47 protein-coding genes (1 of these 47 running past the window's edge) are annotated in these 57,671 nt (G+C 64.3%); 40 read left to right on the top strand and 7 right to left on the bottom strand.

Annotated features, from left to right (window positions below):
- Positions 1 to 218: 218 nt before the first annotated feature.
- The 6 genes from U0042_RS19300 (at position 219) to U0042_RS19275 (ending at position 6,919) form a co-directional block, all read left to right on the top strand.
- Positions 219 to 1,424, top strand: a complete 1,206-nt coding sequence (locus U0042_RS19300) for a cation:proton antiporter (RefSeq protein ID WP_114813928.1) — start codon at positions 219 to 221, stop codon at positions 1,422 to 1,424.
- Positions 1,425 to 1,552: 128 nt separating this feature from the next.
- Positions 1,553 to 2,668 carry a YbdK family carboxylate-amine ligase gene (locus U0042_RS19295; protein ID WP_114813926.1) on the top strand — a complete coding sequence of 372 codons (1,116 nt, stop codon included), beginning with the start codon at positions 1,553 to 1,555 and terminating at the stop codon, positions 2,666 to 2,668.
- A 662-nt stretch (positions 2,669 to 3,330) separates the two neighbouring features.
- Positions 3,331 to 3,975, top strand: coding sequence for a MarR family winged helix-turn-helix transcriptional regulator (locus tag U0042_RS19290; protein ID WP_114813924.1), 645 nt, complete (start codon positions 3,331 to 3,333; stop codon positions 3,973 to 3,975).
- 173 nt (positions 3,976 to 4,148) lie between these two features.
- Positions 4,149 to 4,880 carry a glutamine amidotransferase gene (locus tag U0042_RS19285; RefSeq protein WP_114813922.1) on the top strand — a complete coding sequence of 244 codons (732 nt, stop codon included), beginning with the start codon at positions 4,149 to 4,151 and terminating at the stop codon, positions 4,878 to 4,880.
- Between the two features lie 164 nt (positions 4,881 to 5,044).
- Positions 5,045 to 6,157 (top strand): NADH:flavin oxidoreductase/NADH oxidase, encoded by a 1,113-nt coding sequence (locus U0042_RS19280; RefSeq protein WP_114813920.1) that lies wholly within the window; start codon positions 5,045 to 5,047, stop codon positions 6,155 to 6,157.
- Between the two features lie 258 nt (positions 6,158 to 6,415).
- Positions 6,416 to 6,919 (top strand): SET domain-containing protein, encoded by a 504-nt coding sequence (locus tag U0042_RS19275; protein ID WP_017772272.1) that lies wholly within the window; start codon positions 6,416 to 6,418, stop codon positions 6,917 to 6,919.
- Between the two features lie 17 nt (positions 6,920 to 6,936).
- On the opposite strand, the gene U0042_RS19270 is transcribed toward U0042_RS19275, so the two are convergent.
- Both U0042_RS19270 and U0042_RS19265 read right to left on the bottom strand, forming a co-directional pair.
- Positions 6,937 to 8,448: a sensor histidine kinase gene (locus tag U0042_RS19270; protein ID WP_114813971.1), complete on the bottom strand. Its 1,512-nt coding sequence runs from the start codon at positions 8,446 to 8,448 to the stop codon at positions 6,937 to 6,939.
- Positions 8,449 to 8,521: 73 nt separating this feature from the next.
- On the bottom strand, positions 8,522 to 9,208 hold the full coding sequence (locus U0042_RS19265; RefSeq protein WP_017772270.1) for a response regulator transcription factor: 687 nt from the start codon (positions 9,206 to 9,208) through the stop codon (positions 8,522 to 8,524).
- Positions 9,209 to 9,318: 110 nt separating this feature from the next.
- On the opposite strand from U0042_RS19265, the gene U0042_RS19260 reads away from it, so the two are divergent.
- Entirely contained in the window at positions 9,319 to 9,549 is a 231-nt protein-coding gene (locus U0042_RS19260; protein WP_114813970.1) for a DUF3717 domain-containing protein, read from the top strand.
- Between the two features lie 83 nt (positions 9,550 to 9,632).
- On the opposite strand, the gene U0042_RS19255 is transcribed toward U0042_RS19260, so the two are convergent.
- On the bottom strand, positions 9,633 to 9,938 hold the full coding sequence (locus U0042_RS19255; RefSeq protein WP_114813918.1) for a 4a-hydroxytetrahydrobiopterin dehydratase: 306 nt from the start codon (positions 9,936 to 9,938) through the stop codon (positions 9,633 to 9,635).
- Positions 9,939 to 10,118: 180 nt separating this feature from the next.
- On the opposite strand from U0042_RS19255, the gene U0042_RS19250 reads away from it, so the two are divergent.
- Entirely contained in the window at positions 10,119 to 10,610 is a 492-nt protein-coding gene (locus U0042_RS19250) for an Lrp/AsnC family transcriptional regulator (RefSeq protein WP_114813916.1), read from the top strand.
- A gap of 99 nt (positions 10,611 to 10,709) precedes the next feature.
- Here U0042_RS19250 and U0042_RS19245 read toward each other — a convergent pair whose 3' ends face one another.
- Together U0042_RS19245 and U0042_RS19240 are read right to left on the bottom strand one after the other, a co-directional pair.
- Positions 10,710 to 11,264: a class IV adenylate cyclase gene (locus U0042_RS19245; protein ID WP_114813914.1), complete on the bottom strand. Its 555-nt coding sequence runs from the start codon at positions 11,262 to 11,264 to the stop codon at positions 10,710 to 10,712.
- Between the two features lie 231 nt (positions 11,265 to 11,495).
- Complete coding sequence (locus U0042_RS19240) at positions 11,496 to 12,395, bottom strand: LysR family transcriptional regulator (RefSeq protein ID WP_114813912.1); 900 nt, start codon at positions 12,393 to 12,395, stop codon at positions 11,496 to 11,498.
- A 208-nt stretch (positions 12,396 to 12,603) separates the two neighbouring features.
- Between U0042_RS19240 and U0042_RS19235 the strand changes: the two genes are divergently transcribed.
- The 26 genes from U0042_RS19235 to U0042_RS19110 all read left to right on the top strand — a co-directional run bounded on the left by U0042_RS19235 (position 12,604) and on the right by U0042_RS19110 (position 42,627).
- Complete coding sequence (locus U0042_RS19235) at positions 12,604 to 14,322, top strand: GMC family oxidoreductase (RefSeq protein WP_114813910.1); 1,719 nt, start codon at positions 12,604 to 12,606, stop codon at positions 14,320 to 14,322.
- 253 nt (positions 14,323 to 14,575) lie between these two features.
- On the top strand, positions 14,576 to 15,355 hold the full coding sequence (locus U0042_RS19230) for an ABC transporter ATP-binding protein (RefSeq protein WP_114813908.1): 780 nt from the start codon (positions 14,576 to 14,578) through the stop codon (positions 15,353 to 15,355).
- Positions 15,352 to 16,110, top strand: coding sequence for an ABC transporter ATP-binding protein (locus U0042_RS19225; RefSeq protein ID WP_114813906.1), 759 nt, complete (start codon positions 15,352 to 15,354; stop codon positions 16,108 to 16,110). Before U0042_RS19230 ends, U0042_RS19225 begins: the two co-directional genes overlap by 4 nt.
- Positions 16,111 to 16,255: 145 nt before the next feature.
- Positions 16,256 to 17,419, top strand: a complete 1,164-nt coding sequence (locus U0042_RS19220) for an ABC transporter substrate-binding protein (RefSeq protein WP_419150532.1) — start codon at positions 16,256 to 16,258, stop codon at positions 17,417 to 17,419.
- 83 nt (positions 17,420 to 17,502) lie between these two features.
- Complete coding sequence (locus tag U0042_RS19215) at positions 17,503 to 18,387, top strand: branched-chain amino acid ABC transporter permease (protein ID WP_114813901.1); 885 nt, start codon at positions 17,503 to 17,505, stop codon at positions 18,385 to 18,387.
- The gene (locus U0042_RS19210) at positions 18,387 to 19,358 is read left to right on the top strand and encodes a branched-chain amino acid ABC transporter permease (RefSeq protein WP_198665386.1); all 972 of its coding nucleotides are present in this window, start codon (positions 18,387 to 18,389) and stop codon (positions 19,356 to 19,358) included. Before U0042_RS19215 ends, U0042_RS19210 begins: the two co-directional genes overlap by 1 nt.
- Before the next feature lie 652 nt (positions 19,359 to 20,010).
- Positions 20,011 to 21,177 (top strand): ABC transporter substrate-binding protein, encoded by a 1,167-nt coding sequence (locus U0042_RS19205; RefSeq protein WP_114813897.1) that lies wholly within the window; start codon positions 20,011 to 20,013, stop codon positions 21,175 to 21,177.
- A 226-nt stretch (positions 21,178 to 21,403) separates the two neighbouring features.
- Positions 21,404 to 22,564 carry an ABC transporter substrate-binding protein gene (locus U0042_RS19200; protein WP_114813895.1) on the top strand — a complete coding sequence of 387 codons (1,161 nt, stop codon included), beginning with the start codon at positions 21,404 to 21,406 and terminating at the stop codon, positions 22,562 to 22,564.
- Between the two features lie 317 nt (positions 22,565 to 22,881).
- Positions 22,882 to 23,937 (top strand): branched-chain amino acid ABC transporter permease, encoded by a 1,056-nt coding sequence (locus U0042_RS19195; RefSeq protein ID WP_114813893.1) that lies wholly within the window; start codon positions 22,882 to 22,884, stop codon positions 23,935 to 23,937.
- Between the two features lie 4 nt (positions 23,938 to 23,941).
- The gene (locus U0042_RS19190; protein ID WP_114813891.1) at positions 23,942 to 25,726 is read left to right on the top strand and encodes an ABC transporter permease subunit; all 1,785 of its coding nucleotides are present in this window, start codon (positions 23,942 to 23,944) and stop codon (positions 25,724 to 25,726) included.
- Positions 25,726 to 26,493, top strand: a complete 768-nt coding sequence (locus U0042_RS19185; protein ID WP_114813889.1) for an ABC transporter ATP-binding protein — start codon at positions 25,726 to 25,728, stop codon at positions 26,491 to 26,493. The genes U0042_RS19190 and U0042_RS19185 overlap by 1 nt, the downstream gene beginning before the upstream one ends.
- Positions 26,494 to 26,702: 209 nt before the next feature.
- Entirely contained in the window at positions 26,703 to 28,667 is a 1,965-nt protein-coding gene (gene mnmG / locus U0042_RS19180) for a tRNA uridine-5-carboxymethylaminomethyl(34) synthesis enzyme MnmG (RefSeq protein WP_114813969.1), read from the top strand.
- Positions 28,664 to 29,398, top strand: coding sequence for a 16S rRNA (guanine(527)-N(7))-methyltransferase RsmG (gene rsmG, locus U0042_RS19175; protein WP_114813887.1), 735 nt, complete (start codon positions 28,664 to 28,666; stop codon positions 29,396 to 29,398). Before mnmG ends, rsmG begins: the two co-directional genes overlap by 4 nt.
- Before the next feature lie 143 nt (positions 29,399 to 29,541).
- Positions 29,542 to 30,312 carry a ParA family protein gene (locus U0042_RS19170; protein WP_114813885.1) on the top strand — a complete coding sequence of 257 codons (771 nt, stop codon included), beginning with the start codon at positions 29,542 to 29,544 and terminating at the stop codon, positions 30,310 to 30,312.
- A 38-nt stretch (positions 30,313 to 30,350) separates the two neighbouring features.
- On the top strand, positions 30,351 to 31,241 hold the full coding sequence (locus U0042_RS19165; RefSeq protein ID WP_114813883.1) for a ParB/RepB/Spo0J family partition protein: 891 nt from the start codon (positions 30,351 to 30,353) through the stop codon (positions 31,239 to 31,241).
- Positions 31,242 to 31,336: 95 nt separating this feature from the next.
- A complete protein-coding gene (locus tag U0042_RS19160; protein ID WP_114813881.1) occupies positions 31,337 to 32,443 on the top strand; it encodes a sodium:proton antiporter in 1,107 nt (368 codons plus the stop codon).
- 387 nt (positions 32,444 to 32,830) lie between these two features.
- Positions 32,831 to 33,400, top strand: coding sequence for an ATP synthase subunit I (locus tag U0042_RS19155; protein WP_419150531.1), 570 nt, complete (start codon positions 32,831 to 32,833; stop codon positions 33,398 to 33,400).
- A gap of 212 nt (positions 33,401 to 33,612) precedes the next feature.
- Positions 33,613 to 34,464 carry a F0F1 ATP synthase subunit A gene (gene atpB / locus U0042_RS19150; protein ID WP_114813878.1) on the top strand — a complete coding sequence of 284 codons (852 nt, stop codon included), beginning with the start codon at positions 33,613 to 33,615 and terminating at the stop codon, positions 34,462 to 34,464.
- 77 nt (positions 34,465 to 34,541) lie between these two features.
- Positions 34,542 to 34,811: a F0F1 ATP synthase subunit C gene (gene atpE, locus U0042_RS19145; RefSeq protein WP_007180033.1), complete on the top strand. Its 270-nt coding sequence runs from the start codon at positions 34,542 to 34,544 to the stop codon at positions 34,809 to 34,811.
- Between the two features lie 140 nt (positions 34,812 to 34,951).
- Positions 34,952 to 35,422, top strand: coding sequence for a F0F1 ATP synthase subunit B (locus U0042_RS19140; RefSeq protein ID WP_114813876.1), 471 nt, complete (start codon positions 34,952 to 34,954; stop codon positions 35,420 to 35,422).
- Between the two features lie 2 nt (positions 35,423 to 35,424).
- Positions 35,425 to 35,964: a F0F1 ATP synthase subunit delta gene (locus tag U0042_RS19135; protein ID WP_114813874.1), complete on the top strand. Its 540-nt coding sequence runs from the start codon at positions 35,425 to 35,427 to the stop codon at positions 35,962 to 35,964.
- 48 nt (positions 35,965 to 36,012) lie between these two features.
- Complete coding sequence (gene atpA / locus U0042_RS19130) at positions 36,013 to 37,554, top strand: F0F1 ATP synthase subunit alpha (RefSeq protein ID WP_114813872.1); 1,542 nt, start codon at positions 36,013 to 36,015, stop codon at positions 37,552 to 37,554.
- A 94-nt stretch (positions 37,555 to 37,648) separates the two neighbouring features.
- Positions 37,649 to 38,533 (top strand): F0F1 ATP synthase subunit gamma, encoded by an 885-nt coding sequence (gene atpG / locus U0042_RS19125; RefSeq protein WP_026120934.1) that lies wholly within the window; start codon positions 37,649 to 37,651, stop codon positions 38,531 to 38,533.
- Positions 38,534 to 38,639: 106 nt separating this feature from the next.
- A complete protein-coding gene (gene atpD, locus U0042_RS19120) occupies positions 38,640 to 40,034 on the top strand; it encodes a F0F1 ATP synthase subunit beta (RefSeq protein WP_114813870.1) in 1,395 nt (464 codons plus the stop codon).
- Positions 40,035 to 40,206: 172 nt separating this feature from the next.
- Positions 40,207 to 40,632 (top strand): F0F1 ATP synthase subunit epsilon, encoded by a 426-nt coding sequence (locus tag U0042_RS19115; RefSeq protein ID WP_017772241.1) that lies wholly within the window; start codon positions 40,207 to 40,209, stop codon positions 40,630 to 40,632.
- A gap of 249 nt (positions 40,633 to 40,881) precedes the next feature.
- The gene (locus U0042_RS19110; RefSeq protein ID WP_114813868.1) at positions 40,882 to 42,627 is read left to right on the top strand and encodes an AMP-binding protein; all 1,746 of its coding nucleotides are present in this window, start codon (positions 40,882 to 40,884) and stop codon (positions 42,625 to 42,627) included.
- Between the two features lie 523 nt (positions 42,628 to 43,150).
- On the opposite strand, the gene U0042_RS19105 is transcribed toward U0042_RS19110, so the two are convergent.
- Positions 43,151 to 43,966: a transporter substrate-binding domain-containing protein gene (locus U0042_RS19105; protein ID WP_114813866.1), complete on the bottom strand. Its 816-nt coding sequence runs from the start codon at positions 43,964 to 43,966 to the stop codon at positions 43,151 to 43,153.
- A 134-nt stretch (positions 43,967 to 44,100) separates the two neighbouring features.
- On the opposite strand from U0042_RS19105, the gene hemE reads away from it, so the two are divergent.
- The 6 genes from hemE (at position 44,101) to U0042_RS19075 (ending at position 55,774) form a co-directional block, all read left to right on the top strand.
- A complete protein-coding gene (hemE, locus tag U0042_RS19100; protein ID WP_114813968.1) occupies positions 44,101 to 45,225 on the top strand; it encodes a uroporphyrinogen decarboxylase in 1,125 nt (374 codons plus the stop codon).
- Between the two features lie 423 nt (positions 45,226 to 45,648).
- Positions 45,649 to 47,904: a primosomal protein N' gene (locus tag U0042_RS19095; protein ID WP_114813864.1), complete on the top strand. Its 2,256-nt coding sequence runs from the start codon at positions 45,649 to 45,651 to the stop codon at positions 47,902 to 47,904.
- 213 nt (positions 47,905 to 48,117) lie between these two features.
- Positions 48,118 to 49,572, top strand: coding sequence for a YeiH family protein (locus U0042_RS19090; protein ID WP_114813862.1), 1,455 nt, complete (start codon positions 48,118 to 48,120; stop codon positions 49,570 to 49,572).
- Positions 49,569 to 49,814 (top strand): hypothetical protein, encoded by a 246-nt coding sequence (locus tag U0042_RS19085; protein WP_114813860.1) that lies wholly within the window; start codon positions 49,569 to 49,571, stop codon positions 49,812 to 49,814. The genes U0042_RS19090 and U0042_RS19085 overlap by 4 nt, the downstream gene beginning before the upstream one ends.
- 748 nt (positions 49,815 to 50,562) lie before the next feature.
- Positions 50,563 to 54,537 carry a trifunctional transcriptional regulator/proline dehydrogenase/L-glutamate gamma-semialdehyde dehydrogenase gene (putA, locus tag U0042_RS19080; protein ID WP_114813858.1) on the top strand — a complete coding sequence of 1,325 codons (3,975 nt, stop codon included), beginning with the start codon at positions 50,563 to 50,565 and terminating at the stop codon, positions 54,535 to 54,537.
- 88 nt (positions 54,538 to 54,625) lie between these two features.
- Complete coding sequence (locus tag U0042_RS19075; RefSeq protein ID WP_114813856.1) at positions 54,626 to 55,774, top strand: branched-chain amino acid ABC transporter substrate-binding protein; 1,149 nt, start codon at positions 54,626 to 54,628, stop codon at positions 55,772 to 55,774.
- Positions 55,775 to 55,966: 192 nt separating this feature from the next.
- Here U0042_RS19075 and U0042_RS19070 read toward each other — a convergent pair whose 3' ends face one another.
- On the bottom strand, positions 55,967 to 57,671 hold the 3' portion of the coding sequence (locus tag U0042_RS19070; RefSeq protein ID WP_114813854.1) for a thiamine pyrophosphate-binding protein. Its footprint extends 8 nt past the window's final position; only the last 1,705 of its 1,713 coding nucleotides appear in the window; its start codon lies beyond the right edge, outside the window; it ends in the stop codon at positions 55,967 to 55,969.

Below are 57,671 nucleotides of genomic sequence, written 5' to 3'. Positions count from 1 at the left end.
CGACGTCTCTCCGCCGGGCTGGGTGTTTCCTGTTTTCCGTCTCGATCCGCTAGAGGACGACTGACGCCGCGTCGCGTATACGTCGACAGTACGGCGGCCGGCGATCGACGGCCAGCAAACCGGCAAGCGTCTTACCCTGGCATCGAAAGTGCGGTTTGCCCGGGCCGTGTTCTCGCGTGCGCGCACGCCGTCCCGCTAAAAAAGGAGAAACCAACACGATGAAGTCGGCGTTTTCGTTTTTTCCCGCATGGCCCACTGCCCCGGATGCCATCTTCTGGGCAGGCCTCGCGCTGCTCGCGGCCGGTTTGTGCGGCGAGCTTTGCTACCGCGCGTGGCGTTTGCCGCGCGTTTCGGGCTATGCCGTGATCGGTCTGATCGCCGGTTCGGCGGGTTTTGGCGTCATCGACGCCAGTTCCGCCGGCGCTGCGCGGCCGCTGCTCGATGTCGCGCTCGGGCTGCTGCTGTTCGAACTGGGCAGCCGGCTCGACTTGCGGTGGATTCGCCGCAACCCGTGGCTCATCCTGTCGAGCGTGGCCGAATCCACCCTCACTTTCGTGCTCGTGCTGGCCGTTTTGCTGTTCCTGAAGGTGCCCATCATGGTGGCGATGGTGGTCTCCGCCATCGCGATGGCGACGTCGCCGGCCATGGTGATCCAGCTGAAGACCGAGCTTGGCGCCGAAGGCCAGGTTACGCAGCGGCTCATGACGCTCACCGCGCTCAACAGCATGTACGCGGTGGTCGTCGAAAAACTCGCTTCCAGCTGGCTGCACCAGGAAATTTACGGCAACGTGTTCGCGACCATCCTGCAGCCGCTTTACCTGCTCGTGGGTTCGCTGATCGTCGCGTTCCTGCTGGCGAAGGCGTGCACGCTTTTTTATCGCAAGCTCAGCGTGCAGGACGAGCATTCGTTCGTCGCGCTGTTCGGTCTGGTGGTGCTCGCGGTGGCTATCGCGCATCTGCTGAAGCTTTCCACGATCCTGAGTCTGCTTGCGGCCGGCATCATCGTGAAGAATCTGGAGGCGCGCCCGCAGTTGTGGCCGCAGCACTTCGGCACGGCGGGGTGGCTGCTCACCGTGATCCTGTTCGTGCTCACGCTCACCACGTTCGAGTGGCGAGACATCGCAATCGGCGGACTCGCTGCGGCGGGCCTGATCGTGGCGCGCCTCGTGGCGAAGCTGGTCGGCGTGCTCGTTTTCGCGAAGCCGAGCGGATTGCACTGGAAGCAGGGTATCGCGCTCGGGCTGTCGCTTTCGCCGATGTCGGCGCTTGCGTGGCTGCTCGTGGACGACACCTACGACCTCTATCCGACGTTCGATCCGCAGCTGCGCGCCGTGGTCATGTGTTCGATCGTGGTGTTCCAGATCGTCGGACCGTGGCTCGTGTACCGCAGTCTCGCGCAGGTCGGGGAACGGCGCGAAGAGTAGGTTTTCCGTGGTCACGCCGCAGTGCGGCGTGACCGTCAGCATCACCTGTCGAAACCCAACGCCGCGCAGGCGTGCCGGTTGGTGCGGATGAGTGCCGGTCGGGCATGCGCGGTTGAAGCGGAAATGCCATGTCACTTGAAACTTTTGTCGATTCGAAGCCGTTCACGTTCGGCATTGAACTCGAGATGCAGATCGTCAACACCCATGACTATGATCTGACCAAAGCCGGCACCGACCTGCTGCGGCTCATCAAGGACCAGAAGATTCCGGGCAACATCACGCCCGAAATTACCGAGAGCATGATCGAGCTCTCCACGGGCATCTGCACTTCGCACGAGCAGGCGCTCGGCGATCTGCGCGAGATTCGCGACACGCTCGTCGCCGCGGCGGACCGGCTCAACGTGGGTCTCTGCGGCGGCGGCACGCACGCGTTCCAGCAATGGAGCGAGCGGCGCATCGTCGATTCGCCGCGTTTTCAGTACCTCTCCGAGCTTTACGGCTATCTCGCCAAGCAGTTCACGGTGTTCGGCCAGCACGTGCACATCGGCTGCCCGGATGCGGACAGCGCGCTCTTCCTGCTGCACTCCATGTCGCGCTTCATTCCGCATTTCATCGCGCTGTCGGCTTCGTCGCCTTACGTGCAGGGCGTGGACACCGGTTTTCATTCGGCCCGGCTCAACTCCGTGTTCGCGTTTCCGCTCTCGGGCCGCGCCCCATTCGTGCTCACGTGGGACAGCTTCGAAGAATATTTTTCGAAGATGGTCCACACGGGCGTGGTCAACAGCATGAAAGACTTCTACTGGGACATCCGGCCGAAGCCCGGCTTCGGCACGATCGAAGTTCGCGTCATGGACACGCCGCTTTCGGTGGACCGCGCCGCGGCGATCGCGTGCTACATCCAGACGCTCGCGCGCCATCTGCTTTTGGACAAGCCGATCACGCCGAAGGAAGACGACTATCTCGTCTACACGTTCAACCGTTTCGAGGCCTGCCGCTTCGGACTGGCGGGCAGCTGCATTAATCCGCAGACGGGCGAGCGCCGCACGATTTCGGAAGACATCATCGAAACGCTCGAGCGCATCGCGCCGCATGCCGACGTGCTCGGTTCCGGCCATGCGCTCGCCGAGATCGGCATGATCGCGCGCAGCCAGGTGAACGATGCCACGTGGTTGCGCGGCGTGGTCGCGCAGGAGAAGTCGCTGCACGAGGCGGTTCGCCAGCAGTGTCTGCGCTGGCGCGAGTGACGCGGTGGTGTGAAGAGACAGGCCACGCGGACGAAAAATCCGAAAAGAAACAGTAAGCAGCGCGAACCTGAACGCGTCACGCATGCGTCATTTTCGGTTGTCGAAAAAAATTTTCGTCCGTCGTGGCTTCTTATGATTTCAAATGTTTACGTATACAAACATCGTAGTAGTTAACAAGCATTGCGCTCGCCTGTGGATAACCGAACATTTCGCCGCAAAGTCATAGACCTGCGCAAATGACAAGCGGATGGATTGGCACTGCGCAGGCGGCGAAAAAGTGGGATAACTTCGACGCGCGCCAATCGGTCGCGCGCTTTATCAAGAAACCGCACACACGCAATCCCGGTCGTTTCAACGCATTATCCACACCCTGCTTGGGATAACTTAGCTGTGCGATTCGGCGCTCTCGCATAGAATGTCGCTTTGCCGCAGTGTGAACGGTCGCGGCAAGCCCCACACGCGTAAGCAGATGGCTCGCGCGGCCCCGAGGCACGGCGCATTGCCACCTGGCGAACGGTGCACGGAGCGGGACATTTTTGAGATGACGTTTCCGGGACGGGAAGACGGGACAGTATCCCGATGAGGCCGTCCTTCCCCACAGGTTGCCGGCGTGACTGGCGGCCGACGATACAGCGCGAGCTGTCAATAACCAGCGAAAGACTATGAGCGAAGGCGTTTACGGAGAACAGCCGACCGGGCGTGTGACGCACAGCCTGTTGCGGCTGAGTACGGCCATGCGGAGTCAGGCATGGGAATGGGCAGAAGGAGCGGGGTTGACCCCCACGCAAGGCGAGATTCTCGTTTTGCTGATGCAGCGTAAGGGCCCGATGCGGCTCGGCGAGATTGCGCGCGAAACCGCGCTCACCGCCGCGACGACGAGCGACGCAGTGAGCACGCTCGAAAACAAGGGCCTTGTCGAAAAGCGCCGTGCGCTGGACGACGGCCGTGCGCTGGCCGTACGCCTTACCACCCGCGGCCGCACGGCGGCCAAACGCGCGGCGCAATGGCCGGACTTCCTCGCAAAGGCAGTGAGCACGCTGCGCGACGACGAACAGATCACGTTCTATCGCACGCTGCTCAAGACCATCCGCCAGCTCGAAGTGCAGGCGCACATTCCGGCACACCGCATGTGCCTGACGTGCGAGCACCTTGAAGCGAGCAGGAATCCGAAGAAGACGCCGCACCGTTGCGGCGCGCTCGACCTGACACTGGTCGATACGGATCTGCGGCTGGACTGCGGCGCGTATCAGGAAGCCGACGCTGGCACGCAGAAGAAGATCTGGAAGATCTTCGCGCAGCAAGGCTGAAGCGCCCGCCGGAAACGGAACTGCCCGTCTGTGGCGCTTCACTGCTGTCTTGGGACGTGAGCCGCCGCCCCTGCCTGGTGCGCCGCGCTTTGCGCGCGTTTTGCCCATGTTTTACCCAATCGAGGTGTGCGATGTGTCGCACGCCTATGTGAACGTGAAGCGGGGAAGCGGCGATGAATCGCGAAGTGTTGGCTGTTCGCCATGTGTACTTCGAGGATCTGGGCAGTCTCGAACTCGTGCTCGGGGACCGCGGGCGTCTCGTGCGCTATCTCGACGTGGGGTTTGCGCGCATCGAGGCGCCGAATCCCGTCACGTCGTCGCTGATGGTGATACTGGGCGGCCCCATCAACGCCTGCGACGATGCGCATTACCCCACGCTCGCGCCGCTCGCCGCGATGATCGAAAAGCGCATTGCGGCCGGGCTACCCACGCTCGGCATCTGTCTGGGCGCGCAGTTGATCGCGCGCGTGCTCGGCGCGCGCGTCTATCCGGCAAGCCACACCGAACTCGGTTGGACGCCGCTCACGCTCACCGACGCGGGCCGCGCCTCACCGCTTCGTCATCTCGACGGCGCCCATACCTCGATGCTTCACTGGCACGGCGACACGTTCGATCTGCCGCAAGGCGCCACGCGGCTTGCGTCGACGCCGGCCTGTGAGAATCAGGCATTTGTGTGGGGCGACCACGTGCTGGGCCTCCAATGCCATCCCGAAATTCGCACGGACCGGTTCGAGCCCTGGCTCGTCGGCTATGCCGGCGAACTCGCGACACATGGCATCGACGTCAACCCGTTGCGTGCCGATACGGCGCGCTTCGGTCCGCGCCTCGAAGAAGCCGCGCGCCAGATGTTCGGCGAGTGGCTCGATGAGGTGGACGCCACGATGAGCGCCAAAGCGAAGAGTTGAAGCGAAGCCGCGACATGTGAACCGACGTCGGTCCGAAAGGCCGACGCGCCCGCCTGGTTCATTCGCGCCGCGTGCCCCAAGCCGCGCGTCGTGCAGCCTGCCTGCACCGATAAAACCCCCATGCTATTCTCGACCGCTCCTGTCATCGTCTGACGAGAGAGTCCATGAGCGCGCTGTTCACTCCCATCACGCTGCGTGGCGTGACGCTTCCGAATCGCATCGTCGTTTCGCCGATGTGCCAATACTCCGCGGAACGTGGCGAAGCGACCGCATGGCACATGATTCATCTCGGGCAACTGGCGCTCTCCGGTGCCGGCATGCTGTGCATCGAAGCGACTGCGGTCGAACCGGACGGACGCATTACGCCCGCCGATCTGGGCTTGTGGGACGACGTCACCGAAGCAGCACTGAAGCCCGTGCTCGCAGCCATCCGCAAGCATTCGCCCATTCGCGTCGCGATGCAGCTTTCGCACGCGGGGCGCAAGGCCTCGAGCCATGTGCCGTGGGAAGGCGGTCAGTTGATTCCGGTGGCTGAAGGCGGCTGGCAGCCGCACGCGCCGTCGCCGGTTCCGCACAAGGAAAGCGAAGCGCCGCCGCTTGCACTCGATGCCGCGGGTCTCGCGCGCGTGCGCGAGGCGTTCGCGGCATCCACGCGGCGTGCGGCACGGCTCGGCATCGACGCCATCGAAGTGCACGCGGCGCACGGCTATCTGCTGCACCAGTTCCTCTCGCCGCTCGCCAATCAGCGTACCGACGAATACGGCGGCTCGCGCGAGAACCGCATGCGTTTCCCGCTCGAAATCTTCGACATCGTGCGCGCGCAGTTTCCGGCCGACAGGCCGGTCGGCGTGCGCGTGTCCGCCACCGATTGGGTGGAAGGCGGCTGGACGCTCGAAGACACCATCGCCTTTGCCCACGAGTTGAAGCGCCGCGGCGCGGACTGGATCGACGTATCGTCGGGCGGCGTCTCGCCGTTGCAGAAGATCCCGCTCGAACCGGGCTACCAGGTGCCGTTTGCGCGCGAAGTCAAGAAAGTGACGGGCATGACCACCATTGCCGTCGGGCTGATTACCGATGCGCAGCACGCCGATCGCCTCGTCGAAGAAGGCGATGCGGATCTCGTCGCCATGGCGCGCGCCATGCTCTACGATCCGCGCTGGCCCTGGCACGCGGCGGCACAACTGGGCGCCACCGTGCAGGCGCCGCCGCAATACTGGCGCTCGCAGCCGCGCGAGCAAAAGGCGTTGTTCGGCGATATTTCGTTCGGCCAACGTTAGTCGCGAGCCGTTGGCGAGCAGGCAACGAGTGCATCATACGAGTCGCCCGCTATTTGGCAGGTTGAACGAATCCATATCAAGCGTGTACGATGCCGTTTGTGGCGCGATGTGCGCTACAGCGAATGACGCGGCGCCTCGGGGGCGCCGCGTTTGCTATTCGCTTCCGAGAAATGCCGCGGCATATCGCGCGCCGGCAGCGGCTCACGCGAGGTTTGCCGCCGGAATGTTCACTTCCCGTTCTTCACAAGGATTCATTCAATGAGTTCACGCAGGTTCGCCGTGCGCCAGTCGGGTGTGCACGGCAAAGGGGTGTTCGCCCTCGAACCGATTGCAGCCGGCGAGCGCCTGATCGAATACAAGGGCGAACGGATCTCGTGGAAGGAAGCCTTGCGGCGCCATCCGCACAATCCGGCGGAACCGAATCACACGTTCTATTTCGCGCTGGAAAGCGGCGACGTGATCGACGGCAAGGTGAACGGCAACAGCGCGCGCTGGATCAATCATTCGTGCGCGCCGAACTGCGAGGCCGAAGAGATCGACGGGCACGTCTACATCGAAGCGCTGCGCGACATCGCCGCGGGCGAAGAGCTGTTCTATGACTACGGCCTCGTCATCGACGCGCGTCAGACGAAGAAGCTTCAGCGCGAGTACGAATGCCGATGCGGCGCCCGCAAGTGCCGCGGCACGATGCTCGCGCCGCCCGAAAAGACGAAGAAGGGCGGCAAGGGCGAGGGCAAGTCTGCGAAGAAGAAAAAGAAGTAAGGCAGCAGCCTGTGGGATTACATGTCGATCGGCGCCTGGTGCGCCGATTTTTTTGCGTCCGCGCCATGGTCGTTCGTGGCGCGCCTGCTGTCCGCGGCAGCCGACTGCGGCGCCAGCGGTACGCGAACGACGAAGCGTGCGCCGCCTTCCGGCGCGTCTTCGTAGTGCACCGTGCCCCGGTGCAACTTCATGATGTCGTGCACGATGGCGAGGCCCAGGCCCGCGCCGCCATCCACGCCGGACTCGCTCTGACCGTCGCCGCGGAAGAAGCGCTTGAACAGGTCGGCCTGCTGGGTCTTCGGTACGCCCGGTCCATTGTCCTCCACAGCGATCTCGGCCATCGCCACGCCGTCGGTCTGCAGCTGCGTCACCGTCACGGTGATGCGTCCGCCGTCCAGACGCGCGGGCGGTGCGTACTTCAACGCGTTGTCGAGCAGGTTCGCCACCACCTCGTGCAACAGCACAGGGTTGCCGCGTACGAGTAGCGGATGATCGTTCGCCGGGTCGTCGAGTCGCTGGAAACCGAGGTCCACCTGCACGGCGAGTGCGCGCGGCACCCACTCGGCGCCGGTTTCGAACGCGAGCGCGGCGAAATCGATATTGACGAAGCGCGCGGCCTGCTCGCCGGGTTCGGCACGTGCAAGCGACAGCAACTGGTTGGAGAGACGCACCGCGCGGTCCGCCGCTGCGCGTAGCTCGCGCACCGCAGCCTGCACCTGTTGCGGGTCGCGTGAGACAACGGCCTGCTCCGCATGCAGCTTCACGGCCGTGAGCGGCGTGCGCAATTGATGCGCGGCGTCGGCAATGAACTTGCGCTGCGCATCGAGTGCGGTCTTCAGGCGACCCAGCAGCGCGTTGAGCGCGCCCGTCAGCGGTCGGATCTCAAGGGGTACGTACGTTTCGTCGACGGGCTCGAGCGACGTGTGGGTCTGCCGGTTCAGCGAATCAGCCAGATCGGTCAGCGGATTGAGCTGCTGGTTCACCACGCGCCAGACAATGGCCCAGCCTGCGAACAGCAACAGCAGCAGCGGCATCATGATCGCCACGAGAAACTCCGCGGCGATGCGAAAACGATGGCGCACCGGTTGGCCCACTTCCACCACGATCGGATTGCCGTGCGGCTGTTCCACCCGCACCTGCGCCACGCGCACGCCAATGCCGTTGTGCTGCGTCTCGAAGACGTACGCGAAGTGCATGCGCGTAATGTTCGTACCCCGCAACGGTAGCGAGGGATCGCCGGCGATCTCCCTCGTGCCGTCGCTGATGCGGTACACCAGATGTTCCACCGGGTCCGAGAACATGGCCTGCGCGAGCGGCGGCACGGTGATGGGGGCGTCGCGGCCCGCAATCTGGATCTGTCTGGAAATGGCGGTCGCGAGATCGGCGAGCGAGCGGTCCACGACGTGCTGCGTGTATTGCCACGCAAGCCAGTACGCGATGAGTCCGCTCATGAGCGCGAGCAGCGAGAGCGGCGCAGCGAGGCGGCGCAGCAGCGTGCGCCTCAGACTGTTCGCGGCCGGGTGGGGCATGATCGGACCTGCCGAAAAATGGGACGTGCCGTGCGAGCCGGTGAGGGGGGCTCGCGCGGCATACACGGCTTCGTTACGAAGCCTGGCGAATCTCCTGGAGGAGATAGCCGAAGCCGCGCACCGTCACGATTTCGACGCGGCAGTTTTCGAGCTTCTTGCGCACGCGGTGCACGTAGACCTCGATCGCGGTGTCGCCGAGGTCGCCGCCGAAATGCGTGAGGTGATCCTGCAACTGGGCCTTGCTGACCACGCGGCCGTGGCGCAGCAACAGCATTTCGAGCACGGCGAATTCGCGCGGCGAAAGTTCGAGCGGCTTGTCGTCGTTGAAGATGCGGCGGTCCACGCCCGACAGGCGCACGCCGCCCAGCGACACTTCGGGGCGCGGCACGTCGCCGTGCGGACCGCTGCGGCGCATGACGGCGCGAATGCGCGCTTCGAGTTCGGCGGGCTCGAAGGGCTTGAGCATGTAGTCGTCGGCGCCTGAATTCAGGCCTTGAACGCGATCGTTCAGTTCGTCGCGCGCCGTGAGCACGATCACGGGCGTGTGGCGATTGCTCTGACGGAAGCGCGAGAGCAGCGTCATGCCGTCGATGCCGGGCAAGCCCAGATCGAGAATCACGAGTTCGTGGCGATTCTGTGTGAGCGCCTGTTCGGCGAAGATGCCATCGTGGACCATGTCGACCGTGAAGCCGGCTTGTTCGAGGCTACTTTGGATGCCGCGTGCGATAGGGCGGTCGTCTTCGATGAGAAGGAGTCGCATGGGATTCGCTCAATTACAATGGGTTAGCTTGTAGGCACGCGGTTCGCCGGCGCGCGGATGCACAGGAAGCACGCTGGGCAGCGTGCGGTGCCGGGATGATCACGAGAGACATGTCCGAAATCACGATCAACGAACTGGAAGCCGCGATCAACTTCTGGCGCAGCCGTACGCCTTCTTCCGGCGACGAGCTTACCTTGTGCAAGGAGGCAAGCGCGCTCTCCAAGCCGTATGCGCTGCTGATTGTACAGCGTCGGAACGCCGTATCGCTGGATGCGCTGGAGCCTTTGGCGCGCGAAGCGTGGGAAACTTACGTTCGCCTTAATATCTGGCGCACGAACTGAAGGCCCAATGGCGGTTGTCCTGCAATATCCTTTCACCCGCAGCGTTTTTTGGCCTGCATCTGCGTGCGTCGCGATGGTTTCGCTCAATCAGGTTGCGCACCCTTCGCGATCGAATCGATGAATTTGGCCATGAGGATGTCGCGCTCCGTGATGCCGCCCGCTTCGTGCGTGGACAGCGTGATCTCCACCCTGTTGTAGACGTTGAACCATTCGGGGTGATGGTCCATCTCCTGGGCTTTGATGGCGACGCGCGTCATGAAGCCGAAGGCCTCGTTGAAATCGGCGAAGCGCAATTTGCGCTGGATGGCGTCGCGGCCTGCCATAGCCTGCCAGCCGTCGAGCTGCGGGAACTGACTGGCGCGTTCCTCGGAAGTGAGCTTGTGGATCATCGTGTCACCTCTCGTGGGTGGGTCGTGGGGAAGCTGGCGTTCGGCTATTTTTCCACGGATGCCGGCATGGCGTCGGACCACCGCCCGCCCAAGGCCTGCCGGCAGCGCAACGCTGCGCGATGTCTCGCTGCTTTATGCAATACTCATGCGAAAAGCCGTTACGACACGCGGAGAACGTTCATGCTTGAACTGGATCACTTCGATCTTGCGCTTCTCGAGGTCTTGCAACGCTATGGACGCGCCACGCATCAGCAACTCGGCGAACAGATTCCGCTGTCGCCATCGCAGATTGGGCGGCGGTTGCAGCGGCTCGAGACGCTCGGGGTGATCGATGGTTACCGCGTCGTGCTGCGGCCCGAAAAGCTGGGCCTCGGCGTAACGGCGTTCACGAGCCTCAAGCTCAAGCACCACGGCGATTCGATCATCGAGCAGTTTCAGCAACAGATCGACACGCTGCCCGAAGTGCTGGAATGCCACGCGGTAGTGGGCGAGGCCGACTATCTTCTACGGATCGTGGCGCCCGACCTCAACGCGCTTTCCTCTTTCGTTATGAAGAAACTCATGCGCGTGCCGGGCGTGGACAGCGTGCGCTCGAACATCGTGCTGGCCACGTTCAAGCGCAATGGCCCGCTGCCGCTTGCACACCTGGGGCCGGGGTTGTCCGCCGCCTGAATACGTGAAGCGCAAACGGCGCGTGCCATCAGGGATGATGGATCTCGCCCGCGTCATCGCGTTTTGCTGTGCTACGTGCCACGTGCTACATGCGGCGTTTCAGGCGACGATGAGCGGCTCGCCCAGCTCGGGTTTGTCGTCGGCCGCATTGAGCAGATCGACGTAAGCGACAGCCACGAGATCCGCTTCCGGCACGCCGAGCTTCGCGAACACGGCGTGCGCTTCCGCTTCGCCGCCTTCCTCGTCGTCGTCCGGTCCCAGCACCACTTCCAGTTCCACAAAATCGCCGAGCCCGTCCACGCGGTCGAGGTGAATGCGCGTGCGTCCCACCAGATAAACATGGCGTTCTTTCGTCACGATGCCGCGCGTCGTGAGTGCCGTTGCGAGCAGCGCATGCATGGCCTCGGGATTGGTGACGGGGCTGCGCGTGTAGTACGAAGCCTTCGGGCCGTCGCGATCGTCGCGCTGATAGAAGATCAGCTCCGCGGGCGTGCCGTCGTCGAACTGGCGCAGCTTGAGACGACCGCGCGGGACGTCGTAGAAGAAGTCCTGCTGCCGGAAAATCAGCGGTGACTCGGGCGTCAATTGCGCGGCGCGCTCGCGCAGCTGTTCGAAGTCACGGGCGCGGGCTTTGATCTCGATGTTGCGTGCCATGCTGAAGCTCCTGTCTGTCGATGAAACAGCAACGGCGCCGCTGGCCGTGCAAAGGCAACGCGGCGCCGCCGGAAAGAAACAGCCACCCTTGCGCGATGCGAGTCACAGATGCGAGCCGGGGACGGAAACGCGAAAGTCGAATCTAGCAAAAACCGTGTGACCGTGGCGTTACGGCGCAAATCCGTGACGTCGGTTCATGGCTTGATCGTCGGCGCACGTCATGAGCGACGCTCATATCGCCCATTGCGTTTCGATCAGCTTCAGTGCGGCTGCGATGGCAGGCTCCTGCTCGCGTGCGGCAAGCGTGATGAAGGTGAGCTGCGTGGGCACGGTGATGCCTTCCACGATCGTGAGCGCGTGTGCATGCGCTTCGGCCAGCGCCGTCGCATCACGCGCGAGCGAAAGGCCGACGCCCGATTTCACGAGGTCGAGCATGGACGGCTCCTGGTCCACTTCGGCCACCTTCACAGGCGTGACGCCGGCTTCGGCGAAGCAGCGCGTCAGCAGCCTGTTATGTGCCGATGCGGGCGGCGTCCAGATCCACGGCAACGCCGCGAGCCCGCGCCAGTCGTGGATGCCGCGTACGCGGTCTTTCCAGCCTGCGGGTGCCAGCACGCGGTATTGAAAGTGCGTGAGCGTGACCGCGTGAAATACGTTGCCGTCGCGCGGGTCGTCTTCGGCAGGCAGCCCGATGTAATAGCCGACGTCGAGTTCGCTCGAGCGCACCTGCTCCCGCACCCAGCCCGACATGCCGTGTCGCAGCGCGGTCTCGATCTGCGGCCACGTTTCCACGAGCGGTTTCAGAAAGCCGCCGAGCCGCAGGAATTCGGGGTCGAGGATCGTGCCGATGCGCAGCCGCCCGCGCACTTCGTGGCGCAGCGTGGCGGCGGCGCGCTGCACGTCGCCAGCTGCCGCGAGCGCGCGTTCCGCGTGCGGCAACAGCGCCTGGCCGTCGCGCGTGAGTGCGAGCCCGTGAGACGTGCGCGTGAAGAGCGACACGCCGAGCGTCTCCTGAAGGTTCTTGATCTGCAGGCTCACGGCCGGCTGCGTGAGGTGCAGATGCACGGCGGCACGCGTGAGGTTGCCCTCGCGTGCCACGGTGACGAAGGCCCGGAGCAAGGTCAGGTCCATATTCCTGATATGAGTGCGCCTTATATGGCAGTTGAGCATAACTCATTGGATTGCCCTGCGGTTTCGCCGCTACGCTTGGCGAATCTTCGGCAATGCCGACGTGGGACAGATACCTGCGCCATGCCGATCACGAACGTGCGCCGCAGCCAATGCAGCCCGATGCAGCAGGACGCAGCCGGGCGCGGCGCAACGGAGGAGACGAGACACGATGGACAAGACCAAAGCGGCGGCAGGCCGCAGCGAGCCGCGCCGGCTCGAAGGCGAATTCGATTACGTGATCGTGGGCGCTGGCACCGCGGGCTGCGTGCTCGCGAACCGGCTCACGGAAGACCCCGACGTCTCCGTGTTGCTGCTCGAAGCCGGCGGCAAAGACGATTACCACTGGATTCACGTGCCGGTGGGCTACCTCTACTGCATCGGCAATCCGCGTACCGACTGGCTTTACAAGACGCAGGCCGAAGCAGGCCTCAACGGCCGGGCGCTCTCGTATCCGCGTGGCCGTGTGCTGGGCGGCAGCTCGTCCATCAACGGCATGATTTACATGCGCGGGCAGCGCGAAGACTACGACGAGTGGGCACGCACCACGAACGATCCGTCATGGTCGTGGGATGCAGTGCTGCCCGTGTTTCGCCGCAGCGAGGACCATCACGGCGGCGCGAATACGTGGCACGGTGAAGGCGGCGAATGGCGTGTGGAACGGCAGCGCCTGAAGTGGAAGATTCTCGACGCGTTCGCGCAGGCCGCGCAGCAAACCGGCATCCCCGCGACCGACGACTTCAATCGCGGCGACAACACCGGCGTCGGCTACTTCGAGGTGAACCAGAAGCGCGGCATTCGCTGGAACGCATCGAAGGCGTTTCTGCGTCCCGCGATGAAGCGGCCCAACCTCACCATCATCACGGGCGCGCTCACCGAGCGTGTGGTGTTCGAGGGCAAACGCTGCGTGGGCGTGGAATATCGCGGCGACGGCGTGAGCTACGCGGCGAAGGCGCGCTGCGAAGTCGTGCTGAGTGCGGGCGCCGTGAACTCGCCGCAATTGCTCGAACTGTCGGGCATCGGGAACGGTGCGCGACTGCAAGGTCTGGGTATCGATGTCGTGCACGACCTGCGCGGCGTGGGCGAAAACCTGCAGGACCATCTCCAGTTGCGTATGGCGTATCGCGTGCAGAACGTGCGTACGCTCAATACGGCATCGGCTCACTGGTGGGGCAAGCTGATGATCGGCATGCAGTACGCGCTGTTCCAGAGCGGTCCCATGTCGATGTCGCCTTCGCAGCTCGGCGCGTTCGCGAAGTCCGACCCGTCCGATGGGTCGCTCACGCGGCCCGATCTCGAATACCACGTGCAGCCGCTTTCGCTCGATCGTTTCGGCGAGCCGCTGCATCGCTTCAACGCGTTCACGGCGTCCGTGTGCCATTTACGGCCCACCTCGCGCGGCAGCGTCCACATCGCTTCGCCCGATGCCGCGGCGGCACCGGCCATCGCGCCCAACTATCTGTCCACCGACTACGACCGTCACGTCGCGGCCAACGCGCTTCGACTCACGCGGCGCATCGCGGCCGCACCCGCGCTCGCGCCATATCGTCCGCACGAAATTCTGCCCGGTCTCGTGTATCAGACCGAAGAAGAATTGCAGGACGCCGCGGGCAACGTGGGCACCACGATCTTTCATCCGGTCGGCACGTGTCGCATGGGCACCGCCGACGATCCCGGCTCAGTCGTGGACCACCGTTTGCGCGTGCGTGGCGTGGAAGGATTACGCGTGGTGGATGCATCGGTGATGCCCGTCATCACATCGGGCAACACCAACTCGCCGACGCTGATGATCGCGGAGCGCGCAAGCGACATGCTGCGTGCGGATCGTCGTGCACGACTCGCGGGGCGCGACGAAGCGAAGCCGGCAAGCGTGTCGATGTCCGTTGCATGACGACGTGGCGACGCGTATTTCGGCGCCTGTGCGGAGCGCGCTGCATACGCGCCGGGCCCTAAGTGCAAATCCCTATGATTGCGCTGCATCATTGGCGAGACAATGGCGCCATGCCGCTCGGTGCCCCGCGCTGCCATCCGCAGCCACGCACTGCGCCACGGCCGATACGGGGGTGCGGTCGTCATCACGCGTTCGCGCAATCCGGTGCGCGAGGTGTCTACAAGACTTCGCCTTCATTCGCATGGAAGAGGACATGATTCTCGGCGACACGATTCTGGAGACGCGCGGACTCACGAAGGAATTCAAGGGCTTCACGGCCGTCAACGGCGTGAACCTGCGCGTGCGTCGCGGCACGATTCATGCACTCATCGGCCCGAACGGCGCGGGCAAAACGACGTGCTTCAACCTGCTCACCAAATTTCTCGAACCCAGCGCGGGGCAGATCGTCTTCAACGGCATCGACATCACGCGTGAGCGCCCGGCGCAGATCGCGCGGCGCGGCATTATCCGTTCGTTCCAGATTTCCGCGGTATTTCCACATTTGACGGCGTTGCAGAACGTGCGCGTGGGACTGCAGCGCACGCTCGGCAGTACGTTCCATTTCTGGAAGAGCGAACGCACGCTGCGCGAGCTCGACGATCGCGCGATGGATCTGCTCGCCCAGGTCGGCCTGACCGATTTCGCCGACGTGCGCACGGTAGAACTTGCCTACGGTCGCAAGCGCGCACTCGAAATTGCGACCACGCTCGCCATGGAACCCGAACTCATGCTGCTCGACGAGCCGACGCAAGGCATGGGGCACGAGGACGTGGATCGCGTCACGGCGCTGATCAAAAAAGTATCGGCGGGCCGCACCATTCTCATGGTGGAACACAACATGAACGTGATCGCCGGCATCTCGGATACCATCACGGTCCTGCAACGCGGCGAGGTGCTGGCCGAGGGCGCGTACGCGGAGGTGTCGAAGAACCCGCTCGTGATGCAGGCCTACATGGGCAGCGCCGACGCAGCGCTTGCCGGAGCACATGCATGAACACCGTGACCGAACGCGAGAACACAGAAGTGAGCGGCGCGGCCGAAAGCACGCCCGCGCTCGCCATTGCGGGTCTGCAGGCCTGGTACGGCGAATCGCACATCCTGCACGGCGTGGATCTCACCGTGGGACGCGGCGAAGTGGTGACGCTGCTTGGCCGCAACGGCGCAGGCCGTACCACGACGCTGCGCGCCATCATGGGTCTGACGGGTCGCCGTACGGGCTCCATCAAGATTGGTGGCCGCGAAACCATCGGCATGGCGACGCATCGCATCGCGCATTGCGGTGTGGGCTACTGCCCCGAAGAGCGCGGCATTTTTTCGAGCCTCTCGTGCGAAGAGAATCTGCTGTTGCCGCCGCCCGTGAGCCGGCACGCGCACGCCATGTCGCTCGACGAGATCTACCAGATGTTTCCGAATCTCAAGGAGCGCCGGCAGAGCCAGGGCACGCGCCTGTCGGGCGGCGAACAACAGATGCTCGCGGTTGCGCGCATTCTGCGGACGGGCGCGAATCTGCTGCTGCTCGACGAGATATCGGAAGGGCTTGCGCCGGTCATCGTGCAGACGCTCGCGCGCATGATCGTCGCGCTCAAGGCGCGCGGCTACACCATCGTGATGGTCGAGCAGAACTTCCGTTTCGCGGCGCCGCTCGCGGACCGCTTCTACGTGATGGAGCACGGCCGCATCGTCGAGCATTTCGGCGCGGCGGAGCTGGAAAGCAAGATGCCCGTGCTGCACGATCTGCTCGGCGTTTGAACCGAAACCCGCTTCACGGCGACACCCGCGTGCCGGGCGCGCCACCTGATTGCCTCGCACAACCACAACGCAACGAATGAAGGAGACAGGAATGAAGAAGAACAGCACTCTCGCGCGCTTCACGTCGATCGGCATCGCGGCCGCGATGTGTGCCGCGTTCGCGGCCGGCAATGCGCGGGCAGCCGACGACGCCGTGAAGATCGGCTTCATCACGGACATGTCGGGACTCTATGTGGACATCGACGGCCAGGGGGGTCTCGAAGCCATCCGCATGGCGGTAGCGGACTTCGGCGGCAAGGTGAACGGCAAGCCGATCCAGGTCGTGTATGCCGACCATCAGAACAAGGCCGACATTGCAGCGTCGCGTGCGCGCGAATGGTTCGACCGCGACGGCGTCGATCTGCTGATTGGCGGCACGAATTCCGCGACGGGCCTCTCGATGAACCAGGTCGCGGGCGAGAAGCACAAGGTGTACATCAGCATCGGCGCCGGCGCGGACACGCTCACCAACGAGCAATGCACGCCGTACACCATCCACTATGCCTACGACACCACGGCGCTCGCGAAAGGCACGGGTTCGGCCGTGACGAAGCAGGGCGGCAAAACGTGGTTCTTCCTCACGGCGGACTACGCATTCGGCAAGGCGCTCGAAAAGAACACCGCCGACGTGGTGAAGGCGAACGGCGGCCAGGTGTTGGGCGAAGTGCGGCATCCGCTCTCGGCGTCGGACTTCTCGTCGTTCCTGTTGCAGGCGCAATCGTCGAAGGCGCAGATTCTGGGCCTCGCGAACGCGGGCGGCGACACGATCAATTCGATCAAGGCCGCGAAGGAGTTCGGCATCACGAAGACGATGAAGCTCGCGGCACTGCTCATCTTCATCAACGACATCCACAGCCTCGGCCTCGAAACCACGCAAGGCCTCGTGCTGACCGACAGCTGGTACTGGAACAAGGACGAGGCTTCGCGCAAGTGGTCGCAGCGCTACTTCGACAAGATGAAGAAGATGCCGTCGAGCCTGCAGGCTGCCGACTACTCCGCCACGATGACGTATCTGAAGGCCGTGCAAGCAGTGGGCTCCACGGACTCGGACAAGGTAATGGCGCAGCTCAAGAAGCAGAAGATCGACGACTTCTACGCGAAGGGCTACGTGCGTCAGGACGGCAGCATGATCCACGACATGTACCTCATGCAGGTGAAGACGCCGGCTGAATCGAAAGAGCCTTGGGACTACTACAAGATCGTCGCGACCATTCCGGGCGAGCAGGCCTTCACGACGAAGCAGGAGACGCGCTGCGCGCTGTGGAAGTAACGGAATAGGGACGTGAGCGAAGTGCGGCGGCGAGAGGCCGCCGCACTTCGCTTCGCGCCGATCTCATCTGGACGACAGGTTCAATGGAAATCTTTGGCATTCCGTTGCCGGCGATGCTGAGCCAGCTGTTGCTCGGACTCGTGAACGGCTCGTTCTACGCGATCCTGAGCCTTGGCCTCGCAGTGATCTTCGGGCTGCTCAACGTGATCAACTTCGCCCACGGCGCGCTGTTCATGCTGGGGGCGATGCTCACGTGGATGGGCCTTGCGTACTTTCACGTGCCGTACTGGGCGATGCTCGTGCTCTCGCCGCTGCTGGTGGGCGTGTTCGGCATGCTGATTGAACGATCTATGCTGCGCTGGCTCTACAAGCTCGATCATCTCTACGGGCTCTTGCTCACCTTCGGGCTCACGCTCGTGATCGAGGGCGTGTTCCGTTCCATCTACGGCTCGTCGGGCCAACCGTACGACGTGCCGTCGGCGCTTTCGGGCGCGACCAACCTCGGCTTCATGTTCCTGCCGAACTATCGCGCGTGGGTCGTGGTGGCCTCGCTCGCGGTGTGCTTCGTGACCTGGTTCGTGATCGAGCGTACGCGGTTGGGTGCGTATCTGCGTGCCGGTACCGAGAACCCCAAGCTCGTGGAGGCCTTCGGCATCAACGTTCCGATGATGGTCACGCTCACCTACGGCTTCGGCGTGGCATTGGCCGCGTTTGCCGGGGTGCTCGCTGCACCCGTGATTCAGGTGTCGCCGCTCATGGGGCAGCCCATGATCATCACCGTGTTCGCGGTGGTGGTGATCGGCGGGATGGGCTCGATCATGGGGTCCATCGTGACGGGCTTGCTGCTGGGCGTGATCGAAGGCTTCACGCGCGTGTTCTGGCCGGAAGCGTCGGCTACGGTGGTGTTCGTCATCATGGCGATCGTGTTATTGGTTCGTCCCGCCGGCCTCTTCGGCAAGGAAAGATGATGCAGAGAAAAGCGCTTTATGTCCTGCTGTTGGTGGGCCTGATCGTGGCGCCGCTCGCGGGCGCGTATCCGGTCTTCGTGATGAAGGTGCTGTGCTTTGCGCTCTTTGCCGCGGCGTTCAATCTGTTGATCGGCTACACGGGCCTGCTGTCGTTCGGCCATGCCATGTTTCTGGCCAGCGCCGGGTATGTGGCGGGCTACGCGATCCAGTCGATTGGTCTTACGCCGGAACTCGGCGTGCTCGCAGGCACCGCGGCGGCCACGTTGCTCGGGCTTGTGGTGGGGCTCTTCGCGATCCGGCGTCAGGGCATCTACTTTGCGATGGTCACGCTCGCGCTCGCGCAGATGGTCTACTTCGTGTTCCTGCAGGCGCCGTTCACGCATGGCGAAGACGGCATGCAAGGCGTGCCGCGCGGCAAGCTGTTCGGGTTGCTGTCGCTGAGTTCGGACCTGGTGCTGTACTACGTCGTGCTCGTGGTGATGGTGCTCGCGTTCCTGCTCATCGTGCGTATCGTGCATTCGCCGTTCGGACAGATTCTCGTGGCCATCAAGGAGAACGAGCCGCGCGCCATTTCGCTCGGCTACGACACGGACCGCTTCAAGCTGCTTGCGTTTGTGCTCTCCGCCGGCATTGCGGGGTTGGCCGGCGCGCTGAAGGTCGTGGTGCTGGGCTTCGAGACGCTCGACGACGCCTACTGGACCATGTCCGGGCTCGTCATTCTGATGACGCTCGTGGGCGGCATGGGCACGCTGTTCGGGCCGTTGCTGGGCGCTGCGCTCATCGTCTCGCTGGGCGATCGGCTGGGCGAGATTGGCGGGGCGCTCGCGTCGGCGACAGGCGTCGACTGGTTCCGCTCGCTCGGCGAATCGGCAACCATCGTCACAGGCCTCATCTTCATCGCGTGCGTGTTGGCGTTCCGGCGCGGAATTGTGGGTGAGATCGTGGCGCGTGTGCGTCCGTTGCGTGCCTGAGCGATGAACGGCGCGGCGCTGCGAGGCCGCGCATTACTTCGGTGTCCCGATATTTTTCTGTGGCCGGTGCTGCGATGCTCCGCCACCGTCGCACCCGCGCATGCAACGGCGCGGTGTCAGCGTGCCCCAATTGAGTGCCGCAGTGCACCACTAGGGTAAATGCTAGTTGTCCGCAGGGCGGTGCATCTTTAATCTTGCACCCAGTTCTGATGCACCGAATTTGCAGGTGGAGAACGAGGAGACATGAGGCACTCAGTGCCCAAACGGAAAGCGCTGTTGGATGGGAATCCAACAGCGCTTTTTATATTGGTCTTTCCATTCGCGTGCTTCGTTCGCTGGTTTTTCCGTTATTTCCCTTCAGGGCCTGAAACGGCTGCCCGTTTTTCTCTTCCCGCCCGAATCTCGTAAGCCGTTTTTGTCGCGCAGACTGCGGGTTTTTTCTCGTCTGTCCGACTCCTGCAAATGCTTGCCGCATATGGCTTGCGTCCGCTACACTCGCCATTCGCCGACCGCCTGGTCGGCATTTACGTGCCGTTAAAAAAAAGGTCGGCGCGGTATTTTCCGCGGGGAGGCGGCGCTATTCAGGCCATCGCCTTCAGGCGGTTTGCGAGCCATTTTCAATCGAATAAGCGGGTAAACGCGAGGAGCGTACATGTTGGCGGCAGTGCGTTGGATCAGCGCAGCGTGCGCAGTGGCAGGAGCGGGGGCCATGCTGGCGGGAACGGCGTGGGCGGATGTGAAGATCGGCGTGACGGTGTCGGCCACGGGGCCGGCGGCGTCGCTCGGCATTCCGGAAAAAAACACGGTCGCGCTGCTGCCGAAGGAAATTGCCGGCCAGAAGATCGACTACATCGTGCTGGACGATGCCACGGATCCCACGCAGGCCGTGCGCAACGCACGCAAGCTCACGAGCGAAGATCACGTGGACGCGTTGATCGGTTCCACCGTCGTGCCGAACTCGCTGGCGATGATCGACGTGGCCGCCGAAACGTCCACGCCGATGATCTCGATGGCCGCGGCCGCTTCCATCGTGGAGCCCATGGACGCGAAGCGCGCATGGGTGTTCAAGACGCCTCAGAACGACATCCTGATGGCCACCGCCATTGCCCAGCACATGGCTGACCATGGCGTGAAGACGGTGGCGTTCATCGGCTTCTCGGACGCATATGGCGAGAGCTGGTACAAGGAGTTCGGCAAGATCGCCGAACTCAAGAAGATTCGCATCGTGGCGAACGAGCGGTTCGCGCGCAACGACACGTCGGTGACGGGCCAGGTGCTGCGCATGATGTCGCAGAACCCCGACGCCGTGCTGATCGCAGGCGCCGGCACGCCGGCCGCGTTGCCTCAGAAGACGCTCAAGGAGCGCGGCTACAAGGGCCGCTACTACCAGACGCACGGCGTGGCCAACAACGACTTCCTGCGTGTGTGCGGCAAGGACTGCGAAGGCACGTATCTGCCCGCGGGCCCGCTGCTCGTCGCCGATCAGCTGCCTGCATCGAACCCGGCGAAGAAGGTGGCGCTGACGTACAAGGCGGCCTATGAAAGCGCCTGGGGTGCCGGCTCGATCTCGACCTTCGGCGGCCATGCGTGGGACGCGGGGCTGCTGCTGCAACGCGCGGTGCCCATCGCGCTCAAGCAGGGCCAGCCGGGCACGAAGGCCTTTCGCGAGGCGCTGCGCACGGCGCTCGAAAGCACGAAGGATCTTCCCGCGTCGCACGGCATCTTCAACATGAGTGCGACGGACCATGCGGGCCTCGACCAGCGGGCGCGCGTGATGGTGCAGATCGTCGGCGGCAAGTGGAAGCTCGCCAGCGACTGACGCCACGAGGCACCCACAGACAACTCTTTCGAACAAAGGCGCGGACAAACGGACGCGCCTTTTTTGTTGTCCGCGCCGTGTGCACGAAGCGGCGCTCGCGGTAGATGCACCCGACAGGGAAAACCATGTGTCCACATGAGCGGACCCGTCACTACACTCAGAAGCCGGCCGTGTCGCGAAGGGCCGGACCATACGAAACAAGAGACAAGGCGTTTGGAGACACACGATGAAAACGAAGACACAGTGGGTACGGGTAACGCTCGCAGCGGCAGCACTCCTCGGCGCGGGCAGCGCGTTCGCGCAGGTGAAGATCGGCGTCACGCTGTCGGCGACGGGGCCGGCGGCGTCGCTCGGCATTCCGGAGAAGAACACCATCGAACTGTTGCCGAAGGAGATTGGCGGCAAGACGGTGCAGTACATCGTGCTCGACGACGCATCCGACACGAGCCACGCCGTGCAGAACACGCACAAGCTCATCGATGAAGACCACGTGGACGCCATCATCGGCTCCACGGTCACGCCTAACTCGCTCGCGATGATCGACGTGGCGTCGCAGGCCAAAACGCCGATGATCTCGATGGCCGCCTCGGCCGCCATCGTTTCGCCGATGGACGCCAAGCGCGCATGGGTCTTCAAGACGCCGCAGAACGACAGCCTGATGGCCGACGCGATCGCGCAGTACATGGAGCAGCACGGCGTGAAGACGGTGGGCTTCATCGGCTTCTCCGACGCCTACGGCGAGAACTGGTACACGGTGTTCAACGCGGCAGCGGGCGCGCGTCATCTGAAGGTGGTGGCCAACGAGCGCTATAACCGCACCGATGCATCGGTCACGGGCCAGGTGCTCAAGCTCATGGCGGCCAACCCCGATGCGGTGCTGATCGCGGGCTCGGGCACGCCGGCCGCGCTGCCGGCGAAGACGCTCAAGGAGCGCGGCTACAAGGGCGCCATCTACCAGACGCATGGCGTGGCGAACAACGACTTCCTGCGCGTGTGCGGCAAGGACTGCGAGGGCGAACTGCTGCCGGCGGGCCCGATTCTCGTGGCGGACCAGCTGCCCGATTCGAACCCCGTGAAGAAGTCATCGGAGGCCTACAAGAACGCGTATGAGAAGGCCTACGGCGCGGGTTCGGTGTCGACGTTTGGCGGCCACGCATGGGACGCCGGCCAGATGCTGCAGCGGGCCATTCCCGAGGCACTGAAGACGGCGCAGCCGGGTACGGTCGAGTTCCGCGAGGCGCTGCGCAGCGCGCTCGAAAACCTCAAGGACCTGCCGGTCGCGCACGGCATCATGAACACGACGTCGGCGGACCATAACGGCCTCGACGAACGCGCCCGCGTGATCGTGCAGATCTCCGGCGGCAAGTGGAAGCTGCAGGGCAAGTAAGCGACATCAGCGGCACTTCGGGGACGCGCGTTGGGGGCAGCGTTGCGCGCGTCCTTCTTCTCACGGATGGCGCAGCGGTGAGGGCGCGCGCGTGAGCGTGTCGCTCGCATAGGGCGTCGTGCTTCGCTGTAGTCGTCGCTGTGATCCGCACGCTGCGCCATTCAACGCGACGCGCTACGCGTTGGCGCACGTGTCGCCGCCATGTCGTTCTGTTCGAGCACAATGGCGCGTTGGCCGCGCGTTCATCACGCCTTGCTGCGCGTCTACCCATCTACGCATCCCGATTCAGGCATTCCAGAAAGACACGAAGAGGAAGTATGGATCTATCAATTGCGGCGATCCTCGCGCAAGACGGCATCACGACCGGCGCCATCTACGCGCTGCTCGCGCTGGCGCTGGTGCTGGTGTTTTCCGTCACGCGGGTGATCTTCATTCCGCAGGGCGAGTTCGTTTCGTACGGCGCACTCACGCTCGCTGCACTACAGACGCAGAAGTTTCCCGCCACGTGCTGGCTGTTGATGGCGATGGGCGCCGCGTGCTTCGTCGTCGAGATACTCGGGCTCGCGCGGCATGCGGAGCGGCGTACGCAGCTCGCGCGCACGCTCGTGACGCTCGCGGGCCAGTACCTGTTGTTTCCCGTTGCCGTCTACGCGATCACACGCGGCACCTTCGGCATGCAGTTGCCGATGCTCGCGCAGATCGCGTTGACGCTCGCCATCGTGGTGCCGATGGGTCCGTTCGTGTATCGCCTCGCGTACGAGCCGATTGCAGAAGCGACCACCTTGTTGCTGCTGATCGTCGCGGTGGCCGTGCACTTCGCGATGGTCGGCCTCGGGCTCGTGATGTTCGGCGCCGAAGGGTCGCGCACGAACGCGTTTTCGGACGCGACGTTCAACGTAGGCTCGCTCTCGGTTACGGGCCAGAGCTTGTGGGTGATCGGCACCGCGATCGTGCTGATCGTCGGGCTGTACATCTATTTCGATCGCTCGGTGTCGGGCAAGGCGCTGCGGGCGACGTCGGTGAACCGGCTGGGCGCGCGGCTGGTCGGCATCGGCACGACGCAGGCGGGACGCCTCGCGTTCACGCTCGCCGCGGGGCTCGGCGTGCTGTGCGGAATTCTCGTTGCACCGCTTACCACCATCTACTACGACTCGGGTTTTCTGATCGGCTTGAAGGGATTCGTGGGCGCGATCATCGGCGGCCTCGTGAGTTATCCCGTGGCGGCGGCCGGCTCGGTGCTCGTCGGGCTGCTCGAATCGTATTCGTCGTTCTGGGCCAGTGCCTACAAGGAAGTCATTGTGTTCACGCTGATCATTCCGGTATTGCTGTGGCGCAGTCTGGCGAGCCCGCATGCCGAAGAAGAGGAGGAGTGACGCGATGAAACGCATGATTCGCAACCGCTTCTTCTGGCTGTTTCTCGCGGTGATGTTCGCGCTTCCGGTGCTGCCGCATCCGCTGCGGGTGCCCGAATACTGGATCACGCTGCTCAACTACATCGGCCTGTATGCGATCGTGGCGATCGGCCTCGTGCTGCTCACCGGCATCGGCGGCATGACGAGCTTCGGGCAGGCGGCGTTCGTCGGCGTGGGCGCGTACGCCACGGCGTATCTGACGACGCAATTCGGCGTGTCGCCGTGGCTCGCGCTGATCGCGGGTGTGGTGCTCACGGCGCTCATCGCGCTTGTGCTGGGCGCCGTGACGATGCGCCTGTCCGGTCACTTCCTGCCGCTCGGAACCATCGCCTGGGGACTCGCGCTGTTCTTCCTGTTCGGCAACATGGAGATGCTCGGCAAGTACGACGGCATCAACGGCATTCCGGTGCTGAACGTGTTCGGCGTCGATCTGGAGTCGGGCCGGCATATCTATTACCTGATCTGGGTGGTGGTGCTGGCGTCCGTGGTGTCTGTTCAGAATCTGCTTAATAGCCGGCCGGGCCGCGCCATACGCGCGCTGCGCGGCGGCGGCGCGATGGCCGAGGCGATGGGCGTGAACACGGCATGGATGCGCGTCGTGATCTTCGTGTATGCCGCGGTGCTCGCTGCCGTGTCGGGGTTCCTCTATGCGCACTTGCAGCGGGCGGTGAATCCCACGCCGTTTGGGCTCAATCACGGCATCGAATACCTGTTCATGGCGGTGGTGGGCGGCGTGGCGCACGTCTGGGGCGCGGTGCTGGGCGCGGCCATCCTCACGCTGCTGCAGGATTGGCTTCAGACGCTGCTACCCAAGCTGCTGGGAGAGAACGGCAATTTTGAGATCATCGTGTTCGGCGTGCTCATGGTGCTGCTGCTGCAGTATGCGCGGCACGGCGTGTGGCCGTACGTGGCGCGGCTTTTCCCTCGTGGGCCGCGCGCTCACGTTCCCGATCACGCAGAACCGTTGCCGCAGCGCAGCAAACCGCAGCCAGGCGAATTGCTGCTGACGGTCGACAAGGCGCGCAAGCAGTTCGGCGGGCTCGTGGCCGTCAACGACGTGAGCTTCGACGTGAAAGCCGGGCAGATCGTCGGGCTGATCGGCCCGAACGGCGCGGGGAAGTCGACTACGTTCAATCTTGTCACCGGCGTGCTGCAACCCACGGCCGGGCAGATCATCTTCCGCGGCGAGCGGATCGATACGCTCACGTCACGTGAAATCGTGAAGCGCGGCATCGGCCGCACGTTCCAGCACGTCAAGCTGCTGCCGGGCATGACGGTTCTGGAGAACGTCGCGATCGGCGCGCATCTGCGTGGCCATGCCGGCGTGTGGCGCAGCATTGCGCGCCTCAATGCCGTCGAGGAGGCGCGGCTGATGAACGAGGCGGCAAGGCAGATCCGCCGCGTGGGCCTCGAGCGACACATGTACGACGAGGCGGGAAGCCTGGCGCTCGGCCAGCAACGCGTTCTGGAGATCGCGCGGGCGCTATGCTGCGATCCGACACTGCTGCTGCTGGACGAGCCGGCGGCCGGCCTGCGGTATCAGGAAAAGCAGCAACTGGCCGGATTGCTGCGCAAACTGAAGGAAGAGGGAATGAGCGTGCTGCTGGTCGAGCACGACATGGATTTCGTGATGAACCTCACCGACCGGCTGGTCGTGATGGAGTTTGGCACGCGCATCGCGGAAGGACTGCCCGAGGACGTGCAGAAGGATCCGGCGGTGCTCGAAGCGTATCTGGGCGGGGTGGAATGATGGTGAGCAAGAACGAGGCGGGCGTTATGCCGGTGCTGGAAGTGGCGGGGCTCTCAGCACGGTACGGCAAAGTGGAGGCGCTGCATCGGGCCGCGATCAAGGTCGGGGCGGGTCAGATCGTGTCGGTGATCGGCCCGAACGGCGCCGGGAAGTCGACACTGCTCAACGCGATCATGGGCGCGCTGCCGACCGGTGGTTACGCCAGCGGGCACGTGCGCTATCTGGGCGACGAGGTGGGCGCGTTGGCGATCGAAAAGCGTGTTGCACGCGGGATGTGCCTCGTCCCGGAGAAGCGTGAGCTGTTCGCGTCGATGTCCGTCGAAGACAACCTGCTGCTGGGCGCCTATCGCCGCAAGCGCGCGGGAGAAAAGGCGTGGCTCGACCAGCTCAAGCCGGTCTTCACGCTGTTTCCTCGGCTGAAGGAGCGTCGGCGGCAGGCGGCCGGCACGCTATCGGGCGGCGAGCGGCAGATGCTCGCCGTGGGGCGCGCCCTGATGGGAAAGCCGGATCTGCTGATGCTCGATGAGCCGAGTCTCGGCTTGGCACCGCTGATCGTGAAGGAGATTTTCCACATCATCAGCGCGTTAAGGCAGACCGGTGTGGCGACCCTGCTGATCGAACAGAATGCGCGCGCCGCGCTCCAGATTTCGGACTACGGATACGTGCTGGAGACTGGCGAAATCGTGCTGGAAGGCCCGGCCGGCGAACTCGCTCAGAACCCGCAGGTGATCGAGACGTATCTGGGCCTGACAAGGAAAGCGGCGTAGCGCGCGTTATGGGGTGCGCTGGCGAGGGCGCGCTTGGGCCCATCAAGAAGGGTGTCTCATGTTTCACGTGAAACACCTTTTTTCGTCCGTCGCATCGCTTTTGTGCGGGAACCAAATTCGGACCCGAACGGCCGAAAACGCTAACCCGCTATAATTCGCGCATACCCATTTTCTCGAAAGGCTCACGCAGGTTCATGCGTGAGATCACCATGCTTTATCCAACAGAATTCGATGTCATTGTCGTCGGCGGCGGTCATGCCGGGACGGAGGCCGCGCTTGCCGCTGCCCGTATGGGCGTGAAAACGCTCCTGCTGACGCACAACATCGAAACGCTCGGGCAGATGAGCTGCAATCCGTCGATTGGCGGCATTGGCAAGGGCCATCTCGTGAAGGAAGTGGACGCGCTGGGCGGTGCGATGGCCGCGGCCACGGACGAGGGCGGCATCCAGTTCCGCATTCTCAACTCCTCGAAGGGCCCGGCGGTGCGGGCCACGCGCGCGCAGGCGGACCGGCTGCTGTACAAGCAGGCCATTCGCCGACGCCTCGAAAACCAGCCGAATCTTTGGTTGTTCCAGCAGGCCGTCGAAGATCTGATGGTGGAGGGTGACCGTGTGGTCGGCGCGGTGACGCAGGTTGGCGTGCGGTTCCGCGCGCGGGCGGTCGTGCTGACGGCCGGGACGTTCCTGGACGGGAAGATTCACGTAGGTCTCAATAACTACACGGGCGGCCGGGCCGGTGACCCGGCGGCAGTCACGCTTTCGGCTCGGCTGAAGGAATTGAAGCTGCCGCAAGGGCGGCTCAAGACGGGCACGCCGCCGCGCATCGACGGCCGGACCATCGACTTCTCCAGACTCGAGGAGCAACCGGGCGACCTCGATCCGGTGCCCGTGTTCTCGTTTCTTGGCCGCACTGAACAGCACCCTCGGCAGGTGCCGTGCTGGGTGACACATACGAATGCACGGACGCATGACATCATTCGCAGCGGCCTGGATCGATCGCCCATGTACACGGGCGTGATCGAAGGCGTGGGGCCGCGCTATTGCCCGTCCATCGAAGACAAGATTCATCGCTTCGCGTCGAAGGAATCGCATCAGATCTTTCTCGAGCCGGAAGGACTGACGACGAACGAGTTCTACCCCAACGGTATTTCGACGAGCCTGCCATTTGACGTGCAGCTGGAGCTGGTGCGCTCCATGCGGGGGCTGGAGCACGCGCACATCCTCCGGCCGGGCTACGCAATCGAGTACGACTACTTCGATCCGCGCGGGCTGAAGGCGTCGCTGGAAACCAAGGCGATCGGTGGCTTGTTCTTTGCGGGCCAGATCAACGGTACGACCGGGTATGAGGAAGCGGCGGCGCAGGGCCTGCTGGCGGGTATCAATGCCGGCTTGCAGGTGCAAGGCAAGGACGCGTGGTGCCCGCGCCGCGACCAGGCTTATCTGGGCGTGCTGGTGGACGACCTCGTTACGCGCGGTGTGTCCGAACCTTATCGGATGTTCACGAGCCGGGCGGAGTATCGCTTGAGCCTGCGTGAGGACAACGCTGATATGCGGCTGACTGAAATCGGCCGCGAGTTGGGGGTGGTCGACGACGAGCGCTGGGATGCATTTAGCCGCAAGCGCGACGCTGTTTCACGTGAAACAGAGCGACTGCGGACAACGTGGGTGAATCCGAAGACACTTCCGGCGGAAGAAGCGACGGCGCTGCTCGGCAAACCGATCGACCGCGAGTACAACCTCGCGGATCTGTTGCGTCGCCCGGGCGTGAGCTACGACGGCGTTTGCAGCTTGCAAGGGGGCACGCGCGGACCGGAAACGCCGCTCGCCGAGGACGAAGTACTGCTTGCGCAAATCAAGGAACAGATCGAGATCGGCATCAAATATCAGGGTTACATCGATCGGCAAGCTGACGAGATCGAGCGTAACGGTGCGCACGAGAACACCCGGCTGCCGGAAAGCATCGATTACTCGGAAGTGCGTGGTCTGTCGTTCGAGGCGCGCCAGAAGCTGAATCAGTTCCGTCCGGAAACCATCGGGCAGGCCTCGCGCATTTCAGGCATTACGCCGGCCGCCATTTCGCTGCTCATGGTTCACCTGAAGCGTGGGCTGCGCCGGCGTCGTCAGACGGCGCCGGGCGGGCAGGGCACGGACAGCGGCACGCCGGTGGCCCAATGACGGGCCGCCACGGACGCCTTGGCTCCGTCGTCGATCGCGAAGCGCATGCCGCCATGCTGGCGGAGGGCGCCGACCGGCTGCGCATCGATTTGACGGACGCTCAGCAAGTGGCGCTGCTCGACTATGTCGCGCTGCTCGCCAAGTGGAACGCCGTGTATAACCTGACGGCGATCCGCGATCCGCGCCAGATGCTGATCCAACACGTGCTCGATTCGCTTGCCATCGTACCGCACCTCGCGCCGGACTTGCCGCGCGCCGGCGCCGTGTCCGTGCTGGACGTCGGTTCCGGCGGCGGCCTGCCTGGCATCGTGCTCGCCATCGCGTTGCCGCACTGGTCCGTTACGCTGAACGACATTGTCCACAAGAAGACGGCCTTTCAGTCGCAGGGCAAGGCCGAGCTTGGCCTCACGAATCTTTCCGTCGTGACCGGTCGTGTCGAATCGCTTCGTCCCGGTATCGAAGTGCCGGGAAGATTCGATGTGATCGTCTCGCGCGCATTCGCAGAACTCGCGGATTTCGTTACACTTGCCCGCAACCTCGTTTCGGATCGCGGCGCGATCTGGGCGATGAAGGGCGTGCGGCCCGATGCCGAAATCGAGCGTCTGCCGTCCGGGGCGCACGCAGTGCAGGTCGTGCGTCTCGAAGTGCCGTTTCTGGATGCAGAACGGCATCTCGTGGAGGTCCGGATTGACGCGCACCGGACTGCGGGTGCCGTCAAGGAAGGCGCCTGAAGAGAGATAAAGGCGGCCTTTCGCTGAAAAAGCCTGAAGATAGAGGATTTTGTGGTCGAATTCGACAGGCGTTCGAGAGCCAACAAGCGACAACCAGTAGCAAACCAGGCAGTAAACCAGCAGCAAACAGGGACACACAAACGATGGCAAAAATCTTCTGCGTGGCGAACCAGAAGGGCGGCGTCGGGAAGACGACGACAACAGTCAATCTTGCCGCGAGCCTCGCAGCGCAGGGACAGCGGGTTCTGCTCATCGACCTGGACCCGCAGGGCAACGCCACCATGGGCAGCGGCATCGACAAGGCTGCCTGCGAAAACACGGTGTACGAGGTACTGGTGGACGGCGTGTCGGTGGCCGACGCGCGCGTGCGTCCCGCGGCGGTCGCGTACGACGTGCTGCCTGCCAATCGCGAGCTGGCCGGGGCGGAAGTGGAGCTCGTGACGGTCGAGAACCGCGAGCGTCGGTTGAAAACGGCGCTCGCGGACGTCGAGCACGAGTACGACTTCGTGCTCATCGATTGTCCGCCGGCGCTCTCGCTGCTCACGCTGAACGGCTTGTGCGCGGCGCACGGCGTGGTGATCCCCATGCAGTGCGAGTACTTCGCGCTCGAAGGGCTGTCCGACCTCGTCAACACCATCAAGCAGGTTCACGCGAACCTGAATCGCGACTTGAAGGTGATCGGCTTGCTGCGCGTGATGTTCGATCCGCGCATCACGTTGCAGCAGCAGGTTTCCGACCAGTTGAAGGAACACTTCGGCGACAAGGTGTTCGATGCCGTGATCCCGCGCAACGTACGACTTGCCGAGGCACCCAGCTACGGGCTGCCGGGCGTGGTGTTCGACAGCGCATCGCGTGGCGCGCAGGCATACGTGCAGTTCGGCGCGGAAATGATTCAGCGGGTGCGCGCGCTATGACGCGCGGCCTTCCACCCAAAGCGGACCGAGGAAGCACCATGAATGCAGTAGCACGGAAGAAAGGACTGGGCCGCGGGCTCGAGGCGCTGCTCGGCGGCAGCGCGGACATCACCGAGGCCGTGAAGATCGAGGGCGCGCCGAACACGTTGCCGCTCACGAAGCTTCAGCCTGGCAAGTACCAGCCGCGCACGCGGATGGACGAGGGCGCGCTGCAGGAACTCGCCGCCAGCATCCGCGCGCAGGGCCTGATGCAGCCGATCCTCGTGCGGCCGGTTGCGGCGGACAAGTTCGAGATCATCGCGGGCGAACGGCGCTTTCGCGCGGCGCGCCTTGCCGGCCTGGAAGAGGTGCCGGTGCTCGTGAAGGACGTGCCGGACCAGGCCGCCGCCGCGATGGCGCTGATCGAAAACATCCAGCGGGAAGACCTGAATCCGCTGGAAGAGGCGCAGGGCATCCAGCGACTGCTCGACGAATTCAATTTCACGCACGAGCAGGCGGCCGAGTCGGTGGGACGCTCGCGTAGCGCGGTGTCGAACCTGCTGCGTCTGCTGAACCTCGCGGCGCCGGTGCAGACCATGCTCTTGGCCGGCGACCTCGACATGGGCCACGCGCGCGCGTTGCTCGCCGTGGACGCCGCCACGCAGATCGCGCTCGCGAACCAGGTGGTGAACAAGCGGATGTCCGTGCGCGAGACCGAAAAGCTCGTGACGGCCACCACCAAGACCGCGCCGGCCGTGAAGGCACGTGCCAATCACGACGGCGGACGCGACACGCGCCGTCTCGAAGAAGAACTGTCCGACCTGCTCGCCGCGACCGTCAAGATCAAGCTGGGGCGTCGCGGCCGCGGTCAGGTGACCATCGACTTCGGCGACCTCGACTCGCTCGAAGGCATTCTCACCCGGCTGCGCGGGAACATGGCGGCCGCTTGAGGCGACCGCTGCCCCGTAGTTCAAAGCACCGCCCATCTCAGGTCGTTTCCACCGTGCCAGTTTCCGAACCCACCGCGAAGACGCGGGGCGGCCCCGTGGGTGCCGTTCTTGCGCTTGTCGCCAAAGAACCGGTTCTCGCGATCCTCGTGATCGCGCTCGCCGCGCTGCAGCTTTTCCATCCTCGCGAATGGGCGTCGCTGCCAGGTCTGATCGACTGGCAGACGGTGCTCACGCTGACGGGACTCCTGATTCTCACGAAGGCCGTCGAATATTCAGGATTCCTCATGTGGCTCGCGCACCGCGTGGTGCATTACATTCATTCCGAGCGGGCGCTTGCGTTCCTGCTGATCGCGCTTGCCGCCGCATTGTCGACGCTGCTAACCAACGACGTTGCCCTTTTCGTCGTCGTGCCGCTCGTCCTGTCGCTCAACCGGCTGACGCCGTTGCCCGTGCGGCGGCTCGTGATCTATATCGCGCTCGCGGTGAACGCCGGCTCGATCCTGACGCCGCTCGGCAATCCGCAGAACCTCTTTCTCTGGCAGACGAGCGGCGTGTCGTTCGGCCGCTTCGTGATGGCGCTCGCGCCGCTGTGCGCCGTTCTGATGGCGATGCTCTTTGCGCTCACCGCCGTGGGGTTTCGTGCGAAGCCACTGGATCTGTCGAAGGACGTGGAGCCTCACGCCGTCGACCGGCGCGTGGCCGGCGTGGCCGCCGTGCTGTTTGTCGCGTTTGTGCTGCTCGCCGATGCGCATCGCGCCGGCATCGCGCTCGCTGGCGTCGCGGCGGGCTTCCTGTTCTGGCGTCCGCGCGTCGTGCTGAAGATCGACTGGCTGCTGCTGCTCATTTTCGTGCTGATGTTTATTGTGTTGCGCAGCGCGGCCGCGCTGCCGTGGGTGCACGACACGATCGGCCGCATCGGGCTGGGTACGCCGCTGCGCGCTTATGTCGCAGGGGCCGTGCTGTCGCAGGGAATCAGCAATGTGCCCGCCGCCATCATGCTGGCTGAATTCACGAAGGACTGGCGCGCGCTGGCGTTCGGTGTGAGTGTGGGCGGCTTCGGCATCGCGATCGGCTCGCTTGCGAATCTGATTGCCGTGCGCCTTTCCGGCGAGCGCGGCACGTGGCTGCCGTTCCACCTTGTTTCGGTGCCGTTCTGGCTGGTGAGCGCGGTACTGGGCGGCTGGTTGTTGTTGCATTTCTGATGCGTAGGCGTTTGCGCGGATATTGTGAGTAGCCGTCGGCGCGTGTTCCATCGCAACGAACGGTGCGCCATCGGTCCGCGCTCGGCCGTTCCCTATGCTAGGCACATGGACGATTGGCTCATGCGGCCCCCGGCGGCAGTCGCATGGCCACCGTCATGCGACCTGTTGCGCAGACGCTGACACCGTCCCTTACAGTTGCGGCGGAGGGCCCGTTTTGCGGCCAATTTTTCGCATCATGAAGCCTCGTTTCACGGCTTTATTGAGCGACCTAAAATCTTGAATTGGCTGCAACTATCGCTTACAATCGCCCGGATTTATTTGGTAGGCAGCCACGTAAGCGCAGCGTAAGCGGGCGGGCTAAAACTCTGGACTTTTGCGGACATGGCGATGGCGGCTCACAGGCCAGAAGGAAGGCCGGGCCAAGCGTTGAACGGGCCGGGCGGAAAGGAATTTGCCGACGGCACGCAAGACGGATACCACACAGCTTCCGCGTCCGGCCGCACCGACTACAACGCGCAGTGGGATGCCGACCAGCAGGATAACAACAACATCGTTCCGCTCACGCGGATCGAAGCCGAAAAGCTGTTCGGTCCCAATGTGAGTCGCCCATCGCGCGTCACGCCTTTTCGGGTGGTGGCTGCGCAAGTGGTTTTGTCCCTGGTTGCTACGCTGGTGTGGTGGCTGTTCTACAAGCCGCCGGGCGCTGCTGCGCTGTCAGCGTTGCTGGGGGGCGCGATCTGTTGGGTCCCGGGCGCCCTGTTCGCCGCGCGGCTGAAGACGCCGGGCGCGGGTGCCACGGTGATGAACTGGATGCTCGGCGAAGCGTTCAAGATGGGCGCGACCATCGCGATGTTCGTTGCCATCGCGTTCTGGTATCGCGACGTGCAGTGGGTTCCGCTGCTCGTGACCTACCTGATCGCGCTAAAGACGTACTGGATCGCGCTCGCATGGCGTTGAGCGCGAAGCGCAGCGTGGCGCGAATGGCCGCGACGCGATGCGCAGCAGAAGAGACAACGGGCCGGCGCCTCAGCTTGCGGCGGCCATGAGGAGCGCGGGCCGGCCGGCGGTGGACATGATCCCCACGGTCCGCGGCGGCGCGCTTTCGTCATGTATGGACTGGCGGAAGCGGCTGGAAAACGATTTTCGACAATTTGGGTGGCGTTAATAATATGGCAGCTAGCGAAGGCACGCGCGCTCTGGATCCGTCCGAGTACATTGCGCACCACTTGCAGAACTTTTCCACCTCGCACCAGACGTCGATCGTCGACCTTCACGTCTGGAATCTGGACACGCTGTTCTGGTCCATTCTGTGCGGCCTCGTCACGATCCTGATCCTGCGTCTTGCCGCACGCAAGGCGACGTCCGGCGTTCCGGGCCGCTTCCAGTGCGCCGTCGAAATGCTGGTTGAAATGGTCGAGGATCAATCGAAGGCGATGATCCACGGCAATCGCAAATTCATCGCACCGCTCGCGCTGACCGTGTTCGTCTGGGTCGCGCTCATGAACTCCCTCGACTTCATTCCCGTCGACCTGCCGGGCCGCGTGATCGGCTGGCTGGGCTTGTCGGACGTCATCACGCACCACCGCATCGTGCCGACCGCCGACCTGAACGGCACCATCGGCATCGCACTCGGCGTGTTCGTGCTGATGATCTATTACAACCTCAAGATCAAGGGCGCCGGCGGCTTCATCCACGAACTCGTCTCCGCTCCGTTCGGCTCGCATCCGCTGCTGTGGATTCCGAACCTTGCACTGAACATCATCGAGTTCGTCGCGAAGACGGTTTCGCTCGGCATGCGGCTGTTCGGCAACATGTACGCGGGTGAGCTGCTGTTCCTGCTGATTGCCCTGCTCGGCAGCATCTGGACCTTCGGCGCGGACACGACGGTGCTTGGCTTCATCGGCCACGTGATCGCCGGCAGCGTGTGGGCCATCTTCCACATTCTGATCGTGCTGCTGCAGGCGTTCATTTTCATGATGCTGACGCTGGTGTACATCGGCCAGGCACACGACTCGCACTAACGCGCGCGTCAGAACCGCTTTGAGTTTCAGTTAATTTCCAAATCCCAGTTCCCAAGAACTTTCAACAAGGAGTGATCATGCAAGCTTTCATCGCCAACATCCAGGGTCTGACCGCCATCGGTATCGGCATCATCATCGGCCTGGGTGCAATCGGCGCCTGTATCGGTATCGGCCTGATGGGCGGCAAGTACATCGAAGCCTGCGCACGTCAGCCTGAACTGATGAACCCGCTGCAGACGAAGATGTTCCTGCTGGCTGGTCTGATCGACGCGGCGTTCCTGATTGGCGTTGGTGTGGCAATGCTGTTTGCGTTCGCGAACCCCCTGCTCTCGAAGCTCGCAGGCTGAGGTTCCCCGGAAAGTTGCGCCTCGTCTATAACAGGCATGAGGCGCAGGGCGGAACGGGTGCCGGGGCGCTGATCGAGTTCGCATCGATGAGCGCCTCGCCGTTTCAATTCCCTGAAAAACGCAACGTTTAAGGAAACACCGTGAATCTCAACGCAACCTTGTTTGCGCAAATGGTCGTGTTCCTGATCCTCGCGTGGTTCACGATGAAGTTCGTGTGGCCGCCGTTGATCAACGCCCTCGACGAGCGCTCGAAGAAGATCGCCGACGGCCTCGCGGCCGCCGAAAAGGGCAAACACGAACTCGAAGCAGCGCACAAGCGCGTCGGCGAAGAACTCGCTGTGGCGCGCAACGAGGGTCAGCAACGTATCGCCGAAGCGGAAAAGCGCGCTGTCGTGGTCGCCGACGAAATCAAGGCGCAGGCACAGGCCGAAGCCGCACGCATCGTCGCGCAGGCCAAGGCGGATGCCGAGCAGCAAGTCGTGAAGGCCCGCGAAGCGCTGCGCGCCGAAGTGGCCGCACTCGCCGTGAAGGGCGCCGAGCAGATCCTGAAGCGCGAGATCGACCAGACGGCGCATGCCGAACTGCTCAATCAACTCAAAGCCGAGCTCTGATCATGGCCGAACTTGCAACCGTTGCCCGCCCGTATGCGGAAGCGCTGTTCGGCGTGGCCGAAGCTGGTGACATCGCCGCCTGGTCCACGCTCGTAGAGGAGCTGGCACAGGTTGCGCGTCTGCCCGAAGTGCTGTCGATCGCATCGAGCCCGAAAGTTGGCCGTCAGCAGGTGAGCGAGCTGCTGCTCAGCGCAGTGAAGTCTCCGCTGAAGGACAGCCCGCAGGCGAAGAATTTCGTGCAGATGCTCGTCGACAACCATCGGCTGCAGTTGTTGCCGGAAATCGCGCAGCAGTTCGAAGAGTTGAAGAACGCCCGTGAAGGCGCGGCCGATGTGCTGATCGTCAGCGCATTTCCGCTCGAGGGCGAGCCGTTGAACCTGCTGGTCGCCAGCCTCGAACGCAAGTTCCAACGCAAGCTGAAGCCTACCGTAGAAGTCGATTCGTCGCTGATCGGCGGCGTGCGCGTTACGGTCGGTGACGAAGTGCTCGATACCTCGGTCCGCGCGCGGCTCGCCCGCATGCAGACGGCTCTTACCGCCTGACGCGCATGCCCGCTGGCACGCAACAGAATTGATTATCAGGAGCGAATAATGCAACTCAATCCCTCTGAGATCAGCGAGCTGATCAAGAGCCGGATCCAGGGCCTTGAAGCGAGCGCGGACGTTCGCAACCAGGGCACCGTGATTTCCGTGACCGACGGTATCGTACGCATCCACGGCCTGTCGGACGTGATGCAGGGCGAAATGCTCGAATTCCCGGGCAACACCTTCGGCCTCGCACTGAACCTCGAGCGCGACTCGGTCGGCGCGGTGATTCTGGGCGAGTACGAGCACATCTCGGAAGGCGACATCGTCAAGACGACGGGCCGCATTCTCGAAGTGCCGGTGGGTCCGGAGCTGATCGGCCGCGTGGTCGACGCACTGGGCAACCCGATCGACGGCAAAGGCCCGATCAACGCGAAGCTGACCGACGCGGTCGAAAAGATCGCTCCGGGCGTGATCTGGCGTAAGTCGGTGTCGCAGCCGGTGCAAACGGGTCTGAAGTCGATCGACTCGATGGTGCCGATCGGCCGCGGCCAGCGCGAGCTGATCATCGGCGACCGCCAGACCGGCAAAACCGCCGTGGCCGTCGACGCGATCATCAACCAGAAGGGCAAGGACCTGATCTGTATCTACGTCGCGATCGGCCAGAAGGCTTCGTCGATCATGAACGTGGTGCGCAAGCTCGAAGAAACGGGCGCGCTCGAATACACGATCGTGGTGGCAGCGTCGGCTTCGGAATCGGCCGCGATGCAGTACCTCGCGCCGTACGCGGGCTGCACGATGGGCGAATACTTCCGCGATCGCGGCCAGGACGCGCTGATCATTTACGACGACTTGACCAAGCAAGCCTGGGCCTATCGTCAGATCTCGCTGCTGCTGCGCCGTCCGCCGGGCCGTGAAGCTTACCCGGGCGACGTGTTCTATCTGCACTCGCGTCTGCTCGAGCGTGCTGCTCGCGTCTCGGAAGAGTACGTCGAGAAGTTCACGAACGGCGAAGTGAAGGGTAAGAGCGGCTCGCTCACGGCACTGCCTGTGATCGAAACGCAAGCCGGCGACGTGACCGCTTTCGTTCCGACGAACGTGATCTCGATTACGGACGGCCAGATCTTCCTCGAAACCGACCTCTTCAACGCAGGTATCCGCCCCGCCATCAACGCCGGCGTGTCGGTGTCGCGCGTGGGTGGTGCGGCGCAGACGAAGATCGTGAAGAAGCTCTCCGGCGGTATTCGTACCGACCTCGCGCAGTATCGTGAGCTCGCAGCGTTCGCGCAGTTCGCATCGGACCTCGACGAAGCCACGCGCAAGCAGCTGGAGCGGGGCCGTCGCGTGACGGAACTGCTCAAGCAGCCGCAATACCTGCCGCTGCAGGTGTGGGAGCTGGCTGTGTCGCTGTTCGCCGCGAACAATGGCTACCTCGACGACCTCGAAGTGAAGGACGTGCTGGCGTTTGAAAAGGGCCTGCGCGAATTCCTGAAGACGAGCCATGCCGACCTCGTGAAGCGTATCGAGGACACGAAGGATCTGTCGAAGGACGACGAGAGCGCGCTGCATGCCGCGATCAAGGACTTCAAGAAGTCCGGCGCATATTGATCCCCTGTCCGCGAGTCATCAACGATAAACGGACCTGGAGGCGCAGCGGGCGGCACGCAAGTGCACCCGCCGCGCTTCGATCAAGGAGCAAGCAATGGCTGGAATGAAGGAAATTCGCGGCAAGATCAAGAGCGTGCAAAACACGCGCAAGATCACGAAGGCGATGGAGATGGTGGCCGCGTCCAAGATGCGCCGCGCCCAGGAGCGCATGCGCGCTGCTCGCCCGTATGCCGACAAGGTCCGCGACATCGCTGCGCACATGAGCAGCGCGAACCCTGAGTACCGTCATCCGTTCATGGTGGCCAACACCGGGGCGAAGACGGCGGGCGTGATTCTCGTCACGACGGACAAGGGTCTGTGCGGCGGCATGAACACGAACGTGCTGCGTGCCACGCTGAACAAGTTCAAGGAACTCGAAGGCGAAGGCAAGTCGATCGAGGCAACGGCGATCGGTAGCAAGGGTCTCGGTTTTCTGAACCGTATCCGCGCGAAGGTGGTGTCGAACGTCGTGCAGATGGGCGACACGCCGCACCTCGAAAAGCTGATCGGCGCGGTGAAGGTGCAGCTCGACCAGTATTCGGAAGGCAAGATCTCGGCGGTGTATCTCGCGTACACGCGCTTCGTCAACACGATGAAGCAGGAGCCGGTGATCGAGCAACTGCTGCCGTTGTCGGCCGAGCGCTTCGAAAGCAGGGAAGGCGACGGTACGACGCCGAAGACTTCGTGGGACTACATCTACGAGCCGGACCCGCAGGCCGTGGTGGACGAACTGCTGGTGCGCTACGTCGAAGCGCTCGTCTACCAGGCCGTGGCCGAAAACATGGCTTCGGAACAGTCGGCGCGGATGGTGGCGATGAAGGCCGCTTCGGACAACGCGAAGACCGTGATCAACGAACTGCAGCTCTCGTACAACAAGAGCCGTCAGGCCGCGATTACGAAGGAACTGTCGGAAATCGTGAGCGGCGCGGCGGCAGTCTGACCGCGACGGTGCGGCCAGACAGGCGCGAGACGAAACGTCCCCGTAGCCGGGCGCTCGAGATGGCGCCCTAGCGCGAGTGAAGAATCAGGTATCTAAAGGAAAAGCGATGAGTACAACTGCTTTGGTAGAAGGCAAGATCGTACAGTGCATCGGCGCGGTGATCGACGTGGAGTTCCCGCGTGAGCACATGCCGAAGGTCTACGACGCCCTCATTCTGGAAGGCACGGAGCTGACGCTGGAAGTGCAGCAGCAGCTGGGTGACGGCGTCGTGCGTACGATCTGTCTGGGTGCATCGGACGGTCTGCGCCGCGGCCTCATGGTCAAGAACACCGGCAACCCGATCTCGGTGCCGGTCGGCAAGCCGACGCTCGGCCGCATCATGGACGTGCTTGGCCGTCCGATCGACGAAGCCGGTCCGATCGAAAGCGAACACAAGCGCTCGATCCACCAGAAGGCTCCGGCGTTCGACGAACTGGCGCCCTCCACGGAACTGCTCGAAACCGGCATCAAGGTTATCGACCTGATCTGCCCGTTCGCGAAGGGCGGCAAGGTGGGTCTGTTCGGTGGTGCCGGCGTGGGCAAGACCGTCAACATGATGGAGCTCATCAACAACATCGCGAAGGAGCACGGCGGTTACTCCGTGTTCGCGGGCGTGGGCGAGCGTACCCGTGAAGGGAACGACTTCTACCACGAAATGAAGGACTCCAACGTTCTGGACAAGGTTGCGCTGGTGTACGGCCAGATGAACGAGCCGCCGGGCAACCGCCTGCGCGTGGCGCTGACCGGTCTGACGATGGCCGAGCACTTCCGCGACGAAGGCCGCGACGTGCTGTTCTTCGTCGACAACATCTACCGTTTCACGCTGGCCGGTACGGAAGTGTCGGCACTGCTGGGCCGGATGCCGTCGGCGGTGGGCTATCAGCCGACGCTGGCTGAAGAAATGGGCAAGCTGCAGGAGCGCATCACGTCGACCAAGACGGGCTCGATTACCTCGGTGCAAGCCGTGTACGTGCCTGCGGACGACTTGACCGACCCGTCGCCTGCTACGACCTTCGGCCACCTGGACGCAACGGTCGTGCTTTCGCGTGACATCGCGTCGCTCGGTATCTACCCCGCCGTGGACCCGCTCGATTCGACCTCGCGTCAGATCGACCCGAACGTGATCGGCGAAGAGCACTACACGATCACGCGCGGCGTGCAGCAAACGCTGCAGCGCTACAAGGAACTGCGCGACATCATCGCGATTCTGGGCATGGACGAACTGTCGCCGGAAGACAAGCTGTCGGTGGCGCGTGCGCGGAAGATCCAGCGTTTCCTGTCGCAGCCGTTCCACGTTGCCGAAGTGTTCACGGGCTCGCCTGGCAAGTACGTGCCGCTGAAGGAAACCATCCGCGGCTTCAAGATGATCGTGGAAGGCGAGTGCGACCACCTGCCGGAGCAGGCGTTCTACATGGTCGGCACGATCGACGAAGCCTTCGAGAAGGCCAAGAAGATCCAGTAACGGTCGGGTGTAACGAAGCAGGGCGCCGCGCCGGTTTTCGTCACGCCGCAGCCGTACGCGGAACGCGACGAAGACCCGGACACAACGCAGCGCCCCGTCCTACGCTCAACCAGCTTTGCATGGACGAGAGCGAGCGCGAAGCGCTCACACTCGTCGGCAGGAGTCGACACATATGGCAACGATCAAGGTAGACGTCGTCAGCGCGGAAGAGCAGATCTTCTCGGGCCAGGCGAAATTCGTCGCGCTCCCGGGCGAGGCGGGCGAGCTTGGCATTCTGCCGGGCCACACGCCGCTCATCACGCGGATTCGTCCGGGTGCGGTGCGCATCGAGGCTGAGAACGGCGAGGAAGAGTTTGTGTTCGTCGCCGGCGGCATCCTCGAAGTGCAGCCGGGCGCAGTGACGGTGTTGGCCGACACGGCGATTCGCGGCAAGGACCTCGACGAGGCGAAGGCCGAGCAGGCCCGCAAGCGCGCGGAAGAGGCGCTGCAGAACACCGGCTCGAACATCGAGTACGCCACCGCCCAGGCGGAGCTCGCGTACGCGACGGCACAGCTCGCTGCGATCCAGCGTCTGCGCAAGCTGCGCGGTCAGCACTGATCGCTCGGCGACGATGGTCAAAGAAAGCAGCCTTCGTGGCTGCTTTTTTTTCGTCCACTCTTGACGTTTACGGAAAGGTCAGCAAAATCGAGTGTCCGTTGCGGCTGAATGGCCGCCAACGATGCGAGCGCCTCCATCGACCACGACCACGCTGCGGGTAACACTTGATGCCGTGGCGTCATGGAGCAGTGGCAGAATCGGTTTCAAATTCATTTCAATAGAGAGTCCACCTCTCACGGAGACATCACCATGGCAACGCAAGCTGCAGGCGGCGACGCGTCCGCATGCATCGAACCGAAAGACGGCCTTTCGTACGTGCGCGGCGCAACCGATATTCCGCTCAGCGAGGCGACGATCGCGCAGTTCCTGTTCGACACTGTCCAACGCTTTCCCGACCGGCCTGCCGTGGTGTTCCGCGAGCAAGACATTCGCTGGACATGGCGCGAGTTCGCCGACGAGGTGGACGTGCTCGCTGCCGGGCTTGCATCGCTTGGCATCGTGAAGGGCGAGCGGGTCGGCATCTGGTCGCCGAACCGCGTGGAATGGCTGCTCACTCAATTCGCGACGGCGCGCATCGGCGCCGTGCTCGTGAACATCAATCCTGCGTATCGGCTGCACGAACTCGAATACGCGCTCAACAAGGTGGGATGCAAGGCCATCATTTCGGCCGAGCGATTCAAGACGTCGATGTATCTGGAGATGCTCCAGGAGCTTGCCCCTGAACTGGCGAGCGCAACGCCGGGTGACCTGCATGCCGCGCGACTGCCGGACCTGCGCATGGTGATCCGCATGTGCGACACCGAAACGCCCGGCATGCTCACCGTCTCGGACATGGTTGAGCGCGGCCGGGTGTGGCTTGAGCAGCATGGCAAGGCAACGCTCGATGCCATCGGCGCCACGCTGGACCGTCACGATCCGATCAACATCCAGTTCACCAGCGGCACGACCGGCAACCCGAAGGGCGCCACGCTCACGCATCGCAACGTCGTGAACAACGCGCGCTTCATCGCGATGGCGATGCGACTCACCGAGCAAGACGCCCTCTGCATTCCGGTGCCGCTTTATCACTGCTTCGGCATGGTGCTGGCCGTGCTCGCATGCGTTTCGGTGGGTGCGAACATGGTGTTTCCCGGCGAAGCATTCGATCCGCGCGCTACGCTGGCGGCCGTCGCCGAAGAGCGATGCACGGCGTTGCATGGCGTGCCCACGATGTTCATCGCGGAACTCGATCATCCCGATTTCGCGACGTTCGATCTCTCGCGTCTGCGCACCGGCATCATGGCCGGTTCGCCGTGTCCCATCGAGACCATGAAACGTGTGGTCTCGACGATGCACCTGAGCGAAATCACCATCGCGTACGGCATGACGGAAACGAGCCCGGTGTCGTTCCAGAGTTCCACCACCGATCCGCTCGACAAGCGCACGACGACGGTGGGTCGCATTCAACCGCACCTGGAAGTGAAAATCGTCGATCCGCTCGGCAACATCGTGCCGGTCGGCGAAACAGGCGAGCTCTGCACGAAAGGCTATTCCGTGATGCTCGGCTACTGGGCCGACGACGCAAAGACAAAGGAAAGCATCATCGAGGGGTGGATGCACACCGGCGACCTCGCGACCATCGACGCCGAAGGCTACTGCAACATCGTGGGTCGCCTGAAGGATATGGTGATCCGCGGCGGTGAGAACATCTACCCACGCGAAGTGGAGGAGTTTCTGTTCCGCCATCCGAAGATCCAGTCCGTGCAGGTCTTCGGTGTGCCCGACCAGAAGTATGGTGAAGAGCTGTGCGCGTGGATCGTGTTGCGCTCGGGAGAGAAGGCCACGCCCGAAGAGATTCAGGAGTTCTGCCGCGGCCAGATTGCGCACTACAAGATTCCGAAGTACGTGCGCTTCGTCGATGAATTGCCGATGACCGTGACGGGCAAGATCCAGAAGTTCGTGATGCGCGAGCGCATGATCGACGAACTGCATCTCACGGTGCAGAAGACGGCGTGAAGATTTCCGGGCGAAGGGAGACGTTCGGGAGCCCGAAAAAAGGCAAAAAAAAAGCGGGCCTGGAGCCCGCTAAAAACCACACGCTACGGGGTTAGCGCGAGGAGACCAATGAAGGAGCCGCTCGTGATGGCCGCCAGGCCGTGTCACGGCTCCAGCAAGGATGCCCCTGTGAAGGGCTTCGGCTTGCGCCGACCGGCCGATGAATCGTGTCCGCTCACACTCACACCTGGCCACATCCGTGTTGAAACCGTTAAAGCGTTGAAGGGCATTGTGGGCGAATTAACCCAGTAGCGCGGTAACAAAGTGTTTCAGGTTGTAACGCCCGTCAGATAAGGCTCTCCGCGATTTTTTTGCCATCCTTATGATGTTTTTCGGTCAAATTTACCGTCATTTTTTATATCCTTTTCCGTGACTCAGAAACACTCGCATTCAGGCCGCATCGCGCGCCATGCATATGGCAATGATTGCGTGCGATGCGTCGTAAAAAGCGGTCGGAAAGGCACGAGCCCGGGCGCCCTTACGGTTACTTTAGCCACTTGTCGGAGATTGACTGATATTCGCCCGTGGCGCGCAACAGATGCAGCCATTGATTGACGTACTGCTGGAACACCACATCGCCGCGCGGCAGGAGCCATGCCTTCTCGCCGTACTGGAACGGCTTGTCCGGGTGAATGGAGCACAGGCCGGGGTTCAGCTTCTGCTGCAACAGCGTTTCGGAGGCATCGGTCACCATCACATCCGCCTTGCCTGCCAGAATCTGCTTGAAGATCGTGACGTTGTCCGGATACACCGTGAGATTCGCGTGCGGGAAGAACTGCTTCGCGAAACGCTCGTTCGTGCCGCCCGGATTGACGATGACGCGCGTCGAGGGCCGATCGATCTGCTCCACGGTTTGATACCGGCTCACGTCGCTGCATCGCGCGATAGGCGCTTTGCCGTCGATCTGATAAGCCTCCGTGAAGAACGCCCGCTTCTGTCTTTCCAGCGTCGTCGATACGCCGCCCACACCTATGTCGCACTTCGCGACGAAGTCGTTCATCAGGTTCGACCACGTCGTCTTCACGAACTCCGCCTTCACACCGAGCGACTTCGCAAGCGACTGCGTCATGTCGATGTCGATGCCTTCGAACTGGCCGTCCGGCCGGTAGTACGAATAGGGTTTGTAGTCGCCGGTGGTGCAGGCGCGAAGCGTGCCGCGCGCAAGAATCTCATCGAGACGCGATGTTGCCCTGGCTTCGTTCTGCGGCGCGGCAGGATTCTGTGCGCAGCCCGCTGTCCCGACGAGCAACGCGATGGCCGATGCGCCCGATGCGATAACGCTGGTCCGGTTCTTTCTCATGAACTCTCCTCGTTTGTGAATACCCGATGAATCGATGCGGCCCTTGATGATAGCCCGCAGCGTTTGCCTGCAATAGCCAGGCGGCGTACGGGTAAAATGCGGCTTTGCCTTTCACGCGACAGACGCTCCGCAACGTGGCCCATCCCCTTCTGAACGACACCTTTCTGCGCGCGCTGTTGCGACAGCCCACCGACTACACGCCGGTGTGGCTCATGCGTCAGGCGGGGCGCTATCTGCCCGAATACAACGCTACGCGCAGCCGCGCCGGCAGCTTTCTCGGTCTTGCCAAGAATCCCGATTACGCGACTGAGGTCACGCTGCAGCCGCTCGACCGCTATCCGCTCGACGCGGCCATCCTGTTCTCGGACATCCTCACCGTTCCTGACGCAATGGGCCTCGGCCTCGATTTCGCCGTCGGCGAAGGGCCGAAGTTCGCGCGTCCCGTGCGCACCGAAGAGGACGTGGCAAAGCTCGCCGTGCCCGATATCGACAGCACGCTGCGTTACGTGACCGACGCCGTTCGCCAGATTCGCCGCGCGCTGATCGATGCGCACGGCCGCCAGCGCGTGCCGCTGATCGGCTTCTCGGGCAGCCCGTGGACGCTCGCGTGCTACATGGTGGAAGGCGGCGGCTCCGACGACTTCCGCACCGTGAAGACCATGCTCTATGCCCGTCCGGACCTGATGCATCGCATTCTCGACATCAACGCGAAGTCCGTGGCGGCGTACCTGAACGCGCAGATCGAAGCCGGCGCGCAAGCCGTGATGATTTTCGACACGTGGGGCGGGGCGCTTGCCGATGGCGTCTACCAGCGCTTTTCGCTGCACTACATCCGCGAGGTCGTGAAGCAGCTCAAGCGCGAGCACGATGGCGAGCGCGTGCCCGTCATTACGTTCACGAAGGGCGGCGGCTTGTGGCTGGAAGAAATCGCGGCAACGGGCGTGGACGCCGTCGGGCTGGACTGGACCGTGAACCTCGGCCGCGCGCGCGAGCTGGTGGGCGACCGCGTGGCGCTGCAGGGCAATCTGGACCCCACGGTGCTGTTTTCGCCGCCATCGACCATCCGCATCGAGGCCCGCGCGCTGCTGGATAGCTTCGGCAACCATCCGGGCCACGTTTTCAACCTGGGCCACGGCATCTCGCAATTCACGCCGCCGGAACACGTCGCGGAACTGGTGGACGAAGTGCATCGCCATAGCCGCGCTATTCGGGGGGCGGGCGGCGCGAGCGGGGTGACCCCATCCGGCCCCGCCGTGTGACGGTTCTGTTGCAGTGCGATGAAGTGGGCTCCGCGCCTCAGGGTGACTGGGGACGCGAAAGGCCACCCACAAGCTCTTTTCGCGTTGTCAAGACTTGACTTATGCACACATGTCACGTTGCGGCGCGGTAGAGCATTTCGTCGCTGCAAAGTCCTTGCCGGGTCGGCCCGATTTTGATCAATCCCTTGACAGGCAAGGCTTTTCGCGGAGCGCCCGGCGGGCGGGCCTTCGCGGCCGAATAGCGGCCAAACGCCGCGGGGCGGCCTTCTCCCCGAACTTCTTAACAAAGTTATCCACAGGGGCGCCGCTATTCGCAGCGCATTTGTTCAGCCGAATCCTTAACTTAGCGCCGAAAGTGAAGTTTTACTTTAAGTGTGGGCTGGGCAACACTCGCCGCACCTGGCTCATGTTAGGTGCCGCGCAATGACGGACTGCTTTGTCCGCGTCGCGCTGGACCACCCGCTGTCCACGCTGTTCGACTATCGCTGCCCGAGCGACGGACCGGCGCCCGTGCCCGGCACGCTGGTCAACGTGCCGTTCGGACGACGCGAAGCGGTGGGCCTCGTGTGCGAAGTAACCGCTCACAGCGACGTCCCGCCTGACCGCCTGCGCAACGTCACGAGCGTGTGCTGCAGTTGTCCTCCCCTTTCTGCCGACTGGCTCGCCCTTGCCGCGTTCGCCGCGGATTACTATCAGCGCGGTCTGGGCGAAGTCGCGCTGCCGGCGCTGCCGCAGGCGCTGCGTGATGCGTCCCGTTGGGACCGTCTGTTCGCGCGCGAGCCGCGGTATCGCGCGCTGCCCGCTGGCCGCGAAGCGCTGCCGGACTCGCTGCCCGTGCGAGCGAGCGCGCTGCGTCGACTGGCCGCGGCGTTGCTTGCCGAGGACGCGCTTTTTGCCTCCGACGCGCGCGCGCTCCATCCCAAGGCCGTGGCCGTGCTCGACGCCTGGTGCGAAACCGGCTGGGTCGAGCGCGAGGTGGTCGACCCGTTCGCGGCCGGCCACAGCGCCGCCGCTCCCGTCGCTGTCACGAATCCCACGGCGCTCCCCGTTCTGACCGACGAGCAGACCGCCGCGCTCGACGCCATCTCCGGCGCCCACGGCTTCGCGCCGTTTCTGCTGCACGGCGTGACGGGCAGCGGCAAAACCGAGGTCTATCTGCGCGCACTTGCTCATTTGCTCGAGCGTCGCCCGGATGCGCAGGCCCTCGTCCTCGTGCCTGAAATCAACCTCACGCCGCAGTTCGAGGCGGCGTTCCGCGCGCGCTTCGCCTCGCTCGCTGAAGGCGCCATCGTGACGCTGCACAGCGGTCTCGCCGAGGGCGAACGCGCGCGCAACTGGCTCGCGGCGCACACGGGCCACGCGCGCATCGTGCTCGGCACGCGGCTCGCGGTGCTCGCTTCGTTGCCGAAGCTTGCCGTCATCGTGGTCGACGAGGAACACGATCCCGCGTACAAGCAGCAGGAAGGTCTGCGTTACTCCGCGCGCGACCTTGCCGTGTGGCGCGCCAAGCAGCTCGACGTGCCGGTGGTGCTCGGCTCGGCGACGCCGTCGCTGGAAAGCTGGTGGCTCGCGGAGCAGGGCCGCTACACGCGTCTCACGCTGTCACGCCGGGCGGTGGCCGATGCGGTGCTGCCGGTCGTGAAGCTGATCGATCTGGAGGACGAGCACCGCCGCGGCCGCGCGTCATTCGAAGGGCTCTCCGGGCCGCTCGTGGCCGCAATGAAGACGCGCCTCGAACGCGGCGAGCAAAGCCTCGTGTTTCTGAACCGCCGCGGCTACGCGCCCATCCTCTCGTGCGACGCCTGCGGCTGGGTGGCCGGTTGCCCCCGATGCAGCGCCTACGTCGTGCTCCACAAGCCGGAGCGTGCGTTGCGTTGCCACCATTGCGGCTGGGAATCGCGCATTCCGCGCGCGTGCCCGGACTGCGGCAACGTCGATATCGCGCCCATGGGTCGCGGCACACAGCGTATCGAGGAAGCGCTCGCCCAGGCGGTGCCCGGCGCGCGCGTGCTGCGCATCGACGCGGACAGCACGCGCCGCAAGGGCAGCGCCGAAGCGCTGTTTTCGGACGTGCACGCGGGTGAGGTGGATATCCTGGTGGGCACGCAGATGATCGCGAAGGGTCACGATTTTCAGCGCGTCTCGCTGGTGGGTGTGCTCAACGCGGATACGGCGCTCTTTTCCCACGACTTCCGGGCCAGCGAACGTCTTTTCGCGCAGCTGATGCAGGTGAGCGGCCGCGCAGGCCGCGCCGGGCTGCCGGGCGAAGTGCTGGTGCAGACGCGCTACGCCCGCCACGCGCTCTATCACGCGCTTACACGTCACGACTACGTGGGCTTCGCGACATCGACGCTGGCGGAGCGCCGCGACGCGCATCTGCCGCCTTTCGTCTACCAGGCGCTATTGCGCGCCGAAGGGCGCACGCTCGATGCCGCGCTCGCGTTCCTCCAGCAGGCCGCGGCGGCGCTGCACGACATTCCCGCCGCGGAACGCGTCACCGCCTACGACGCCGTGCCCATGACCATCGTGAAAGTGATGCACGTGCATCGCGCGCAACTGCTGATCGAAAGCGGTTCGCGCGCCGCGCTGCAAGCCACGCTGCGTGCGTGGCTGCCGGCACTGCGTCAGCTCAAGGGCGTGCTGCGCTGGAGCGTCGAGGTGGATCCGCTCGACATCTAAGCTGTTGTCGGCCGCGCGTCCGGAGCGGGCCGCACATATCCCCGCCGGTCATATTCATAGAGCGAAAGATCGTTTCGATTCCCGCCCGCGCTCGCCTATATTTCGCCGGATCGGCGATGCATCCCACAACAATGCCGGCCGTCCCATGCATGCCGTCGCGCCTGGACCCGGCGCACCGCGCTCGCCGACAACCTCTAACTTCAGGGGAGAGCGATGAGCGATCAACATCACACGCTGCCGTCCGGCGCGCAGCCGCGCGACGCCGGGTCGAAGAATGCCGCTGCGGCCGGCACCGCCACGCAACGCGGTGGCGGTCTTTTTTCCACCGAGGACTGGTGGGCCGTCTGGGTCGGTTTTGTCGTCATCGTCGCGGCCTACGCGTTGTTCGCCTCGGGCGGCAGCATCAAGTGGCTCGCGGTTGCGCCAGCGAAGTGGTCGAGCATCGGCCAGGCGGTGCACGATCTTGCCGCGCACGCACTCAACTACATCGCGCTCTTCGCTGTCTTCGCCGTGCTGTTCGGCGCGAGCGTCGTGGCGCTCAAGCAGCGCCTCGCGCACTTCCTGCCGTCGTTTCTGATTCTTTTCGTGGGCTCGGTGCTGATCTTCACGCTCGGCGCGTGGGTCAGCGCGGCGAAGTACAACCTGGAACCGCCGCTCGTCGCACTGGCGTTGGGGCTGATCGTGTCGAACGTGTTCACGTTGCCGCAGTGGTTCTCGGCTGGTCTGCGCGTGGAGTTTTACATCAAGGTGGGCATCGTGCTGCTGGGCGCCACGCTGCCGTTCACGTTGCTCGTGTGGGCCGGGCCCGTGGCCGTGGCGCAGGCCAGCATCGTTTCGCTCGTCACGTTCTTCGTGATCTTCTTCGTGGCGACGCGGCTGGGGCTCGAGCGACGCTTCGCCGCCGTACTTGGTGTGGGCGGCGCGGTGTGCGGCGTGTCGGCGGCCATTGCGATTGCGGGCGCCGTGCGCGCGAAGCGCGAGCAGGCGTCGGTTGCCATCACGCTCGTGATCGCGTGGGCCATCGTCATGATCTTCGTGCTGCCGTTCGTGTCGCGCTCGCTTGGGTTATCGACGGCGCTCGCGGGCGCGTGGATCGGCACATCGGAGTTCGCGGACGCCGCCGGCATCGCGGCCGCGCAGGCCTACGGCGACTTCGCGAAGCATGCGGGCGGCGCGATTGCGGGCGCCCCCGAAGCTTCGTTGCAGGCGTTCACGCTCATGAAGGTGGTGGGACGCGACATCTGGATCGGCATCTGGGCGTTCGTGCTCGCGATCGTCGCGACGACGCGTTGGGACGCACGCGACGCAGGCGCCGTGCAGGCGAAGGCCGATGCCGGCGAAATCTGGGCGCGCTTTCCGAAATTCGTGATCGGCTTCGTGGTGGCCTCGGCGCTCGTCACGTGGATCGCGAGTCACTACTCGCTCGCCGACTACCGCAAGGTCGTGACGCCCGAATTCGTCGCGCCCATCACGGCGCTGCGTACGTGGGCCTTCATCTTCTGCTTTTTGTCGATCGGCCTGACCACGCGGTTGCGCGTATTGACTGCCACCGGACTGAAGCCGTTTCTGGCGTTCACGGCCGGCGTCGCGGTCAATATCGCCATCGGTTACGCGCTGTCCGCGCACGTGTTCGCACCGTACTGGCATAGCCTGGAGCAGGGAACATGAGTGCGGCAGGCCGCGCCGCCGCGCTGGCGCAACTGGAGCGGGCGCGGTGCTGCGCGGCCTGCCGGTTGCGTGCGGACGATCGACATTCGATGGAGCAGAGCATTGCGGGTCTCGCTGTATTCGGTTCGGGTTTCGGGGACGCTGTCGCGGCAAGCCGTCTCTGCACGCTGCACGATCGCCTGGTCTCGCCTCGCGATACCTGCTCGCAGTTCCAGCCCTTGCCGGCATCAGCATCGGCGTGATTGCCGCCACTGCGGAGCCGCGGTTGTTGCCGCACCCGCACATCGCGCGCCTGGCTGGCCGGCGTACGCTCGTGCATCCGTGCCGCGCGGTCGAACCGGCGCGCTGCGAACGAGTCCGCGGCGCGCCGCCTGGTTGCGCGGCGACAGACGTTCGGCCGGCCTGTGTCTTTGCGCGTGCCTCGCCTTCGACAAACCGCGCTGCGGCCTGACAGCCGTCATACGGCCCTCACAGCGAGCAGCTAGCGAGGCCTGACAGGAATGGGCAATGGCGCGACCGACCGCGCCGTGCCCGCTCCCCTTCAGCTCTCGTGGCGCTGCGCGTCGATGAGGCCGTGCGCGTCGCGTCCAGACGAATCCCTTACGGGGATGGGTCGGGCCGCCGCCGACGAGGCCCCGCGAATAAACAGGATGGCGCACGTCGCGCACATCGCCCACACGCCAGCAATTACCATCCACTTTTCCATTTCGCCAATCCTTTTAGTCGAGCACCGTGCGACAGGGCGCATAGCTGTATAACGGCGGCGTCGGCGTTTGGATAAGGGCGGCGGCGCAAAGAATCTCATCAGGGAAAATACTGATTCCGCATAGCGCGCCCCGACGTGGTGCGCGCGGCTGAAAACCCTTGTGCCATAAGGCTTTCAAGGCGGTGCAACCCGCGTTCCCGTTTGGTTGCACCTTTTTATTGGGAGGCGTACGATTCGGCCAACTTTTTTGGTATCGGCCGGTCGCACCGGCTCATGAGCGAAATATGGCGAGCACCACCCTCGGCGTCAAAGTCGACGACCTCCTGCGCACCCGGCTGAAAGACGCCGCCGCGCGTCTCGAGCGCACCCCCCACTGGCTCATCAAGCAGGCCATCTTTGCCTACCTCGAGAAGATCGAGCACGGCCAGCTGCCCGCCGAGCTCACCGGTCATCACGGTGCAACCGACCTCGCCGACGGCGCCGCCGTCGAAGCCGAGGAAGACAGCGCTTCGCATCCGTTCCTCGAATTCGCGCAGAACGTGCAACCGCAGTCCGTGCTGCGTGCGGCGATCACCGCGGCGTACCGCCGGCCCGAGCCGGAGTGCGTGCCGTTCCTGATGGGCCAGGCGCGTCTTTCGCCCAGCCTCGGCGCGGACGTGCAGAAGCTGGCCGCGCGTCTTGTCGAAGCCTTGCGCGCGAAGCGCTCGGGCGGAGGCGTGGAAGGGCTGATTCACGAGTTCTCGCTGTCGAGCCAGGAAGGCGTGGCGCTGATGTGCCTTGCCGAAGCGCTGCTGCGCATTCCCGACCGCGCCACGCGCGACGCCCTGATTCGCGACAAGATCAGCAAGGGCGACTGGAAGTCGCACGTCGGTCACGCACCGTCGCTGTTCGTGAACGCGGCCACGTGGGGCCTGATGATCACCGGCAAGCTCGTCACGACCAATAGCGAAACGGGCCTCTCGTCGGCGCTGACGCGCCTGATCGGCCGGGGCGGCGAGCCGCTCATCCGCAAGGGCGTGGACATGGCCATGCGTCTGATGGGCGAGCAGTTCGTGACGGGTGAAAACATCTCCGAAGCGCTCGCGAACAGCCGCAAGTTCGAGGCGCGCGGTTTCCGCTACTCGTACGACATGCTGGGCGAAGCCGCCACCACGGAAGCCGACGCGCTGCGCTACTACGCGTCCTACGAGCAGGCCATTCACGCCATCGGCAAGGCCGCGGGCGGGCGAGGCATCTACGAAGGCCCCGGCATCTCGATCAAGCTCTCGGCGCTGCATCCGCGCTACTCGCGCTCGCAGCAGGAACGCACGATGACGGAGCTGCTGCCGCGCGTGCGCTCGCTCGCGATTCTCGCGCGCCGCTACGACATCGGGCTCAACATCGATGCCGAAGAAGCGGACCGCCTCGAAATCTCGCTCGATCTGCTCGAAGCGCTCTGCTTCGATCCCGAGCTGCAAGGCTGGAACGGCATCGGTTTCGTGGTGCAGGCGTACCAGAAGCGCTGCCCGTTCGTGATTGACTACATCGTGGACCTGGCGCGCCGCAGCCGTCACCGCATCATGGTGCGGCTCGTGAAGGGCGCCTATTGGGACAGCGAAATCAAGCGCGCCCAGGTGGACGGCCTGGAAGGCTATCCGGTCTACACGCGCAAGATCTACACGGACGTCTCGTACCTCGCGTGCGCGAAGAAGCTGCTCGCCGCACCGGACGCCGTCTATCCGCAGTTCGCCACGCACAACGCCTACACGCTCTCGGCCATCTATCACCTGGCGGGCCAGAACTACTACCCCGGCCAGTACGAGTTCCAGTGTCTGCACGGCATGGGCGAGCCGCTGTACGAAGAGGTGACGGGTCCAGTCTCGGCAGGCAAGCTCAACCGTCCGTGCCGCGTTTATGCGCCGGTCGGCACGCACGAGACGCTGCTCGCTTACCTCGTGCGACGTCTGCTCGAAAACGGCGCCAACACGTCGTTCGTGAATCGCATCGCGGATACCTCCGTGCCGGTGGCCGAACTCGTGGCCGATCCGGTCGAGGAAGCCGCGAAGGTCACGCCCGTGGGCGCGCCGCATCCCAAGATTCCGCTGCCGCGCAATCTGTATGGCGCGGAGCGCGTCAACTCGATGGGCCTCGACCTGTCGAACGAACATCGGCTCGCGTCGCTCTCGTCGGCGCTGCTGGCGAGCGCGCATCATCCGTGGCGTGCGGCGCCCATGCTGGACGACAACGAGACGGTGAGCGGCGTGGCGCGCGACGTGCGCAACCCGGCCGATCATCGCGACCTCGTGGGCACGGTGGTGGAAGCCACGGCCGTGCACGTGAACACGGCGCTTTCGCACGCCGTGGCCGCCGCGCCCATCTGGCAGGCCACGCCGGTGGACGCCCGCGCCGATTGTCTCGCGCGCGCCGCCGACCTGCTCGAAGCGCAGATGCACACGCTGATGGGGCTCGTGGTGCGCGAAGCGGGCAAGTCGCTGCCGAACGCGGTGTCCGAAATTCGCGAGGCCATCGACTTCCTGCGCTACTACTCGGCGCAGATCCGCAGCGAGTTCTCGAACGACACGCATCGCCCGCTCGGTCCCGTGGTCTGCATCAGCCCGTGGAACTTCCCGCTCGCGATCTTCATGGGCCAGGTGGCGGCGGCGCTGGCCGCGGGCAACACCGTGCTCGCCAAGCCCGCTGAACAGACGCCGCTGATCGCCGCGCAAGCCGTGCGCATTCTGCGTGAAGCCGGCGTGCCGGCCGGCGCCGTGCAACTGCTGCCGGGCGACGGCGAGACCGTGGGTGCCGCGCTCGTGGCCGACCCGCGCACGCGCGCCGTGATGTTCACGGGCTCCACCGAAGTGGCGCGGCTCATCAACAAGACGCTCTCGGAGCGCCTCGACGCGGAAGGCCGGCCGATTCCGCTGATCGCCGAAACCGGCGGCCAGAACGCGATGATCGTGGATTCGTCGGCGCTCGCGGAGCAGGTGGTGGCCGACGTGCTGCAGTCCGCGTTCGATTCGGCGGGTCAACGCTGTTCGGCGCTGCGCGTTCTTTGTCTGCAGGACGACGTCGCGGAACGCACGCTCGAAATGCTCACCGGCGCAATGCGCGAACTCACCATCGGCAACCCGGACCGCCTTTCGGTGGACGTGGGCCCTGTGATCGACGCCGACGCGAAGCGCGGCATCGACACCCACATCGCCGCCATGCGCGAGAAGGGCCGCAAGGTGGCGCAACTGAGCATGCCGGAAGCATGCGCGCAAGGCACCTTCGTGCCGCCGACGTTGATCGAGATCGACAGCCTCGACGAACTCAAGCGCGAAGTGTTCGGTCCGGTGCTGCACGTGGTACGTTACCGCCGCGCGCAACTCGACCGACTGCTGGAGCAGATCCGCGCAACGGGATACGGGCTCACGCTCGGCATCCACACGCGTATCGACGAAACCATCGCGCATGTGGTCGGCCGCGCGCACGTAGGCAACATTTACGTGAACCGCAACGTGATCGGCGCGGTGGTGGGCGTGCAACCGTTCGGCGGCGAGGGTCTGTCGGGCACGGGTCCGAAGGCGGGTGGCCCGCTCTATCTGCAACGGCTGCTGGCAACGCGGCCCGCGGGCTTGCCCGCATCGCTCGCGCAGACGCTGATCGTGGACGCGCCGCAAGGCGGCGAGAGCAGCGACGACGCGCAAGGCGCAGCGGGTTCGCCCGCGCCGAACTCGGCACAGGCCGCGCTCACCGCGTTGCGCGACTGGCTGATCGCGGAGCGCGAGCCGGCATTGGCGGCGCGCTGCGAAAGCTACCTCGAGCACGTGCTCGTGGGCGCGACCGCCGTGCTGCCGGGTCCGACCGGCGAGCGCAACACCTACACGCTCGGCGCGCGCGGCACGGTGCTCTGCGTGCCGGCCACGGCGGGCGGCGCGCGGGCGCAGTTCGCGGCGGCGCTCGCCACGGGCAACCGTGCGCTCTTCGACGGCGCTGCGGGCGAGGCGCTGGTTGCCGCGCTGCCGGCCGCGCTCAAGCCGTATGCGAGCGTGAAGAAGGGTGCCGATGCCGCGTTCAACGCGGTGCTGTTCGAAGGCGACAGCGATGAACTGCTCGCCCTCGTGAAGGAAGTGGCGAAGCGGCCGGGGCCCATCGTCTCGGTGCAGGGCGTGGCGGCGCATGCGCTCGCGAGCGGCGACGAAGACTACGCGCTCGAACGCCTGCTCACGGAACGCTCGGTCAGCGTGAACACGGCCGCGGCGGGTGGTAACGCGAATTTGATGACGATCGGCTGAGTCATCCCGGACCGATCGGCGCAAAGAAGGACGCGGCACGGCGATCCCGTAAGCCGCTCCATTCCATACCTGGTATCAAGGAGAAGATATGCAACACACGATGAAACAGCTGGCAGGCGCAACGCTGGTTGCTGCAATGTCGCTGGCGGGGACCGCGCATGCGCAGCAGGCCGAAGACGTGAAGATCGGCTTCGCGGGCCCGATGACGGGCGCGCAGGCGCACTACGGCAAGGACTTCCAGAACGGCATCACGCTGGCTGTTGAGGACATGAACGCGACGAAGCCGGTGATCGGCGGCAAGCCGGTTCACTTCGTGCTCGACGTCGCCGACGACCAGGCCGACCCGCGCACGGGCACCACCGTCGCGCAGAAGCTCGTGGACGACGGCATCAAGGGCATGCTCGGCCACTTCAACTCGGGCACGACGATCCCGGCCTCGCGCATCTACGCGAACGCCGGCATTCCCGAGATCGCGATGGCGACGGCGCCGGAATACACGCAGCAAGGCTTCAAGACCACGTTCCGCATGATGACCTCGGACACGCAGCAAGGCTCGGTGGCCGGCGCGTTCGCGGTGAAGAAGCTCGGCATGAAGAAGATCGCGATCGTGGACGATCGCACGGCCTACGGCCAGGGTCTGGCCGACCAGTTCGAGAAGGCCGCGAAGGCAGCGGGCGCGACCATCGTCGATCGTGAATACACGAACGACAAGGCTGTGGACTTCAAGTCGATCCTGACCAAGCTGAAGGCCGCCAATCCCGACCTGATCTACTACGGCGGCGCCGACTCGCAAGCCGCGCCGATGGTCAAGCAGATGAAGGCGCTGGGCGTGAAGGCCCCGCTGATGGGCGGCGAAATGGTCCACACGCCGACCTTCCTGCAGATCGCGGGCGAAGCGGCGAACGGCACGGTGGCGTCGCTGGCGGGCCTGCCGCTGGACGAAATGCCGGGCGGCAAGGACTACACGGAGAAGTACAAGAAGCGCTTCGGCGAAGACGTGCAGACCTACTCGCCGTACGCGTACGACGGCGCGATGGCGCTCTTCACGGCAATGAAGAAGGCGAACTCGACCGAGCCGGCGAAGTACCTGCCGTTCCTCGCGAAGACCGACATGCCGGCCGTGACGACGAAGCAGCTCGCCTACGACTCGAAGGGCGACCTGAAGAACGGCGGCATCACGCTGTACAAGGTCGTCGACGGCAAGTGGACGACGCTAGAAAGCGTGGGCGGCAAGTAAGCTGCGTGCTTGCGTTAGCGTGCACGGCCTGACCGATCGATCAGCCTGGCCGTACGTTTTTTCGCAAGCGCTGCTGTGAAGTCGCGATAAAGAAAAGCCCCGCAGGCATTGGCCTGCGGGGCTTTCTTTTTGGGCTCGCACGACTAGCCAGGCGGTGCCGCGCGGGTGAATCCGCGCAACGGGCTATAGACTTCAGCCGCCGCGCGCCTTCAACGCCTGTTCGCGCAACTGGCCGAGCGTGGCGGCCGGCGTGCTGGCGTCCTGCGGCACGCGCAATTCGAGCAATGCCGGCAGCCCCGAGCCCAGCGCGCGTTCCAGTGCAGGCAGGAAGTCCGCCGTGCGCTCCACCGTTTCGCCGTGTGCGCCGAAGGCGCGCGCGAAGGCGGCGAAGTCGGGGTTCGTGAGCCCCGTACCATGCACGCGGCCCGGGTACGTGCGCTCCTGATGCATGCGGATCGTCCCGTAATGCCCGTTGTTCACCACGATGAAGAGCACCGCGAGCCCGTATTGCATCGCCGTGGCCAGTTCCTGCGCGGCCATCATGAAGCAGCCGTCGCCCGCGAACGCCACCACCGTGCGCTGCGGATACAGCGACTTCGCCGCAATCGCCGCGGGCACGCCGTAGCCCATCGCACCGCTCGTGGGCGCGAGCTGCGAGCGGAAATGACGGTACGAGAAATGGCGATGCAGCCACGTCGCGTAATTGCCCGCACCGTTCGTCACGATGGCGTCTTCGGGCAGCCGCGCGCGCAACTGCTGCATGATCTCGCCCAACTGGATGTCGCCGGGCATCGGCCTCGGCTTGCGCCATTCGAGGTAGGCGCTGTGTGCCTCTGCGGCGCTGCCCGACCACACGGGCTCCTTCGAAGGCTGCAGTTCCGCGAGCAGTTCGGCGAGTTCCGGCATGCCGGAGACGATGGGCAGTTCCGGCGCGTAGACTCGGCCCAACTCTTCCGCGCCCTGATGGACGTGAACGAGCGTCTGCTTCGTCTTCGGAATGTCGAGCAGCGTGTAGCCGCCGGTCGTCGCTTCGCCAAGGCGCGGGCCGAACGCGAGCAGCAGGTCGGCACTGCGGATGCGTTGCGCGAGCGCCGGATTCACGCCGAGCCCGACGTCGCCCGCATAGTTCGGATGCTCGTTGTCGAGCGTGTCCTGATAGCGGAACGCGAGACCGATGGGCAGGCGCCAGTTCTCGATGAAGCGCGTGAGGTTCGCGCAGGCCGCGGGCGTCCAGCCGCTGCCGCCTGCGATGACGAACGGCCGCTGTGCGGCTTCGAGCAGCGCGTGCAGCCGCTCCATCTGCGCGCGGGACGGCGACGCCGCCACACGCTGATAAGGCGGCGCGGGCGGCTGTGCCGGGCAGATGTCGCTCAGCACGTCTTCGGGCAAAGCGAGTACGACCGGACCCGGGCGGCCCGACGTCGCGGTGTGAAACGCGTGGCTCAGATACTCGGGAATGCGCCGCGCGTCGTCGATCTGCGCCACCCACTTGGCCATCTGCCCGAACATGCGGCGGTAGTCGATTTCCTGGAAAGCCTCACGGTCCAGATGCTCGCGAGCGACCTGACCGATCAGCAGAATCATCGGCGTGGAGTCCTGAAACGCCGTGTGAACGCCGATGGACGCGTGCGTCGCGCCCGGTCCGCGTGTGACGATCGCGACGCCGGGCCGCCCCGTCAGCTTGCCGACCGCCTCCGCCATGTTGGCCGCCGCGGCTTCATGGCGGCAGACCACGGTCTGGATGCGCTCTGTCTCGTCGTGCAGCGAATCGAGCACGGCGAGAAAGCTCTCGCCGGGCACGCAGAACACGCGGTCAACGCCGTGGCCGAGCAGTGCATCGACGATGAGGCGCGCGCCCGTCGTCGTATCGGAGGAAGAAGGGGTGAGAACGTTCGGC

Source organism: Paraburkholderia kururiensis (assembly GCF_034424375.1).
GTDB lineage: Bacteria > Pseudomonadota > Gammaproteobacteria > Burkholderiales > Burkholderiaceae > Paraburkholderia > Paraburkholderia kururiensis_A.
This window is presented reverse-complemented; position numbering and strand designations above follow the sequence as displayed.

Coding starts and splice junctions, on each gene's coding strand:
- U0042_RS19300 (WP_114813928.1), top strand. CDS start 219: ATGAAGTCGGCGTTTTCGTTTTTTCCCGCATGGCCCACTGCCCCGGAT.
- U0042_RS19295 (WP_114813926.1), top strand. CDS start 1,553: ATGTCACTTGAAACTTTTGTCGATTCGAAGCCGTTCACGTTCGGCATT.
- U0042_RS19290 (WP_114813924.1), top strand. CDS start 3,331: ATGAGCGAAGGCGTTTACGGAGAACAGCCGACCGGGCGTGTGACGCAC.
- U0042_RS19285 (WP_114813922.1), top strand. CDS start 4,149: ATGAATCGCGAAGTGTTGGCTGTTCGCCATGTGTACTTCGAGGATCTG.
- U0042_RS19280 (WP_114813920.1), top strand. CDS start 5,045: ATGAGCGCGCTGTTCACTCCCATCACGCTGCGTGGCGTGACGCTTCCG.
- U0042_RS19275 (WP_017772272.1), top strand. CDS start 6,416: ATGAGTTCACGCAGGTTCGCCGTGCGCCAGTCGGGTGTGCACGGCAAA.
- U0042_RS19270 (WP_114813971.1), bottom strand. CDS start 8,448: ATGCCCCACCCGGCCGCGAACAGTCTGAGGCGCACGCTGCTGCGCCGC.
- U0042_RS19265 (WP_017772270.1), bottom strand. CDS start 9,208: ATGCGACTCCTTCTCATCGAAGACGACCGCCCTATCGCACGCGGCATC.
- U0042_RS19260 (WP_114813970.1), top strand. CDS start 9,319: ATGTCCGAAATCACGATCAACGAACTGGAAGCCGCGATCAACTTCTGG.
- U0042_RS19255 (WP_114813918.1), bottom strand. CDS start 9,938: ATGATCCACAAGCTCACTTCCGAGGAACGCGCCAGTCAGTTCCCGCAG.
- U0042_RS19250 (WP_114813916.1), top strand. CDS start 10,119: ATGCTTGAACTGGATCACTTCGATCTTGCGCTTCTCGAGGTCTTGCAA.
- U0042_RS19245 (WP_114813914.1), bottom strand. CDS start 11,264: ATGGCACGCAACATCGAGATCAAAGCCCGCGCCCGTGACTTCGAACAG.
- U0042_RS19240 (WP_114813912.1), bottom strand. CDS start 12,395: ATGGACCTGACCTTGCTCCGGGCCTTCGTCACCGTGGCACGCGAGGGC.
- U0042_RS19235 (WP_114813910.1), top strand. CDS start 12,604: ATGGACAAGACCAAAGCGGCGGCAGGCCGCAGCGAGCCGCGCCGGCTC.
- U0042_RS19230 (WP_114813908.1), top strand. CDS start 14,576: ATGATTCTCGGCGACACGATTCTGGAGACGCGCGGACTCACGAAGGAA.
- U0042_RS19225 (WP_114813906.1), top strand. CDS start 15,352: ATGAACACCGTGACCGAACGCGAGAACACAGAAGTGAGCGGCGCGGCC.
- U0042_RS19220 (WP_419150532.1), top strand. CDS start 16,256: ATGTGTGCCGCGTTCGCGGCCGGCAATGCGCGGGCAGCCGACGACGCC.
- U0042_RS19215 (WP_114813901.1), top strand. CDS start 17,503: ATGGAAATCTTTGGCATTCCGTTGCCGGCGATGCTGAGCCAGCTGTTG.
- U0042_RS19210 (WP_198665386.1), top strand. CDS start 18,387: ATGCAGAGAAAAGCGCTTTATGTCCTGCTGTTGGTGGGCCTGATCGTG.
- U0042_RS19205 (WP_114813897.1), top strand. CDS start 20,011: ATGTTGGCGGCAGTGCGTTGGATCAGCGCAGCGTGCGCAGTGGCAGGA.
- U0042_RS19200 (WP_114813895.1), top strand. CDS start 21,404: ATGAAAACGAAGACACAGTGGGTACGGGTAACGCTCGCAGCGGCAGCA.
- U0042_RS19195 (WP_114813893.1), top strand. CDS start 22,882: ATGGATCTATCAATTGCGGCGATCCTCGCGCAAGACGGCATCACGACC.
- U0042_RS19190 (WP_114813891.1), top strand. CDS start 23,942: ATGAAACGCATGATTCGCAACCGCTTCTTCTGGCTGTTTCTCGCGGTG.
- U0042_RS19185 (WP_114813889.1), top strand. CDS start 25,726: ATGGTGAGCAAGAACGAGGCGGGCGTTATGCCGGTGCTGGAAGTGGCG.
- mnmG (WP_114813969.1), top strand. CDS start 26,703: ATGCTTTATCCAACAGAATTCGATGTCATTGTCGTCGGCGGCGGTCAT.
- rsmG (WP_114813887.1), top strand. CDS start 28,664: ATGACGGGCCGCCACGGACGCCTTGGCTCCGTCGTCGATCGCGAAGCG.
- U0042_RS19170 (WP_114813885.1), top strand. CDS start 29,542: ATGGCAAAAATCTTCTGCGTGGCGAACCAGAAGGGCGGCGTCGGGAAG.
- U0042_RS19165 (WP_114813883.1), top strand. CDS start 30,351: ATGAATGCAGTAGCACGGAAGAAAGGACTGGGCCGCGGGCTCGAGGCG.
- U0042_RS19155 (WP_419150531.1), top strand. CDS start 32,831: ATGGCGGCTCACAGGCCAGAAGGAAGGCCGGGCCAAGCGTTGAACGGG.
- atpB (WP_114813878.1), top strand. CDS start 33,613: ATGGCAGCTAGCGAAGGCACGCGCGCTCTGGATCCGTCCGAGTACATT.
- atpE (WP_007180033.1), top strand. CDS start 34,542: ATGCAAGCTTTCATCGCCAACATCCAGGGTCTGACCGCCATCGGTATC.
- U0042_RS19135 (WP_114813874.1), top strand. CDS start 35,425: ATGGCCGAACTTGCAACCGTTGCCCGCCCGTATGCGGAAGCGCTGTTC.
- atpA (WP_114813872.1), top strand. CDS start 36,013: ATGCAACTCAATCCCTCTGAGATCAGCGAGCTGATCAAGAGCCGGATC.
- atpG (WP_026120934.1), top strand. CDS start 37,649: ATGGCTGGAATGAAGGAAATTCGCGGCAAGATCAAGAGCGTGCAAAAC.
- atpD (WP_114813870.1), top strand. CDS start 38,640: ATGAGTACAACTGCTTTGGTAGAAGGCAAGATCGTACAGTGCATCGGC.
- U0042_RS19115 (WP_017772241.1), top strand. CDS start 40,207: ATGGCAACGATCAAGGTAGACGTCGTCAGCGCGGAAGAGCAGATCTTC.
- U0042_RS19110 (WP_114813868.1), top strand. CDS start 40,882: ATGGCAACGCAAGCTGCAGGCGGCGACGCGTCCGCATGCATCGAACCG.
- U0042_RS19105 (WP_114813866.1), bottom strand. CDS start 43,966: ATGAGAAAGAACCGGACCAGCGTTATCGCATCGGGCGCATCGGCCATC.
- U0042_RS19095 (WP_114813864.1), top strand. CDS start 45,649: ATGACGGACTGCTTTGTCCGCGTCGCGCTGGACCACCCGCTGTCCACG.
- U0042_RS19090 (WP_114813862.1), top strand. CDS start 48,118: ATGAGCGATCAACATCACACGCTGCCGTCCGGCGCGCAGCCGCGCGAC.
- U0042_RS19085 (WP_114813860.1), top strand. CDS start 49,569: ATGAGTGCGGCAGGCCGCGCCGCCGCGCTGGCGCAACTGGAGCGGGCG.
- putA (WP_114813858.1), top strand. CDS start 50,563: ATGGCGAGCACCACCCTCGGCGTCAAAGTCGACGACCTCCTGCGCACC.
- U0042_RS19075 (WP_114813856.1), top strand. CDS start 54,626: ATGCAACACACGATGAAACAGCTGGCAGGCGCAACGCTGGTTGCTGCA.